Raw genomic sequence first — 57,340 nt, 5'->3', positions numbered from 1 at the left:
GCACATCGTCGATGGCCAGCAGCGGGTCGCCCGGCAGCAATGGACCGATGTCTTTCAGGCCCGGCACATCTTTGTGGGTGATAGCGATGCGCACGCCTTCAAAGGCGTAGCAAGGCCGGGTGTCGATGCTGATGATTTTTGCGTGGGCGCGGTCCGACAGCCGTGCGTAAACGTGCAGCTGATTCGGGAATTCCAGACGGTCGTCGATGTACTGCGCTTCACCGGACACATGCTTGTCGGCGCTGTCGTGCTTGACGCTGCGGCCGACGCCGGTGGTCAGGTCCTTGGCGAACAGTTCAGCCAATTCGGCCTGGGTCTTCTCTACGGCGTGATGATTAGACATAAGCGGTCACCCGAGTCTCGATGTGCGGTGTTTGCAGTTCGATGAAGTATTTACGCAGCAGGTTTTGCGCGCTGAGCAGGCGGTATTCCTTGCTGGCGCGGAAGTCCGAGAGCGGCGTGAAATCTTCGGCCAGCGCAGCGCAGGCGCGTTCAACGGTGTCGTTGTTCCAGGTGGCGCCGAGCAATACGGCTTCGCATGCCTTGGCACGTTTTGGTGTAGCAGCCATGCCGCCGAAGGCGACGCGAGCGTCGGCGATCACGCCGTTGTCGATGCGCAGGTTGAACGCGGCGCAGACGGCGGAAATGTCATCGTCCAGACGTTTCGACACCTTGTAGGCGCGGAACAGTTGTTCGGCGCTGGCACGCGGCACGATGATCTTTTCGATGAACTCGCTTTCTTGCCGCGCGGTGACCCGGTAATCGATGAAGTAATCTTCCAGGGCCATGGTGCGGCGGACTTCGCCTTTGCACAGGACAATCTGCGCGCCGAGTGCAATCAGCAGGGGCGGCGAGTCACCGATGGGCGAGGCGTTGCCGATGTTGCCGCCGAGGGTGCCCTGGTTGCGGATCTGCAGCGAAGCAAAGCGTTGCAGCAATTCTCCGAAGTCCGGGTACTCGGCTTTCAAGGCCTCGTAGCAATCGGAGAGGGCAGTGGCGGCGCCGATTTCCAGACGATCGTCGAAACGTTCGATACGCTTCATCTCGGCGACGTTGCCGACGTAGATCATCACCGGCAGGGTGCGGTGGAATTGCGTGACTTCCAGCGCCAGATCCGTGCCGCCGGCCAGCAGGCGGGCTTGTGGATAAGCGTCGTAGAGGTCAGCCAGATCGGCAACGGTCAGCGGCACCAGGCAGCGTTTGTCGCCACTGTTGAGTTCGCCGATGTCGGTAGGGGCGATGGCTTTCAGGCGAGCGATGGTGTCGGCTTCACGCGCATCGAACTGGTCCGTTTGCTTGCCGCAGCAGGATTGTTCGGCGGCAGCCAGAATCGGCCGATAGCCGGTGCAGCGGCAGAGGTTGCCGGCCAGCGCTTCGTGGGCTTTATGAGCATCCGGTTGATCGCTGTTCTTTTGCAACGCGAACAACGACATCACGAAGCCCGGGGTGCAGAAGCCGCATTGCGAACCGTGGCACTCGACCATGGCTTTCTGCACGCTGTGCAGCTCGCCTTGGTGCTTAAGATCTTCGACGCTAATCAGTTGTTTGCCGTGCAGTGACGAAACGAACGTCAGGCACGAGTTGAGGCTGCGATAGCGAATGTGTTCGCGGCCATCGTCATCCGTTTGCAGCTCGCCAACCACCACGGTGCAGGCGCCGCAGTCACCGCTGGCGCAGCCTTCTTTGGTGCCGGGTTTGCCCACATGGTCGCGCAGATAATTGAGCACGGTCAGGTTTGGGTCCAGGGCGTGCTCGCTACGGAGTTCCTGGTTAAGTAAAAACTGGATCACGGAAGGCCTCGCAGACTCATTATTGTTGTTAACCGACTTGAACCGAATTTATCAGGTCTGACTTTGCGGTCAATGATTTTCTGACTTAAAGGTCAGGAAATAGCATTTTGTCGATCAACGACGCGTACCTTCATTATTGACCCTCACGGGATAGCCTGCTTTTTGCTTGAATCGTGCCAAAAACCGCTGAGTGGGCACTCCGCCATGACCCTTCATGTGCGCTACACTGCGCCGCTTGTGCAAATCGAAGAGTTTGAAGGACAACCATGACGTTCAAGGCGCCGGACAGCCTCGCCGAGCAAATTGCTCACCACCTCGCCGAACGCATCATTCGTGGCGAAATGAAGCCCGGGGAGCGCATCCAGGAACAGAAGGTCACGCTGGCCCTCAATGTCAGCCGCGGTTCGGTCCGTGAAGCCTTGCTGATCCTCGAGCGTCGCCACCTGATCGCGATCCTGCCGCGACGCGGCGCCCACGTGACCGAGCTCACGGTTCACAAGGTCCAGAGTCTGTGCACGCTGATGAGCGAGCTTTACATCCTGCTGGGCAATGCAGTGGCCAGCGGCTGGCAAGTCCAGGCCGACATGGCGCCGTTCGTGCAAATCCAGCAGCGTCTGACCGCCAGCTACGAACGCCAGGACATTCGCACCTTCGTCGACGACAGCTTCAGTGTGATGCGCGCCGCGTATCCGTTCGCCAACAACCCGTACTTGCAGGAAACCGTCGAGAATCTGCAGCCGGCCATGAGCCGCGCGTATTTCCTCGCCCTGGAACAGCGCAAGGCCTCGATGAGCGAGTTCCTCGAACTGTTCGAACGCTTGCTCGCCGCCGTGCTGGCCCGTGATTTTCCGCAGATCCGCATTGTGCTGGCGGCGTATGCCCAGCGCAGCAGTGATCTGGTGGTTTCTGCCCTGACGGACGCTTAAGCGTGCGGCTAAAGTGCATCAAGCTGGCGGGGTTCAAATCCTTCGTTGACCCGACCACGGTAAACTTCCCCAGTAACATGGCGGCGGTGGTCGGGCCCAATGGTTGCGGCAAGTCGAACATCATCGACGCCGTGCGCTGGGTGATGGGCGAAAGCTCGGCCAAGAACCTGCGCGGCGAGTCGATGACCGACGTCATCTTCAACGGCTCGACCAGCCGTAAACCAGTGAGCCAGGCGAGCATCGAGCTGGTGTTCGATAACGCCGACGGCACCCTGCTCGGCGAATACGCGGCCTACGCGGAGATTTCCATTCGCCGCAAAGTGACCCGCGACAGCCAGACCACCTACTACCTCAACGGCACCAAGTGCCGCCGTCGCGATATCACCGACATCTTTCTGGGTACAGGCCTGGGCCCGCGCAGCTACTCGATTATCGAGCAGGGGATGATCTCCAAGCTGATCGAGTCAAAGCCCGAAGACCTGCGCAACTTTATCGAAGAAGCGGCGGGCATTTCCAAGTACAAGGAGCGCCGGCGCGAGACTGAAAACCGCATCCGCCGCACCCACGAAAACCTGGCCCGCCTGACCGACCTGCGCGAAGAACTCGAGCGTCAGCTTGAACGCTTGTACCGCCAGGCCGAGGCCGCCAAGAAGTATCAGGAATACAAGGGCGAGGAGCGTCAGCTCAAGGCTCAGCTGTCGGCCCTGCGCTGGCAGGCGTTGAATGAACAGGTCGGTCAGCGCGAAGCGATCATCGGCAATCAGGAAGTCACCTTCGAAGCGTTGGTGGCCGAGCAGCGTAATGCCGATGCGGCTATCGAACGCTTCCGGGACGGGCACCACGATCTGTCCGAGCGCTTCAATCTGGTGCAGGGGCGCTTCTATTCGGTCGGCGGCGACATCGCCCGGGTCGAGCAGAGTATCCAGCACGGTCAGCAGCGTTTGCGCCAATTGCAGGACGACCTGAAAGAAGCCGAGCGCGCGCGACTGGAAACCGAGTCTCACCTGGGCCACGACCGCACCTTGCTGCTGACCCTCGGCGAAGAGCTGGACATGCTCACCCCCGAACAGGAAGTCACCAGTGCCGCCGCCGAAGAAGCCGCCGCGGCGCTGGAAGAATCCGAAACCACCATGCACGCCTGGCAAGAGCAATGGGACACCTTCAACCTGACGGCCGCCGAACCGCGTCGCCAATCCGAAGTTCAGCAGTCGCGGATCCAGCAGCTGGAAACCAGCATGGAGCGTCTGGCCGATCGCCAGAAGCGTCTCGGCGAAGAGCGCGCCTTGCTCTCGGCAGACCCGGAAGACGCGGCGATCATGGAACTCAGCGAGCAATTGGCCGCGAGTGAAGCGACGCTGGAAGACTTGCAGGCCAGTGAAGAAGCCCAGGTCGAACGCCTCGAGCAACTGCGTCAGGAACTGCAATTGGCGCTGCAAAATCAGCAGCAGGCTCAGGGTGACTTGCAGCGTCTGAACGGTCGCCTCGCCTCCCTTGAAGCCTTGCAGCAAGCCGCGCTCGATCCGGGCACGGGCACCGCTGAATGGCTGCGCGAACAACATTTGGCGGACCGTCCACGTCTGGCTGAAGGCCTGAAAGTCGAGGCAGGTTGGGAGCTGGCGGTGGAAACCGTGCTCGGCGCCGACCTGCAAGCGGTGCTGGTGGATGACTTCGGCGAGTTCGATCTGGCCGGTTTTGCCCAGGGCGATTTGCGCTTGCTCAGCCCTGCCACTGATGGCGTGCGCGTGCCCGGCAGCTTGCTCGATAAAGTTGAAGCGCAGATCGATCTGGCGCCATGGTTGGGGCAGGTTAAACCGGTCGACAGCCTCGAACAGGCGTTGGCCCTGCGCAATCAATTGACCGCCGGCCAGAGTCTGATCAGCCGCGATGGTTACTGGGTTGGTCGACACTTTTTACGCGTACGCCGGGCCAGCGAAGCGGAAAGCGGTGTGCTGGCTCGTGGTCAGGAAATCCAGCGTCTGGGCCTCGAGCGCGAAGAGCGCGAAGCCACGGTCGAAACCCTGGAAACCCAACTTCAGAATCTCAGGGCGCAACAGCGTCAGCAGGAAAACGGTCGCGAACATCTGCGCCGTCTGCTGCAAGACGAAGCCCGTCAGCAAGGTGAGTTGAAAGCGCAATTGTCCGCCGGTAAAGCCAAGGCCGAACAACTGACCTTGCGCCGTACACGCCTGGACGAAGAGCTCACCGAATTGGCTGAGCAACGCGCTCTTGAGCACGAAAATATCGGCGAGGCGCGTCTGCAATTGCAGGAAGCCCTCGACAGCATGGCGCTGGACACCGAGCAGCGCGAGTTGCTGCTGGCTCAGCGCGACAGCTTGCGCGAGCGACTCGATCGGGTGCGGCAGGAAGCCCGGCAGCACAAGGATCACGCCCATCAACTGGCGGTGCGTCTGGGTTCGCTCAAGGCACAACACGACTCGACGCGTCAGGCGCTGGAACGTCTGGAAATGCAGTCCGAGCGCCTGACCGAGAAGCGCGAACAGCTCAGCCTCAACCTGGAGGAGGGCGAGGCGCCGCTGGAAGAGTTGCGCCTGAAGCTTGAAGAACTGCTCGACAAACGCATGACCGTCGACGAAGAACTCAAGACTGCGCAGATCGCTCTGGAAGACGCTGACCGTGAATTGCGTGATGCGGAAAAACGTCGCAACCAGGCCGAGCAGCAATCGCAGTTGATTCGGGGGCAGATGGAAACCCAGCGCATGGAATGGCAGGCCCTGACCGTGCGCCGCAAGACCTTGGAAGATCAGTTGCTGGAAGACGGTTACGACCTCCACGGCGTGCTCGCCACCCTGGTGGCCGACGCCAACGAGAAAGACGCCGAAGAAGAACTCGAACGCATTGCCGCGCGGATTCAGCGTCTCGGTGCGATCAACCTGGCGGCCATTGACGAATACCAGCAACAATCCGAGCGTAAACGTTATCTGGATGCGCAGAACGACGATCTGGTGGAAGCGCTGGATACGCTCGAGAACGTGATTCGCAAGATCGACAAGGAAACCCGAAACCGCTTCAAAGATACCTTTGATCAGATCAATGGTGGTTTACAGACCCTTTTCCCAAAAGTTTTCGGTGGAGGACGCGCCTATTTGGAACTGACGGGCGAAGATCTACTCGATACAGGGGTAACGATCATGGCGCAGCCGCCAGGAAAGAAGAACAGCACCATCCATTTGCTCTCCGGTGGCGAAAAAGCCCTGACTGCCTTGGCTCTGGTTTTTGCCATCTTCAAGTTGAATCCGGCGCCGTTCTGCATGCTCGATGAAGTTGACGCGCCATTGGATGACGCTAACGTTGGACGCTACGCACGGCTGGTCAAAGAGATGTCGCAGACGGTGCAGTTCATCTATATCACCCACAACAAGATCGCCATGGAAATGGCCGATCAACTGATGGGGGTGACGATGCACGAACCGGGTTGCTCGCGTCTGGTGGCAGTGGATGTCGAGGAGGCGATGGCGATGGTGGATGCCTGAGTCGGCGCTTGTAGGAGAGGTATTTTTGAGTTGTAGGACTTATTTACCTGCCCTGACTTGCTGGCCAATCGACATATTCGCGCAAGCCGTTGTGACAGACGGTGTAAAGTTGCCTTTGGTCGTGCTAGTTTAATGTCAATTTTTCGTATACGTGGGCAAAACGCCTGTCAGAACATAGAGTTGGCGCCACGTTTTAAAGCGGTTTACGAGTTGTAAACCTCTTATTTTTCAGCATTTTTTATAGAGGCACGGGATTACATGGAAATCGGTCTGCGCGAGTGGCTGATCGTCATCGGCATTATTGTCATTGCCGGTATTCTTTTCGATGGCTGGCGTCGCATGCGCGGCGGCAAGGGGAAACTGAAATTCCGTCTCGACCGAAGTTTGTCCAACTTGCCGGACGAGGACACCGGCGCCGAGCTGTTGGGCCCGCCCCGCGTGCTGGATACGCATAAAGAACCGCAACTGGACGAGCACGATCTGCCGTCGGTGAGCATGCCTGCCCGTGAGTCGCGTGAGTCGGGTTCCAAGCGCGGCAAGCGTGGCCATGGCGAGCCTTCCCAGGGCGACATGAACCTCAGTCTGGATCTGGACGGCGGCCCGAGCTTCAGCAGCCGTGACGACGATTTCCCGGATGACACCAAGGCTTCGAGTTCGGCCAGCGACAAGGAACAACCGCAAGCCGAAGAAGTGCTGGTGATCAGCGTGATCTGCCGCGAAGCTGCTGGCTTCAAAGGCCCGGCGCTGTTGCAGAACATTTTGGAAAGCGGTCTGCGTTTTGGCGAGATGGACATCTTCCACCGCCACGAAAGCATGGCCGGCAACGGCGAAGTCCTGTTCTCGATGGCCAATGCGGTCAAGCCGGGTGTGTTTGACCTGGACGACATCGACCACTTCAGCACACCGGCAGTGAGCTTCTTCCTCGGTCTGCCAGGCCCGCGTCATCCGAAGCAAGCCTTCGACGTGATGGTGGCCGCGGCGCGCAAACTGTCCCAGGAGCTGAACGGCGAACTGAAAGACGACCAGCGCAGCGTGCTGACGGCCCAGACGATTGAGCATTACCGTCAGCGCATCGTTGAATTCGAACGTCGCGCCCTGACCCAGAAGCGCTAAGGTCAAAAGATCGCAGCCTCGTTTCACTCGACAGCTCCTACAGGGGTCGCGATTTTCTGTAGGAGCTGTCGAGTGAAACGAGGCTGCGATCTCTGGATCCTGATGATATGAGATAGAGCAGCCTCGGCTGCTCTTTTGCTTTATGAGAGAACACCCATGACCGCCGTCAAAAACCGCATTCTAGAGCTGCGCGCTGAGCTGGATCAGCACAACTATCGCTACCACGTGCTGGACGAACCGAGCATTCCGGACGCCGAATACGATCGGTTGTTCAATGAGCTTAAAGCCCTCGAAGCGGCCAATCCCGAACTGATCACCAGCGACTCGCCGACCCAGCGAGTCGGCAGCGCGGCGCTGTCGGCGTTCACTCAGGTGCGTCACGAAGTACCGATGCTCAGCCTCGGCAACGCCTTCGAAGAAACCGACATGCGCGAGTTCGATCGCCGGGTAACCGAAGGTCTCGACCTGCCGGCCGGCGACTTGTTCGGTGGCGGTGCGGCGGTGGAATACAGCTGTGAACCCAAACTCGATGGCCTGGCGGTTAGCTTGCTGTATCAGGACGGCGTGCTGGTGCGCGGCGCGACTCGCGGCGATGGCACGACTGGCGAAGACATTAGCGTCAACGTACGCACCGTGCGCAACATCCCGCTCAAGCTGCACGGTACTGGCTGGCCGGCGACCCTGGAAGTGCGCGGCGAAGTGTTCATGTCCAAGGCCGGTTTCGAACGCCTCAACGCCACGCAGCTGGAAGTCGGCGGCAAGACCTTCGCCAATCCGCGCAACGCGGCGGCCGGCAGCTTGCGCCAGCTCGATTCGAAGATCACGGCCAACCGTCCACTGGAGTTCTGCTGCTATGGCATCGGCCAGATTTCGGCCGATATTGCTGATACGCACATTGGCAATCTCAAGCAGCTCAAGGCTTGGGGCATGCCGATCAGTCATGAGTTGAAACTGGCTCACGGCATCGTTGAATGTCTGGATTATTACCGTGACATCGGAGAGCGCCGAAATTCACTGCCCTACGAAATCGACGGCGTGGTGTTCAAGGTCAACAGCATTGCCTCTCAGCGTGAGCTGGGCTTCCGTGCTCGTGAACCGCGCTGGGCGATCGCGCACAAATTCCCGGCGATGGAAGAACTCACTGAATTGCTCGACGTGGAATTCCAGGTCGGTCGTACCGGTGCGGTGACGCCGGTGGCGCGCTTGAAGCCGGTCAAGGTGGCCGGTGTCACCGTGGCCAACGCGACGTTGCACAACATGGACGAAGTGGCGCGTCTGGGCCTGATGATCGGCGACGCGGTGATCATCCGCCGCGCCGGCGATGTGATTCCGCAGGTGGTGCAAGTGGTCGCCGAGCGCCGTCCGGACAACGCACGGCCAGTACAGATTCCCGAGCAGTGCCCGGTCTGCGGTTCCCATGTCGAGCGCACGCAACTGGTCAAGCGCAGCAAAGGTCGCGAGACCGTCAGCGAAGGCGCGGTGTACCGCTGCGTTGGCCGTCTGGCCTGCGGTGCGCAACTAAAGCAGGCAATCATTCACTTCGTCTCCCGTCGCGCCATGGATATTGAAGGTCTGGGTGAGAAGAGCGTCGAGCAACTGGTGGACGAAGGGTTGGTGAGTTCGCCAGCTGATTTGTACGCGCTGACGTTCGAACAGATTGTCGATCTGGAAGGCTTTGCCGAGTTGTCGAGCAAGAACTTGCTCAGCGCCATCGAAGACAGCAAGCAGCCAAGCCTGGCACGCTTCATCTATGCCCTCGGGATTCCCGATGTCGGCGAAGAGACAGCCAAGGTGCTGGCGCGTTCTCTCGGCTCGCTGGAGCGGGTTCAGCAGGCGTTGCCGCAAGTGCTCACGTATTTGCCGGACGTTGGCCTGGAAGTGGCTCACGAGATTCACAGCTTCTTCGAAGATGCGCATAACCAGCAGGTGATAAAGGACCTGCTCAAGCACGGGCTACAGATTCAGGATCAGGGTGAGCTGGGCGCCGAGTTTGCTGCCAGCACCACGTTGGGTGGTTTCCTCGACAAGTTGCACATACCTTCGGTCGGGCCGGGTGGGGCGCAGAAGCTGGCGGACAAGTTTGGTTCGCTTGAAGGTGTTTTCAGCGCCGACTGGCTGGATATGCGCCAGGCGCTGCCGGAAAAACAGGCCACTTCGGTTCGGGAGTTCTTTGCGGTTGTGCAAAATCGTCAAATCGCTGAAGCCGCCGAGAAACAGCTGCGCGATTTCGGCATGCACTGGCAGAGCGAGAAGAAAGTCGTTGAAGGCTTGCCGCTGGCCGGGCAGACCTGGGTGCTGACCGGTTCGCTGGAGTTGATGAGCCGCGACATCGCCAAGGACAAACTTGAAAGCCTCGGTGCCAAGGTAGCGGGCTCGGTGTCGGCCAAGACTCATTGTGTGGTCGCTGGACCGGGTGCAGGTTCCAAGTTGGCGAAGGCCAATGAGCTGGGGTTGAAGGTTCTGGATGAAGAGGCTTTTGTCGAGTTTCTCGGCAAACACGGCATTTCGGTTTAGTGGTGCAGTTCCCGCGCAAAACGCGGGAACGATCACGGCGCGGGGATGATCTAGTCTTGGCAAGCCTCAGGGAGAGATCGCCATGTACCGCTTCTTCGAACAGCTCAGTTCACGCATCGCCGCGCCCTTCATCGGCGAAAGCTCGCGCAACAGCAAGGTCTGGCAGTGCCGCTGCGGGCAGTCGCTGTTTTTTCGCAACAGCCAGTGCCTGGCGTGTTCGGCGGCGTTGGGTTATCAGCCGGAGCAGAGTCGCCTATCGTCGCTGCAGCCCGGCTTGCAGGCTGATACCTGGTTGCTCGACGCCGATCCCGAAGCAGGTGTCTTGCGCCGCTGCGCCAACCTCGATTCCCCGGCCGCGTGCAATTGGCTGTTGCCCGCCAATGACCACGATGCGTTATGCATCGCCTGTAGCCTGAACCACACCATCCCCGACCTGTCGATTGCCGAAAACCACGAACGCTGGCGCAAGGTCGAAACGGCCAAGCGGCGGCTGGTCGCACAGTTGGTCAGCTTGGGTTTGCAGGTGATCCCCAAGAGCGTGGACGAAGAAACGGGGCTGGCCTTTGATTTCATCGGTGTCGACCTCGAAGGCAAGCCGCCAACCACTGGTCACGCCAACGGTCTGATCACCCTCGATATCAAAGAAGCCGACGACGCCCATCGCGAGCAGATTCGGGTGCAGATGCACGAACCTTATCGCACGCTGCTCGGGCATTTTCGGCATGAAGTCGGGCATTACTACTGGGATCGGTTGATCGCCAACAGCCATTGGCTGGAACCGTTCCGAGGCCTGTTCGGCGACGACCGCGCCAGCTACACCGACGCTCTCGAACGGCATTACCAGCAAGGCGCACCGCTCGACTGGCAGCAACATTACGTCAGCGCCTACGCGACCATGCATCCGTGGGAGGATTGGGCCGAAACCTGGGCTCACTACCTGCACATGATGGACGCGGTGGATACGGCGTTGGGGTTCGGAATGAGCGCCAGGGAGATGGATTTCGACTATCAGCCGTTTCCCCCAAGCACCCTCTACGATCCGCAGCATCCCGGCGGCGCGGCGTTCCTGTCGTTCGTCAATGCGTGGATCGAACTGGCCGGCATGCTTAATGAGTTGTCGCGCAGCATGGGGCAGCCGGATTTCTATCCGTTCGTCCTGCCGCCGGCAGTGATCGCCAAGCTGCACTTCATCCATCTGGTGATCCAGCAGGAGGGCGGCCGGGCGGATGAGGTGTTGGCGCAATAGGATCAAAAGATCGCAGCCTGCGGCAGCTCCTACAGGTGCACGCCGATCCATGTAGGAGCTGCCGCAGGCTGCGATCTTTCAAAGGTCAGCGCATGTCCTTGAAGCAGCACATTTTTTTAATCCCCCCGAACGGTTGTAACTTCGTCTCAGATAGGTACAATGGCGCGGCTCGCCGTCAGGTGAGCGTCGTTATGGTGACCCCATCGGTCCCCCCGCAACGATTACCCGTGAACCTGGTCAGATCCGGAAGGAAGCAGCCACAGCGGGAACATTGTGTGCCGGGGTGTGGCTGGTGGGGTTGCCTCCATAACGCACCGCGAGTCCTCTCTCGCGTTATCTGTCTAAAAATACATTCTTGTTGCTCAGCCACGGATCTTGTCCAGGGCGGTGTTTTTTCGTTTCCGGTTTTCAGAGCGAACACATAAAAGGAGACCGAGCTGTCGAATGCGACAGCTCGGCCTCCTTTTTTATTTCTGGCACTAAGGCTTGGACAAGGCCTGGTCAACCGCTGCAATCAGCTTTCCCAGATCCTTCGGGGTGGCTTTATGTATGACACCGAACAGATACGCCCGCTGTTCATCTTCATCGCCTAAATCTGCGAAAAAGGCTTTCAGCTTCACACCCAGCACATCGGCAAACAGGAACAAGGCTTCCACGCTGGGGGTGTAGGTGCCGGTTTCGAAGCGGCTGATGGTTTTGGGGTCAAAACCGGTTTTTTCGCCGAGTTCAGCCTGAGTAAGCCCAGCGACCTTGCGGTAGCGCCGAATGGCCGCACCCAAACTTGAAATTTGCATCGCTTAATTCCCATTTAGAATCAAGAACTTAACGATAGATTTTTGCATTAGACAACTGCATGATCCATCACCTTGCTTTGCAAAATGTGATGCATTTCGTAGAATCGCCGCTCAAAATGGGTATTTTGGGCCTTTAAGGTTAGTTGATCTCTGCTGTCAGGAGGCCATCAAACACTGTTCATGGAGTGATATCGTGTTGCTGCGCATTACCTATAAAAACATCTCTTCCGGGCATCCTGCACGGGTCGAGCGGTACCACCGCTAGCCACAGCGAGCCTGACTCATGGATGAGAAATACCGCAGGGCCGTGGATGCCGCCGCGATTTTTTCCGAGACCGATCTGAGCGGCCGGATCACCCACGTCAACGATCAGTTCTGTGCCGTGTCCGGCTATAGCCGCGAAGAACTGCTCGGGCAGAACCATCGTCTCCTCAACTCGGGTCTGCATTCCGCCGATTTCTTCGCGGTCATGTGGCGCACCATCGCCTTGGGCAAGGTCTGGAAAGGCGAGATTTGTAATCGCGCCAAGGACGGCAGCCTGTATTGGGTCGACAGCACCATGGTGCCGGTGCTCGATAATGCCACCGGGCGGGTTGACCGTTATCTTTCGATTCGTTTCGACATCAGCGAAAAACACCAATTGCTGCATTCACTGCAATGGCGGGTGGGGCATGACGTGCTGACCGGGCTGCCGAATCGCGCGTTCCTCTCGGATTTGCTGGATCAGGCGCTGGAGTTCTCCCGTCACGAAAACATCCCGCTGGCGGTATGCATGCTTGATCTCGACGGCTTCAAAGCGGTCAATGATGGCTACGGGCATGCCAGTGGCGATCTGCTGTTGGTCGAGGTGGCCAAGCGTTTGCGCGCCATTGTTCGCGGCGAAGATGTGGTGGCGCGGCTGGCCGGTGACGAGTTTGTGCTGGTGTTGCGATACGTGCGAGATCTGCCGGAACTGCGTGCGGCGTTGAACCGGGTGCTGGGCGCCATTTCGGCGCCGTACTCGCTGCATGGCAAGGGCGTCAATGTGTTTGCCAGTATCGGCGTCACCCTGTTCCCCCACGACAATCAAGATGCCGAAACATTGTTGCGTCATGCCGATCAGGCCATGTACGTGGCGAAACAAAGCGGACGCAATCGCTTTCATTTGTTCGACGTGTCCCGGGATCAGGAGGTCAAGGCCACTCACCAGACGGTCGAGCGAGTGCGCCAGGCGCTGGCTGCCGGTGAGTTGCGTGTGCATTTCCAGCCCAAGGTGAACATGCGTCGTGGCGAGGTTGTCGGCTTTCAGGCGTTGTTACGTTGGGAGCATCCGCAACACGGCATGATGCCGGCCCGGGAGTTTTTGCCGCTGGTGGAAGAAACGGACCTGATCATCGATATTGGTGAGTGGGTAATGGATCAGGTCCTGTCGCAGTTGCACCATTGGCAGCAAGCGGGGCAGGGCTGGCCAGTCAGCATTAATATTGCGGCACGACATTTCCAGCGCGCGGATTTCGTCGACCGGCTCAAACACGTGCTCGCCCGGCATGCCCAGGTGGCTCCGCAGATGCTCGATCTGGAAATTGTCGAGTCGGTGGCGATCGAGAATATTCAGCATGTCAGCGCCTGTTTACAGGCCTGTCAGGCGCTGGGGGTGCAGTTTTCACTGGGGGACTTCGGCACCGGTTACTCGTCCCTGAGCTACCTCAAGCGTTTGCAAACCCAAACCATCAAGATCGACAAGTCGTTCGTGCGCGACATCGTTAATGATCGTGATGATCTGGCCCTGACCATGGCGGTCATTGGCCTGGCTCGGGCCTTTGGTCGGCAGGTGATAGCCGAAGGGCTGGAAAGTATCGAGCACGGTGAATTGCTGCTGCGCCTGGGCTGCGAAGTTGCTCAAGGTTATTTCATTGCCCGGCCGATGCCGCCCGCAGAAGTACCGGGCTGGGTCGAGGGTTTTGTAGCGCCGCCGCAATGGCAGGTGCTGGAGCAGGCGGGTCAAGGCTTGCCATTGGGCGCCTTGAGTGGCTCGCCACCAATGTAGAGCCGGATAATGTCGTCGATTTCCCCGGACATTTTCATTCGCACCAAGGTGCGCAAAATGCGCTGCACGGGCACCTTGGGATCGTTGCGCACATAACAACCGACACTCTGTTCCTGCAAAACCGCCACGCCTTGCAGTTGCCGGCCAGGCAGCAGGCGCTGATTGAACCAATCCAGCGTCCATTGATTGCTCACGGCGTAGTGATAGCGTCCGGCCAGTAGTTTTTCCAGCACCTGCTCCTGGTTGCGCGCGTCTTCGCGATGCAGTCGGTTGGCGTCAAACAGCGGTTGCAGGGTCGGGTAGCTGTAGCCGAGTACCGTGCCGATGGATTGTCGCGACAAGTCCGCAGGCGTCACTGAGATCAGCGGATCTGACCGGCTGATCAGCATGTTGCGCTGAAACCAAAGTGGAATGCTCCAGATGTAGTCCCCGGACTGATTCGGCTGCCAGGACTGCGCCGCATAGCAGCGGATATCGACTTCGCCGTGCTCCATGGCGTTTTTTACCCGCGTGCGAGGCAGTACGTGAAATTCGGCCGGCACGCCGACCTGGGTCGCGAGGCTGACCATCACGTCGTGCAGGATGCCTTGGGTGGGGTGGCCGCGTTCCAGTTGCACCATCGGCATCGCCCAACTGTCGGGCACCACGAAGCGCAATGGCGGCTCGGCGCCAGCGACATTCAGGCTGATCAACAGCAGTGCCCCAAAGGCCAGCCGCATAAACGCTCCGGTATTGATAAACCCCGAGCCGATAAAAGCCCCCCCAAAGACCATCTTAGCCAGATTAGACGAGCGCACCGGATGCAATTTTGGCCTTGCTCCGCTAGCATTAGCCGCTTCTGTTCCTTAGTTGCGACGGTTTTCGATGAGTTATCAGGTTCTTGCACGTAAATGGCGTCCGCGCTCGTTCCGCGAAATGGTCGGCCAGACCCATGTGCTCAAGGCTCTGATCAATGCCTTGGACAGCCAGCGGCTGCACCACGCCTATCTGTTTACCGGTACCCGCGGGGTCGGCAAGACCACCATCGCGCGGATCATCGCCAAATGCCTGAACTGTGAAACAGGTATCACTTCAACACCTTGCGGCGAGTGCTCGGTGTGCCGCGAGATCGATGAAGGCCGCTTTGTCGACCTGATCGAGATCGACGCCGCGAGCCGGACCAAGGTCGAGGACACCCGCGAACTGCTCGACAATGTGCAGTACGCGCCGAGCCGCGGGCGCTTCAAGGTCTACCTGATCGACGAAGTGCACATGCTCTCCAGCCATTCCTTCAATGCGCTGTTGAAAACCCTTGAAGAGCCGCCGCCCTACGTCAAGTTCATCCTGGCGACCACCGATCCGCAGAAACTTCCTGCAACCATTCTTTCGCGGTGCCTGCAGTTCTCTCTGAAGAACATGACACCGGAGCGTGTGGTCGAGCATTTGACCCATGTGCTGGGTGTCGAGAACGTGCCGTTCGAAGACGACGCGCTGTGGCTGCTGGGCCGTGCTGCCGACGGTTCGATGCGCGACGCCATGAGCCTGACCGACCAGGCGATCGCCTTCGGTGAAGGCAAAGTCATGGCCGCCGACGTTCGGGCGATGCTCGGCACGCTCGATCATGGTCAGGTCTACGACGTTCTGCATGCGCTGATCGAAGGCGACGCCAAGGCCTTGCTCGAAGCCGTCCGTCACCTGGCCGAACAAGGCCCGGACTGGAACGGCGTGCTCTCGGAAATTCTCAACGTGCTGCACCGTGTCGCCATCGCCCAGGCCCTGCCTGAAGGCGTCGACAACGGTCATGGCGACCGTGACCGGGTGCTGGCACTGGCTCAGGCCTTGCCGGCCGAAGACGTGCAGTTCTATTACCAGATGGGCCTGATCGGTCGTCGCGACTTGCCGCTGGCGCCAGACCCGCGCGGTGGCTTCGAAATGGTCCTGCTGCGAATGCTCGCGTTCCGACCGGCAGACACCACGGACTCCCCGAGGCAACCGCTAAAGCCAGTGGGGATCAGCCAAGCCACAGTTGATTCCGCAAATTCAGTGGCTGCCGCGCCCGTTGTTGCGCCGGTAGTCGCTGCGGCAGTTGCACCCGTCGCGCCTGCGCCGGTTGCGGCGGTGGTTGCTCCAGTGCAGCCGCCCGAGCCTGAGCCGGTCGCGCCCGTCGTTGCGCCCGAGCCTGTCGTTGAGGCGGTAGCGGTCGAAGCCGCCGTCGATCTGCCCTGGAACGACCCGATCGAACCCGAAGTCGTTCAGCAACCCGCTGTCGAGCCGGTGCTGGAAACTGCCAGCGAACAGCCAGAATTGGCGCCGATGCCATTGCCGACCCCCGACAGCGTAGTGCCGGACGCGCCGGAGTGGGCCGCTGCGCCGATTCCGGAGCCGTCGGTAGCTGACGTCGATGCCGCGACGCCGGGCATGGACCTGGACGACGAGCCGCCGTTGGACGAGGACTACATCGAGCCAGATATCGAATCGGCCTACAGCTACCTCGATGAACTGGCCAGCGAACACACCACCGAGCCAGCGCCGGAAGCCGAACCTGAACCGGCCGCCATGCCGGCCACCGGTCTGGCGCTGCAATGGCTGGAGTTGTTCCCGAAACTGCCGATCTCCGGCATGACCGGCAGCATTGCCGCCAACTGCACGCTGATCGCCGTCGAGGGTGACCAGTGGCTGATGCACCTGGACCCGGCCCACAGCGCGTTGTTCAACGCGACTCAACAGCGTCGCTTGAACGATGCGTTGAACCAGTTTCACGGGCGTACGCTGACCCTGCGCATGGAGTTGATCAAGCCCGAGCAGGAAACCCCGGCCCAGGCCGCGTCCCGTCGCCGTGCGAACCGTCAGCGCGAGGCCGAAGAGTCGATCCACGGTGATCCGTTCATCCAGCAAATGATGCAGCAGTTCGGTGCGGTGGTCCGTAACGATACTATTGAACCTGTCGAGACCCTGGTCACTCAGGGCTAATAACTGAAGGTGTTCGGCCGAAAGGGCCGGGCGCTGTATTTATCCAAGTACTTTTGAGGTGATTCCCATGATGAAAGGTGGCATGGCCGGCCTGATGAAGCAGGCACAGCAGATGCAGGAAAAAATGGCCAAGATGCAGGAAGAACTGGCCAACGCCGAAGTCACCGGTAAAGCCGGTGGCGATATGGTCACCGTGGTGATGACCGGTCGTCACGACGTCAAGCGCGTGACCATCGATCCAAGCCTGGTCGAAGGCTTGAGCGAAGACGACAAAGAGATGCTGGAGGCCGTGTTCGCCGCCGCCGTCAACGATGCCGTGCGCAAGATCGAAGCCAACAGCCAGGACAAAATGTCCGGCATGACCGCTGGCATGCAACTGCCACCGGGTATGAAACTGCCATTCTGATTCGCCAAAGCGCGTCGGATGGGCTACAAAAAAATGCCAGGCATCGCGCCTGGCATTTTTGTTTCTGCCAGTTGGAAATGTGCTGCCTTAAAGGCAGCCATCGCGGGCAAGCCCGCTCCCACAGGGATCACCTAAATCCTGTGGGAGCGTGGCTTGCCCGCGATGAAGTCACCTCGGTACAACTGACGAAACATCGAACGCCACACCGTCACAACGGTCTGCTCCCTATACCGTCGAATTCATCGATCAAAAGGAGAAGCTCACATGCCAGACGCATTGACCCTCAACCAACGTATCGTCCTGGCGTCCCGCCCGGTAGGCGCGCCGACGCCGGAGAATTTCCGCCTGGAGCGCGTTGCGCTACCGGACCTGGCCGACGGTCAGGTGCTGCTCAAGACCCTTTACCTGTCACTCGATCCCTACATGCGCGGACGCATGAGCGACGCGCCGTCCTACGCCGCTCCGGTTGAAATCGGCGAGGTGATGACCGGTGGCGCTGTCAGCCGGGTCGAGCGCTCGCTGAATCCGAAATTCCACGAAGGTGATCTGGTGGTCGGTTCTACCGGTTGGCAGAGCCACAGCCTCAGCGACGGTCGCGACATCATTCCGGTGCCGTCCGGGCTGCCGAGCCCGTCAATGGCGCTGGGCGTGTTGGGCATGCCCGGCATGACTGCGTATATGGGCCTGATGGACATCGGCCAGCCCAAGGCCGGCGAAACCCTGGTGGTTGCGGCTGCATCCGGCGCCGTGGGTTCGGTGGTCGGTCAGGTGGCGAAGATCAAGGGCCTGCGCGTGGTCGGCGTGGCCGGTGGTGCGGACAAGTGCCGTTATGTGGTCGATGAGCTGGGTTTTGATGCCTGCATCGATCACAAGAGCCCGAACTTCGCCGATGAATTGGCCAAGGCGTGCTCCGAAGGCATCGACATCTATTACGAAAACGTCGGCGGCAAGGTGTTCGATGCTGTGCTGCCGTTGCTCAAGCCCAAGGCGCGAATTCCACTCTGTGGTCTGATCGCGTCGTACAACGCTCACGAAGCACCGACCGGCCCGGATCGACTGCCGCAATTGCAACGCACGCTGCTGACCAAGCGCGTGCGAATTCAGGGCTTCATCGTGTTCGACGACTACGGTGATCGTCAGCCGGAATTCGTCAGCGCCATGGCGCCGTGGGTGCGCGACGGCAAGGTGAAGTTCCGCGAAGACGTGGTCGATGGCCTGGAGCAGGCACCCGAAGCGTTCATCGGTCTGCTGGAAGGACGCAACTTCGGCAAACTGGTTGTGCGGGTCGCCCAGGACTGAGTAATTGACGCTAAACAGAGGCGCGGGTATAAACCGCGTCTCGTTGTTTTGTCGGACTTTTCCCCATGAGCTTCAGCCCTTTGATTCGCCAACTGATCGACGCCCTGCGAATTTTGCCAGGTGTGGGTCAGAAAACTGCCCAACGCATGGCGTTGCAGCTGCTCGAGCGTGATCGCAGCGGCGGCTCGCGATTGGCCCTGGCACTGAGCCAGGCCATGGAAGGGGTGGGTCACTGTCGGTTGTGTCGCACGCTGACCGAAGACGACCTCTGCCCGCAATGCGCCGATACCCGTCGCGACGACACTTTGCTCTGCGTGGTGGAAGGGCCGATGGACGTCTACGCGGTGGAGCAGACCGGTTTCCGTGGTCGCTACTTTGTGCTCAAGGGCCATCTGTCACCACTCGACGGACTCGGGCCGGAAGCCATCGGTATTCCGCAACTGCTGGCGCGGATCGAAGAGGCGGGCACGTTCACTGAAGTCATTCTCGCGACCAACCCGACCGTGGAAGGTGAGGCGACAGCGCATTACATTGCCCAGTTGCTCAGCAACAAAGGCCTGATCGCCTCGCGTATCGCCCACGGCGTGCCATTGGGCGGCGAGCTGGAATTGGTGGATGGCGGGACGTTGGCGCATTCGTTTGCCGGGCGTAAGCCGATCGCTTTGTAATTGTTAAAAGCAAAAGATCGTCCGAACGCGGCCCGAGCCTTCGGCAGCTCCTACAGGTGTACGCATGCCATTGTAGGAGCTGCCGAAGGCTGCGATCTTTTGATCTTCCACACCTCCTTCACTTGAAAACCAAGCAAGCGCTCGGTTAACTTCGCTGAACCTTCAGTGGAGCTCGCCGATGCCTGCCTTTCAGGAATACTTCGACCACAGCCACCAATTGGTCCGCGACAGCGTCAGACGTTTCGTCGAGCGCGAGATCTTGCCAGACATCAACCAGTGGGAAGAAGCTGAAAGCTTCCCCCGTGAGCTCTACCAAAAGGCCGGTGCGGCGGGCATTCTGGGGATCGGTTACCCCGAAGCCTTGGGTGGCAGTCACGAAGGTGATCTGTTCGCCAAGGTCGCCGCCAGCGAAGAGCTGATGCGCTGTGGCTCCGGCGGCTTGGTGGCGGGGCTCGGCTCGCTGGACATCGGCCTCCCGCCGATCCTCAAGTGGGCCAGGCCTGAAGTCCGCGATCGTGTTGTGCCGCAGGTGCTCGCTGGCGAAAAGATCAGCGCCCTGGCCGTTACCGAGCCCAGCGGCGGCTCCGACGTCGCCAACCTGCAAACCCGCGCCGTGCGTGACGGCGAGTGCTACCGGGTCAGCGGCAGCAAAACCTTTATCACCAGTGGTGTCCGCGCGGATTTCTACACCGTCGCGGTGCGTACCGGTGCGCCGGGTTTCGGTGGCATCAGCCTGCTGTTGATCGAGAAGGGCACGCCCGGTTTCACCGTCGGCCGTCAGTTGAAGAAAATGGGTTGGTGGGCGTCGGACACTGCCGAACTGTTCTTCGACGATTGCCGGGTGCCGGTAGGAAATCTGATTGGTGCCGAAAACATGGGCTTCGCCTGCATCATGGGCAACTTCCAGAGCGAACGCCTGGCGCTGGCGCTAATGGCCAACATGACCGCGCAACTGGCGCTGGAAGAGAGCCTGAAATGGGCTCGCCAGCGTGAAGCATTCGGTAAACCCATCGGCAAGTTGCAGGTGCTCAAGCATCGCCTTGCCGAAATGGCCACGGCGCTGGAGGTGTCACGGGAATTCACCTACCGCCAGGCAGCGAAGATGGCGGCGGGGCAGAGTGTGATCAAGGAGATTTCCATGGCCAAGAATTTTGCGACTGACACGGCTGATCGGATTACTACGGATGCTGTGCAGATTTTGGGTGGCCTCGGTTATATGCGTGAGAGCCTGGTGGAGCGGCTGTACCGCGATAACCGGATTTTGTCGATCGGCGGCGGTACACGGGAAGTGATGAACGAGATCATCAGTAAGCAGATGGGGCTTTAATCGGCGGTGTAGCGGCTGACGCTATCGCGAGCAAGCTCGCTCCCACAGTGGATTTTCGGCGATCACAAAACCCCTGTGGGAGCGAGCTTGCTCGCGATGGCGCCCGTACAGACGCCGCCTTACTGCTCGCTCAACGCAAATTGCGTCAGGCAAAACGTCGGAATCCCCATATCTTCCAAACGCTGCGACCCGCCCAACTCTGGCAAATCAATGATCGCCGCCGCTTCATGAACCCGGGCACCCATGCGTCGAACCAGGTTCGCCGCCGCAATCAGCGTCCCGCCCGTGGCGATCAGGTCATCGAACATCACCACCGAATCGCCCTCGCACAGGCTGTCAGCGTGGACTTCGAGGAAGGCTTCGCCGTATTCGGTCGCATAACCCTCGGCCAGTACGTCGGCCGGCAGTTTGCCTTGCTTGCGGAACAGCACCAGTGGCTTGTTCAGCTGATAGGCCAGGACCGAACCGATCAGAAAACCACGCGCGTCCATCGCACCGATGTGGGTAAAGTCAGCCTCGACATAACGATGGGCGAAGCTGTCCATCACCAGGCGCAGGGCCGTGAGCGACTGGAACAATGGGGTAATGTCGCGAAAGATCACGCCCGGCTTGGGAAAGTCGATCACAGGGCGGATGAGGGATTTGATGTCGAAGGAGTCGAAGGCCATAGTCGAAGAATCCTGGCAGGCTGCAAACGACGCAGTATAACGGCGGCTGAACCGTTTCGCTCAGCCGCCATCGCCAAAATCAGCCGTCTAGCGAGCCGCCGGCCAGGGCGCAGAGCTGGATCGGGTCGAGGATGTGGATTTCCTTGCCTTCAGCAGCAATCAGTTCGTTTTGCTGGAAGCGCGTGAACACCCGGGACACGGTTTCCACCGCCAGGCCCAGGTAATTGCCGATTTCGTTGCGCGACATGCTCAGTCGGAACTGGTTGGCCGAGAAACCACGGGCGCGGAAACGGGCCGACAGGTTGACCAGGAACGTGGCGATGCGCTCGTCGGCAGTTTTTTTCGACAGCAGCAACATCATTTGCTGATCGTCGCGAATCTCGCGACTCATCACGCGCATCAGCTGACGGCGCAGTTGCGGCAGTTGCAGCGCCAGTTCGTCGAGGCGTTCGAAAGGGATTTCACACACCGATGTGGTTTCCATGGCTTGCGCCGAGACCGGGTGTTTTTCGGTGTCCATGCCCGACAGGCCGACCAGTTCGCTCGGCAGGTGGAAACCGGTGAGTTGTTCTTCACCGCCATCGCTCAGGCTGAAGGTCTTCAGGGCGCCAGAGCGTACTGCATAAACGGAATCAAACGTGTCGCCCTGGCGGAACAGGAATTCGCCCTTTTTCAGCGGGCGGCCACGTTTAACGATTTCGTCCAGCGCATCCATGTCTTCCAGATTCAAAGAAAGTGGCAAGCAGAGGGGGGCCAGGCTGCAATCCTTGCAATGGGCCTGACTATGAGCGCGCAGCTTTACTGGCTCGGACATTTCTTCAATCCTTGTGGGAAAACACACATAAGCCGTAAGGGTAACCCACGGGAGGACATTCAGGCACGCGGCGATTTTGTCGCAGGGTCGTAAAGTCGGCGTTTCGCAGACCGGCCAGTGAGGTGATGGCTAGATCACCCGCGAAAACCGCTGGCGATTTTGCTGTTCCAGGTATGCGTCGAACACCATGCACACCGAACGCACCAGCAATCGTCCGGCGGGCAGTACGGTGATCCGTTCGTTATCCAGTTCGATCAGGCCGTCTTCGGCCATTCCCTGCAATTGTGGCCAGAGTTCGCCGAAGTAACCCTGAAAGTCGATGTTGAAGGCGTGTTCGATCTCGGCGAATTCCAGGCTGAAATTACAGATCAGTTGTTGGATGACCGCACGTCGCAGGCGGTCATCGGCGTTGCACAGCAGGCCACGGCTGGTGGCCAGCTGCGCGCTGGCCAGCGTGTTCTGGTACTGATTCAGGTCGCTGCTGTTCTGGCAATACAAGTCGCCGATCTGGCTGATGGCCGACACGCCCAGGCCAATCAGGTCGCAGTGACCGTGGGTGGTGTAGCCCTGGAAGTTGCGTTGCAGGGTCGATTCTTCCTGAGCAATCGCCAGTTCATCGTCGGGTAGCGCGAAGTGGTCCATGCCGATGTAGCGGTAACCGGCCTGGGTCAGCTGCTCGATGGTGCCCTGGAGTATTTCCAGTTTTTGCGCCGCTGTCGGTAGCTCGTCGCTGTTGATTCGTCGTTGCGGCATGAAGCGTTCCGGCAGGTGCGCGTAGTTGAACACCGAGAGGCGGTCCGGTTGCAGGTTGATGACTTCATCGACGGTGCGGGCGAAATTCTCGGGTGTCTGCCTTGGCAAGCCGTAGATCAGGTCAATGTTGATCGAGCGAAACTGCAGCGTGCGGGCAGCGTCGATCACCGCGCGGGTTTCTTCCAGGCTTTGCAGGCGATTGACCGCCCGTTGCACCGCCGGGTCGAGGTCTTGCAGGCCGATACTGACCCGATTGAAACCCAGTTCACGGAGCAGGCCCATGGTCGACCAGTCGGCTTCGCGAGGGTCGATTTCGATGCCGTAGTCGCCGGAATCGTCGTCCAGCAAGTTGAAGCTTTTGCGCAACTGGGCCATCAGCTGGCGCAGTTCATCGTGACTGAGAAAGGTCGGGGTGCCGCCGCCGAAATGCAGTTGCTCGACTTTTTGCGTGGGGTCGAGGTGGCAGGCGATCAGCTGGATTTCCTGCTCAAGGCGTTGCAAATAGGGCTGGGTCCGGCCGCGGTCCTTGGTGATGACTTTATTGCAGGCGCAGTAGTAGCAAATGTTCGCGCAGAACGGCACGTGCACATACAGCGATAACGGGCGCAGGGCTTTACGGCTGTCGCGCAGGGCGTGGAACAGGTCAAATGTGCCGACCTGACCGTCGAATTGCACCGCGGTGGGGTAGGAGGTGTAGCGCGGTCCCGCCAGGTCGTAACGGCGGATCAGATCGGTGTCCCAACGAATGGCGTCAAGCATCATGCGGGCATTCCCCGGATAGGCTGGCAGTGTCAGCGAGTCTAGGGGGCGCGGCGGTGGGGCATGTTGATTTGCATCAACGGGCTTCAAGATCAAAAGATCGCAGCCTTCGGCAGCTCCTACAGGTGTACGCCAATCCATGTAGGAGCTGCCGAAGGCTGCGATCTTTTGATCTTTGCTTTAATGCCCCATGAGCCAATGCTGATGCGGCCCCGGCAAGGTCCAGATGCCGAACAGGATCACCAGTAACCCGCCCGTCATCCGCACGCTGCGTTTGCGCAACAACGCAGTGACCCGCTCAGCCGCCAACCCCGTGGCGAGCAACATCGGCCAGGTGCCCAACCCGAACGCGAGCATTAAAAGCGCACTGTCCAGCGCATTGCCCTGACTCGCCGACCACAGCAACGTGCTGTAAACCAACCCGCACGGCAGCCAGCCCCAGAGCGCGCCCAGCAGTAACGCGCGGGGTACGTTCGACACCGGCAACAGTTTGTTGGCAACAGGCTGGATGTGCCGCCACAGGCCGCGACCGAGGCTTTCGATGCGGGTCAGGCCGCTCCACCAGCCGGCGAGGTAGAGGCCCATGGCGACCAACAGTAATCCGGCGATGACGCGCATGAACATCGCCGCCGGGCTGTTGGCCACCGCCCAGCCCGCCAGACCGATCAGCAGGCCGGCCGTTGCATAGCTGAGAATTCGCCCCAGGTTGTAGGCCAGCAGCAGTCGAAAGCGACGGCTGCGTTGCTCCTTGGGAATCGCCAGGGTCAACGCGCCCATCAAGCCGCCGCACATGCCCAGGCAATGCCCGCCACCAAGCAGACCGAGAATCACCGCAGACACCAGCAGCGGCGCCAACTCAAGCATGGGGTGGCGCCTTATCGTCCGGTTTGGCCGGGTGACTGCTGGCTTCGTCGACTGCGGCCTTGTGGTTCGGATCCTGGTCGTCAAACAGGATGCTGTGGGCCGGGCCGTCAAGGTCGTCGTACTGACCGCTGTCGACTGCCCAGAAGAAGATATAAATAGCGATGGCCACGATCAGCAGCGCGGCCGGGATCATCACGTAGAGAGCTGGCATCTGGACTCCATGCCCGCGCGGCTCAGGCCGGCAGCGGACGGGTTTCTGGCGTGGCGCTGACCGCAGGCGTGTTTGGCATGCGAGTCAGGCGCAGGGCGTTCAGCACCACGGTCAACGAACTGATGGACATGCCGACTGCGGCCCATACCGGAGTGATCCAGCCGAGGGCGGCGAACGGCAACATGAGGCCATTGTACAGCCCGGCCCACAGCAGGTTCTCGATGATTACCCGGCGGGTGCGTCGAGCCAGGCTAAAGGCTTGGACCAATGCATCGAGGCGGTTCGACAGCAGTACGGCGTCGGCACTGGTTTTCGCCAGATCGGTGGCCGAACCCATGGCCACGCTGATGTCGGCGGCGGCCAGCACTGGCACGTCGTTGACTCCGTCACCGAGCATCAACACCTTGCGGCCTTCCTTGTGCAGCTGTTGCAGGACCTGCAATTTGTCGTCCGGGCGCAAGCCGCCGCGGGCTTCATCGATGCCCAGTTCGGCGGCGACACTGGCGACCATCGGCGAGCTGTCGCCGGACAGCAGCAGCGTGCGCCAGCCGCGAGCCTTGCAGGCGGCGAGCAGGGCGGGTGCATCGGCACGCAGACGGTCGTCGAGAACGAACCATGCCAAAGGTCCCTGGCTGTCGCCGAGCAACAGCCATTGGCCGGCTTCGTCCGGCATTAACGGCACGACAGCGTTACTGAGTCCACAGACAAAACCCGGTTGGCCGATGCGCAAGCGTTGCTCACCGACCAAGCCTTCGAGGCCAAGCCCCGGCGTGCTGTGGACTTCTTCGGCGGCCAGCGGCGCCCGGCCAAATGCACGGGCGATCGGATGTTCAGAGCGGTTTTCCAGTGCAGCGGCGAGGCTCAGGCATTGATCGCTGTTGAGTTCGCCGAGCGGGCGGATCGAACGCAGCGCCAGGCGCCCTTCGGTAAGCGTGCCGGTCTTGTCGAAAATCACCGTGTCGATCTGGTTCAGGCCTTCCAGCACATGGCCGCGAGTCAGCAGCAAACCCAGTTTGTGCAGCGTTCCGGTGGCGGCAGTGAGGGCGGTTGGCGTGGCCAGGGACAGGGCGCACGGGCACGTCGCAACGAGCATCGCCAACACAATCCAGAAGGCTCGCGACGAATCCAGTTCCCACCAGATCAGGCCGATGACGGCAGCGGCAATCAGCGACAGCAGCAGAAACCATTGCGCGGCGCGGTCGGCAATTTCCGCCAGTCGCGGCTTCTCGGCCTGAGCACGATCCAGCAGGCGGACGATGGCGGACAGTCGGGTATCTTGACCCAGCGCCAGGACTTCCACGGTCAGCGCACCTTCGACGTTCAAGGTGCCGGCGGTGACGGCATCGCCCGGCGTGCGCGGTTGCGGCAGGTATTCGCCGGTGAGCAGGGATTCGTCGATGCTCGACTGGCCTTCGAGGATCTTGCCGTCAGCCGGGAGGATCGCGCCGGGGTGCACCAGCACCTGATCACCCACGCGCAGTTCACTCAGCAGGATTCGCTCGCTCTGGCCGTCGGCACTCAGGCGCAGACACGAGGCGGGCAATAGATTGACGAGTTGTGCGGTGGCGGCGGCGGTGCGTTCGCGGGCGCGACGCTCGAGATAACGTCCGGCCAGCAGGAACAGCGCGAACATGCCGACCGCATCGAAATACAGCTCACCGACGCCGGTGATCGAGGTCCAGATCCCGGCGATGTAGGCACTGCCAATCGCCAGCGATACCGAGACGTCCATGGTCAGGTGGCGGGTGCGCAAGTCGCGCATGGCGCCTTTGAAGAATGGTGCGCAGCTGTAGAACACGATCGGTGTGGTGAGGAACAGCGCGACCCAGCGCAGGATGGTGTGCAGCTCTGGGCTGAGGTCGATGTTGAATTCCGGCCAGGTGGCCATGGTCGCCATCATCGCCTGGAACCACAGCAGCCCGGCCACGCCGAGTTGGCGCAGGGCCAGGCGGTTTTCGCTGGCCAGTTGTTCACTGGCGCGGTCGGCCTGATAGGGGTGGGCGGCGTAACCGATGTGGCGCAATTCGCTGAGTACCTGGCTCAGCGGCAGTTGCGCATCGGCCCATCGTACGTGCAGGCGATGGTTGGACAGGTTCAGGCGCGCTTCGGCTACCGCCGGCAAGCCACGCAGGTGTTTCTCGATCAGCCAGCCGCAGGCGGCGCAACTGATGCCTTCCATCAACAGGGTGGTTTCGGCCAGTTCGCCTTCGTGGCGAACGAAGGGGGCTTGCACGTCGGCGCGGTCATAAAGCGCCAGTTCGTCCACTAACTGCACCGGCAGCGCTTCGGGGTTGGCCGATGACTCGCTGCGATGCTGGTAATAGGTTTCCAGTCCGCCGGCCACGATGGCTTCGGCCACGGCCTGACAACCCGGGCAGCAGAACTCGCGGGTTTCACCGAGGACGGCAGCGGTGAAGCGGCTGCCGGCCGGGACGGGCAGGGCGCAGTGGTAGCAGGGGAGTGGAGTGGTCATGAGGAGAAGTCTATATCGTCCGGGAAAGGCTCATGCCTGTAGGAGCTGACGAGTGAAACGAGGCTGCGATCTTTTGATGTTGTTTTGAAAGAGCAAGATCAAAAGATCGCAGCCTCGTTTCACTCGACAACTCCTACAAGTGTTCGGCGCCTTGCAGCGGTTCATCACCCAGCAGGAGATCCTTGTCATGGCTGACCTGTTCTTCTTCGAACATGCGCCAGGTCTTGTCATCCTGTACGCCCAGCAGTTCTACAAAGCGTCGACCGTCGACCTTGTCGTTCAACTGGCCAATGTAGCGGCCCTGTTCGGTTTCGCTGCGTGCCAGGGTGATTTTGCGATCTTTCTCTGGCTGGGTCGGCGAGATCAGGTTCAGCTCCAGGGTTTTCGGTTGGCTGTTGCCGCTCAGGCGCAGGTCGACTTCACCGGTCACATCGTCCAGATGCACGCTGGCGCGCAGCAGCAGGGTCTGCGCCAGCAGCTCACGGTCGAGGGAGCGGTTGATGCCTTTGCCGGCCTCGTAATAGTTGTCGTTGACCAGGTTGTCCGGGTTTTTCACCGCGATCGTCACCATGGACAAGGTCAGGGTCACGGAACACGCCAGGATGGCAATGATGATCCACGGCCAAAGGTGCTTGTACCAGGGACTTGCGGCAGTTGCTGTGGGCATGATCATTTCTCTCAACGAACTTGTGGGCCGATGAACCGGCTCTTGGCTTCAATGTGGACGCTGTCGTCATCGGCATCCTTGAGGATGAATTTCACCTCGTTGGTGCTCGATGGCAGTTTCTCCGGTGCGCTGGACAGTTCGACCGGCTGGCTGAAAATCTCCCCGGCGGCGACTTTGATTTCGCGCTTGCCTTGCAGCTTGAGGTCTGGCAGGCCAGTGGCTTCCAGCACGTAGGTGTGGTCGCGCTGATCCTTGTTCATGATCTTCAGGCTGTAGACGTTTTCGATCCGGCCTTCGGCATTTTCGCGATACAACACGCGGTCTTTGCTGACGTCGAAACCGACCAGCGAACGCATGAAGAACGCGGTCATCAGCAAAGCGATCATCGCCAGCAGGACCGTGGCATAGCCGATCAGGCGCGGACGCAGTTTATTGGTTTTTTGCCCGGACAGGTTGTGCTCGGTGGTGTAGCTGATCAGGCCGCGCGGGTAGTCCATCTTGTCCATGATGCTGTCGCAGGCATCGATGCAGGCCGCACAGCCGATGCATTCGACTTGCAGGCCATCGCGGATGTCGATACCGGTCGGGCAGACCTGGACGCACATGGTGCAGTCGATGCAGTCGCCCAGGCCCATGGCCTTGTAGTCGACACCTTTCTTGCGCGGCCCGCGGCCTTCACCACGACGCGGGTCGTAGGAAACGATCAGGGTGTCTTTATCGAACATCACGCTCTGGAAGCGCGCGTACGGGCACATGTAAATGCACACCTGCTCGCGCAACCAGCCGGCATTGCCGTAGGTGGCGAGGGTGAAGAAACCGACCCAGAAATACGACCAGCCGTCGGCTTCGCCGGTGAAGAAGTCGATGGTCAGTTCGCGGATCGGCGAGAAGTAACCCACGAAGGTCATGCCGGTCACGAAGCCGATCAACAGCCACATCGTGTGTTTGCTGAATTTGCGCAGGAATTTGTTGGCGCTCATGGGCGCTTTGTCGAGCTTGATGCGCTGGTTGCGGTCGCCTTCGGTGACCTTCTCGCACCACATGAAAATCCAGGTCCAGACACTTTGCGGGCAGGTATAGCCGCACCAGACCCGCCCGGCGTACACGGTAATGAAGAACAGGCCGAAGGCGCTGACGATCAGGATCCCCGAGAGCAGGATGAAGTCCTGAGGCCAGAAGGTTGCGCCAAAGATGAAGAATTTGCGTTCCGGCAGGTTCCACCAGACTGCCTGATGGCCACCCCAGCTCAGCCAGACCGTACCGAAATACAGCAGAAACAGCCCGGCACCGCCCATCATCCGCAGGTTGCGGAACAGGCCGGTGAAGGCGCGGGTGTAGATTTTTTCTCGAGAGGCGTAGAGGTCGACGCTGTTGTTCGCGTTCTTGGCAGGGGTGACGTCGTGTACCGGAATCTGGTTGCTCATCATTGCATCCCACGGCAGTGGAAAAATGCCTCGGTCAGTACGTGCCGACCGCGGTCAAAAAGAGGTGTTGCAGTGGCGCAATGATACGCCTGTCGCTCTAGGTCAAGGGTGCGACCTTTGGTCGCGTTGGGGAAAAATCGTGGATGGTGTAGCAGATGTAACAAAACGTGATGCAAGTCAATTGACTTTTGAGTATAGCTGCTTGCTCAGTGCTCGTTAGAGCATGTTCATTATTCTAAACTAACGAAATGTCGGACATATATTCTATTGGTTTGTAAGTTATATTTAATTGCGAGTTGTCAGGGCTCAATGTATTTTGCGGATTCAACGCAATGGCCGCGGAGAGCGGCTGATCAATATCAATGGGAATGGATTTCTATGAAGTTATCAATGGATAAATGGCTGGCGTGCTACGCCTTGGTTTTAATTAATTGCTTTGGTGTAACTGTTGCTCTTGCAGAAACTCCGCAGCACTGGGTGTTTGCCTCTGATTCGCAATATCCCTGGAGTGATCTTACCGATGAGGGTGAACCAGATCCCAATAAGGAAGCTCGATCAAAAGAGTTGATCGAATTGCAATATTCCGATATCGCGAGCTTCAGAAGCCTTAATGGCGGCGCGCACGGTATACCTGTAATGATTAATGGAGATATTACGGCGTTCGGCCATGGGAATGAGCGTTCGTACATGAGGGGCGTTTTCGAGAAAAAATTGCTGGGGCTGTATGACTATGGCTTGGGTAATCATGATTATGCCAATAACGTAAATGATTGTTTCTTGAATAATTGTGCAGCCGGAAGTATCAACGATCTCAAGGCGCGTTATTGGGGGAAGGGGGTGTCCATGGATCTGGCAGCAAGAAGTGGAGGCCTTGGAACAATTTATTATGGCAGTCTCGCCTACTCAAAGAGTTTTGGTGATGTACATGTTGTCCAATTGAATAATGAGCCGACTTATACCGTCAGTTTCACTTCGGGTAATCCGTTTTCTCGAACATCCTTTGAAATTACGGATGCGCTGGATTGGCTCGAACGTGATCTGAAAAACGCGAGAGCACAGGGCAAGATCATTATTCTCAATATGCACAAGGTTTATCGGTGGGACGGTAGCGACGATCAGATTTCGAGATTCAAGCAGATGATCGAGAAATACAAAGTGACGGCAGTCTTTGCTGGGCATGATCACTGGGGCGCCGGGGCTTATTTCGATTGGGACAAATCGAAGCATTTTGGTAGTGTGCCGGTATTTTTAAGCGGCGCTGCTTCTCAGCAAACCTATCTGATTGCCAGTTTTTCCGAGGACAAGCAACATCTGTCAGTCAGTGTTGTGAGAAACAGTAACTGGCCAAGCCGAAAAGTCGACAAGGTCATTCCTGTCCTCAAGTAAAGCGGCCGAAATAAAAACGGCCCCGCCAATTCACATTGGCGGGGCCGTTTGTTGTTGCGGTCAAGCGTTTGCCTTACTGGGCGTCCGCCACTGGCGCTTTCTCACCGTGAGAGAGGCTGTAGACGTAAGCGGCCAGCAGGTGAACCTTGTCGTTGCCTTGCAGCTGTTCTTGCGCAGGCATCTGGCCCTGACGGCCGTAACGGATGGTCTGCTGCAGTTGAGCGAAGCTCGAACCGTAGATGAACGCGCCCGGGTGGGTCAGGTCAGGTGCGCCCATGGCTGGCGTACCTTTGCCTGCCGGACCGTGGCATGCCACGCAGTTGGCAGCGAACAGCTTCTGGCCGGCTACCGGGTCAGCCTTGGTGCCTTCCGGCAGTTTGCGGCCATCGAGGTTGGTCAGTACGAACGCGGCAACGTTCGCAACGCCTTGCTCGCCGATCACTTCAGCCCACGCCGGCATGACCGCGTGACGACCGCCCATGATGGTGGTCTTGATGGTTTGTGCTTCGCCGCCCCAGCGCCAGTCGGCGTCGGTCAGGTTAGGGAAGCCATAAGCGCCTTTAGCGTCAGAACCGTGGCAGACCGAGCAGTTGGAGGCGAACAGGCGGCCACCCATCTTCAGGGCTTGCGGGTCCTTGGCGACTTCTTCGATTGGCATGGAAGCGAATTTGGCGAAGATCGGGCCGAACTTGGCGTCCGACTTGGCCATTTCCTTTTCCCACTCGTGAACGCCGGTCCAGCCGCTCTGGCCGTTGGCGAACGCGGTCTGCTTGTCGTTGTCGAGGTAGTTGTAACCCGGCAACAGGCCTTTCCAGTTACCCAGGCCCGGGTACAGCACCAGGTAGCCCAGGGCGAAGATGATGGTGCCCACGAACAGCATGAACCACCATTTCGGCAGCGGGTTGTCGTACTCCTCGATCCCGTCGAAGGAGTGGCCAACCGTTTCTTCGGTGGCTTCGCTGCGCTGGCCCTTGCGGGTGGACAGCAGCAGCCAGGTCAGGGCGAAGATCGTGCCGAGACTGAGGACTGTGACGTACAGACTCCAGAACGTAGTCATTCTTTGTTACTCCTAGAAGCTTGCTCGACGTGCTTGATGGCTTCGGGATCATCCGCGAAAGGCAGCAAGGTCGCGTCTTCAAACTCCGACTTGCGCTTGGGGCTGAATACCCACAACGCCAGACCGATGAAGGCCACCATCACAACAACGGTGCCCAGGCCACGAATCATCCCGATATCCATCTAAATCACCGTTTGCTTTTGATGATGGTGCCCAGGCCTTGCAGATAGGCCACCAGCGCGTCCATTTCGGTTTTGCCCTTCACAGCATCCTTGGCGCCGGCGATGTCTTCGTCGGTGTAAGGGACGCCGAGCGTGCGCAAGACTTCCAGTTTCTTGGCGGTGTCTTTGCCGTCGAGCTTGTTTTCCACGAGGAACGGGTAGGCCGGCATTTTCGACTCAGGCACTACGTTGCGCGGGTTGTACAAGTGCGCACGCTGCCAGTCATCGGAGTAACGACCACCGACACGGGCCAGGTCTGGACCGGTACGCTTGGAACCCCACAGGAACGGGTGGTCCCAGACGCTTTCACCGGCGACCGAGTAGTGGCCGTAACGTTCGGTTTCAGCACGGAACGGGCGGATCATCTGCGAGTGGCAGCCGACACAACCGTTGGCGATATAGACGTCGCGTCCTTCAACTTCAAGGGCGGTGCGAGGCTTCATGCCCTCGACCGGCTTGTTGGTGACGTCCTGGAAAAACAGCGGAACGATCTGGGTCAGGCCGCCGATGCTGACGGCGATAACCATGAAGAAGGCCAGCAGGCCAATATTCTTCTCGACTGCTTCATGCTTCATCAGTGAGCTCCAACTACAGCAATCTGTTCAGCAGCTTTGGCTTCAGCCGGGTTCGAGGCACGTACGGTACGCCATACGTTGTAGGCCATGAACAGCATGCCGCTGGCGAAGAACGCACCGCCCAGGGCGCGAACGATGAAACCAGGATGGCTGGCTTGCAGCGCTTCGACGAACGAGTAGGTGAGGGTGCCGTCGTCGTTGATTGCACGCCACATCAGACCCTGGGTAATGCCGTTGACCCACATCGAAGCGATGTACAGAACGGTACCGATGGTCGCGAGCCAGAAGTGCGTGTTGATCAGGCCGATGCTGTGCATCTGCACACGACCGAACAGTTTCGGGATCATGTGATAGATCGCGCCGATCGAGATCATCGCTACCCAGCCCAAGGCACCGGCGTGTACGTGGCCGATGGTCCAGTCAGTGTAGTGAGACAGCGAGTTGACGGTCTTGATGGCCATCATCGGGCCTTCGAAGGTCGACATGCCGTAGAAGGCCAGCGACACAACGAGGAAGCGCAGGATCGGGTCGGTGCGCAACTTATGCCAGGCGCCCGACAGGGTCATCATGCCGTTGATCATGCCGCCCCAGCTTGGTGCCAGCAGGATGATCGACATCGCCATGCCCAGCGACTGAGCCCAGTCCGGCAGCGCAGTGTAGTGCAGGTGGTGCGGACCGGCCCAGATGTACAGGGTGATCAGCGCCCAGAAGTGCACGATCGACAGGCGATAGGAGTAGATCGGACGCTCGGCCTGCTTCGGAACGAAGTAATACATCATCCCCAGGAAGCCGGTGGTCAGGAAGAAACCGACCGCGTTGTGGCCGTACCACCACTGGATCATCGCGTCAGTCGCACCGGCGTAGGCCGAGTAGGACTTGAACAAGCTGACCGGCAGGGAGGCGTGGTTGACGATGTGCAGCATCGCGGTCACAACGATGAAGGCACCGTAGAACCAGTTACCCACATAGATGTGCTTGGTTTTGCGCTTGGTGATGGTGCCGAAGAACACCAGACCGTAAGTAACCCAGACGATGGCCAGCAGAATAGCCAGGGGCCATTCCAGTTCCGCGTATTCCTTGGTGGTGGTGTAACCCAGCGGCAAGGTAACGATCGCGCCGACGATCACCGCTTGCCAACCCCAGAAGGTGAAGGCGGCGAGGCGGTCGGAAATCAGTCGCGTTTGGCAGGTTCGCTGCACGACGTAATAAGAAGTGGCAAACAGTGCACAACCACCGAAGGCGAAAATCACCAGGTTGGTGTGCAACGGGCGTAAGCGTCCAAAAGTCGTCCACGGCAGACCGAAGTTCAATTCCGGCCATACAAGCTGTGAGGCGATGAAGACACCGAGCCCCATGCCAAGGATCCCCCAGACCACCGTCATGATGGCGAACTGGCGGACTACCTTATAGTTATAAGCAGTCGGACTGATTGCTGTGCTCATTCTAAGGTTCCACGGTTTGGGTGTTTTATTAGGAGTAAAAATCGGCCGCAAGTATGGAGAAAGCGGGGGGTCATTGCAACGCGCCATGACCTGGGTCAATGCTTTCAAAAGCTGATTCTGCGGCCTTTCCATGCGCCGCGTAAGGACAAAATTGCCCAAGGGCAAAATGTCGCAGCAGACGAAAATGGTGAGGGGGTCAGGTCGGATGTAACGGGGTGTGTTCAAACACAACGATCGGGTGATAGATGGCAATTGGCACGACAGCCGGTATCTACCAGCCTTTGCGGCTTGTCATCGAGCAGATTCGTCGAGCACATCGGGTTGGGTCGACCTGGAACCGGCTCATGCCAGTCCGCATCGGAGAAGCTTAGACCCAAATCTGGGGAACCGAAAGGAGGACTAACGGAGGGTGCGACACTTGGTCGCAAAGGGGCAGGGAACTGCCGCATCCGGGAGAATGCGGCAGCAGAGCGGTCGAGATTTATTCGTGTTTGCCTTCAGCCTGCAAACGCTCGGTGGTCAGTCCATGAGACAAGCTGTAAACGTAAGCGGCCAGCAGTTGCACCTTGTCGTTGCCGAGCAGTTCGTTCTGCGCCGGCATATGGCCTTGGCGACCATGACGAATCGTCTGTTGCAGTTGCGCCAGGCTTGTTCCGTAGATAAAACCGGCCGGTTGCGACAGATTCGGCGCGCCCATGGCTTCAGTGCCCTGGCCGTTTGCACCATGACAGGCTACGCACATGGTGCTGAACGCTTGCTGTCCGGCATGCAGGTCGGCACCGTTGTCGGCCGGCAACGGCAGGCCGGCCAGGTCATGGCGCACATAAGCCGCGACGTTCTTCACGCCGGCATCACCAAGGATTTCACCCCAGGCCGGCATCGCGGCCATGCGACCACCCATGATCGTGGTTTTGATGGTGTCAGCGTTGCCGCCCCAGCGCCAGCTGGTGTCCGCCAGGTTTGGAAAGCCAAAAGCACCCTTGGCATCCGAGCCGTGGCAGACCGCGCAATTGGAGGCAAACAGGCGACCGCCCATTTTCAACGCTAGCGGGTCCGTGGCCACTTCTTCGACGGGCATCGCCGCGAATTTGGCGAAGATCGGTCCGAACTTCGCATCGGCCTTGTTCATCTCCTTTTCCCACTCGTGGACGCCGGTCCAGCCGTCCTCGTAACCCGGCAGAATGCCTTTCCAGTTGCCCAGGCCGGGGTAAAGCACCAGATAGCCCACGGCAAATACCAGCGTGCCGGCGAACAGCATGAACCACCATTGCGGCAGCGGATTGTCGTACTCCTCGATGCCGTCGAAGCTGTGGCCCATGGTCTGGTCGACGCTGCCCTTGGTTTCGCCCTTGCGGGTGCCGATCAGCAGCCAGGTCAGGCCGATCAGGCTGCCGATGGTCAGTACGCAAATCCACGTACTCCAGAAGGTGGTCATGGCCGGGTACTCCTTGTTTCAGGTTCTTGGGTGGCGTCATCGGGTAGAGGTTCATCGGCGAACGGCAGCAAACGCGCTTCGGCGAATTCCGGATTGCGCTTGCCGTTGAACACCCACAGCGTCAGGCCGACGAAGGCCACGAACACCACGACCGTGCCCAGGCCGCGGATCATTCCACTGCTCATTTCGCTTATTATTTCAAAGGGCATGGCCATGGCTCACCTCTTGCTCTTGATGGATGTGCCGAGCACTTGCAGGTAAGCGACCAGCGCGTCCATTTCGGTCATGCCCTTGAGCGAGGCAACTGAGCCTGCGATGTCGTCGTCGGTGTACGGGACGCCGAGGGTGCGCATCGCCTTGATCTTGCTTTCGGTGTGGCTGCTGTCGAGTTGATTGGCCACCAGCCATGGATAGCCGGGCATTTTCGATTCCGGCACCACGTTGCGCGGGTTGTACAAGTGCGCGCGGTGCCAGTCTTCGGAGTAGCGACCGCCGACCCGGGCCAGGTCCGGACCGGTGCGTTTCGAGCCCCACAGGAACGGGTGATCCCAGACGCTTTCACCGGCTACCGAGTAGTGGCCGTAGCGTTCGGTCTCGGCGCGAAACGGGCGGATCATCTGCGAATGGCAGCCGACGCAGCCTTCGCGGATGTAAATGTCGCGACCTTCCAGTTGCAGCGCGGTGTAGGGCTTCATGCCTTCCACCGGCTTATTGGTCACGTCCTGGAAGAACAGCGGGACGATCTGGGTCAGGCCGCCGATGCTCACGGCCAGCACCATCAACAACATCAGCAGGCCGACGTTTTTCTCGATTGTTTCGTGTTTCATGGCGGCCTCCTCAGGCGATCTGCGCGGCAGCGGCGACTTCGGCAGGCTGCGAGGCCCGCGCGGTGCGCCAGGTGTTGTAGGCCATCAGCAGCATGCCGCTGAAGAAGATCGCACCGCCTACCAGACGCACGACGAAGCCTGGGTGGCTGGCCACCAGGGTTTCGACGAAGGAGTAGGTCAGCGTGCCGTCTTCGTTGACGGCGCGCCACATGAGGCCCTGGGCGATGCCGTTGACCCACATCGAAGCGATGTAGAGCACGGTGCCGATGGTGGCGAGCCAGAAGTGCGCGTTGATCAGGCCGATGCTGTGCATCTGCGTGCGACCGAAGATTTTCGGGATCATGTGGTACAGCGCACCGATGGAGATCATCGCGACCCAACCGAGGGCGCCGGCGTGAACGTGGCCGATGGTCCAGTCGGTGTAGTGGGAGAGGGCGTTGACCGTTTTGATGGCCATCATCGGCCCTTCGAAGGTCGACATGCCGTAGAACGCCAGAGAGACCACCAGGAAGCGCAGGATCGGGTCGCTGCGCAACTTATGCCAGGCGCCCGAAAGTGTCATCATCCCGTTGATCATCCCGCCCCAGCTCGGCGCCAGCAGGATCAGCGACATCACCATGCCCAGCGACTGTGCCCAGTCCGGCAGCGCGGTGTAGTGCAAGTGGTGCGGACCGGCCCAGATGTACAGGGTGATCAGCGCCCAGAAGTGCACGATCGACAAGCGATAGGAATACACCGGACGCTCGGCCTGTTTCGGCACGAAGTAGTACATCATCCCGAGGAAACCGGCGGTGAGGAAAAAGCCTACGGCGTTGTGCCCGTACCACCACTGAACCATGGCATCGGTCGCACCCGCGTACACCGAGTAGGACTTGGTGAAACTCACCGGCAGCTCAAGGTTGTTGACGATGTGCAGAATCGCCACGGTGATGATGAACGCACCGAAGAACCAGTTGCCGACGTAGATGTGCTTGGTCTTGCGCTTGGCCAGTGTGCCGAAGAACACCACGGCGTAGGCGACCCAGACGATGGTGATCAGAATGTCGATCGGCCATTCCAGCTCGGCGTATTCCTTGGAGCTGGTGTAACCCAGCGGCAGGCTGATGGCCGCCAGCAGAATCACCACTTGCCAGCCCCAGAAGCAGAACGCGGCGATTTTTGGCGCAAACAGTTGTGTCTGGCAGGTGCGTTGCACCGAATAGAACGAACTGGCGAACAGGGCGCAACCGCCGAAAGCGAAGATCACTGCGTTGGTGTGCAACGGGCGCAAACGCCCGAAGCTGGTCCACGGCAGATTGAAGTTGAGTTCAGGCCAGACCAATTGAGCCGCGAGAAAAACCCCGAGCCCCATGCCGACGATGCCCCACACCACCGTCATAATGGCGAATTGGCGGACCACCTTGTAGTTGTAGGCGGTACTGATAGAAGTGTTCATGGTTCCCCATCCACGGTTCAGCCGAAGTGAGCGCGAGCAGCGCGTCCTTCGTCTGGAGTTATAGGCAGACTAAAAGCGAGGCAAGCATGGACAAAGAGCACAAGGCCAGTATTGACGGGGATCAATGGGCGCGGTGTGTGCAGGATCATGGATGGTTGTGGAATGAGGCCTCAGCGCCGGCATCGGCGACGTTGATCCTTGCCCATGGCGCCGGTGCGCCGATGGACAGCGGCTGGATGAACGACATGGCTGCGCGCCTTGCTGCATCTGGGATCAACGTGCTGCGCTTCGAGTTTCCGTACATGGCGCAACGGCGTGTTGATGGGGGTAAGCGTCCACCGAACCCGGCACCGAAACTGCTCGAGTGTTGGCGTGAGGTCTATGCGGTGGTGCGACGCCATGTCGCTGGGCGTCTGGCCGTGGGGGGCAAGTCCATGGGCGGGCGGATGGCGAGTTTGTTGGCGGATGAATTGGGGGCGGATACGCTGGTGTGCCTCGGGTATCCGTTTTATGCGGTGGGGAAACCGGAGAAGCCTCGGGTTGAGCATTTGGCCGCGCTGAACACGCGGACGTTAATTGTTCAGGGCGAACGGGATGCGTTGGGCAATCGTGAGGCGGTCGAGGGTTACACGCTTTCGCCTAGTATCGAGATGAAGTGGTTGGTGGCGGGGGATCATGACCTGAAGCCGTTGAAGGCTTCAGGGTTTACTCACGAGCAGCATTTGTCGACTGCGGCGCAGGCCGTGGCTAAATTCGTGTTGCGATGACCCTGCTTAGCAACTGACTTATGAGGGGTTACTTGTCAGATTGAACACGCCGTTAGGGGACTTGAGGTTGGAACTGAATGTGGCTTCAAAGTTACCTGTGCTAATTCCGCTTGTCGGGTCGAGTTTAATAGATACGGAAGCTGAAAGCGCATCTCTGCATGTGAAGCCACCATTGCTGGTCATATAACAATGCGAAAAGGTAAGTCCTTGTTCTCCTAGGCTAAACTTTTTTTCGATAACGTTTTCATCAGTGTAATCAAGCGTGAATGAGTAGAGGAAAAGATCCTTTGTTTCGTGGGAGCCGATCCAGGCATCCCAAGCCCAATACACCCGACCAAATGGAGAGTTGAAAAGTTGCAGTGACGCTGTGGTCGCTTCTGTCCACGCTGGGCCTGAGTCGAAGCGCCACCTGAAAGTGCCCGGTGGCGCTGGGTAAGCGTTTTGTGTTGTTGCCGCTAACAGACGTTCAAGATTGGTATCCATCGTAAGTCCCTTACGGTATTGCATCGGCATCTGCCGATGTCACAAGGGGCAGCGTGGGGCATCTGCAGAGAAAAAATAACTGTTACAGTTGACAGTTGTTTTTTTATCTTTTTTGTGAGGGTGAGTTTGCTTGTCAAGAAGAGTTTATGGTGTTAGTGATCGCCAATTAATGCGGCGGCGACAGAAAAGTCTCAGGATTGCGATCTGTCAGGCGCCATCGATTTCACACCGAAAATAAAAAACCCGGAAGCTCTCGCTGTCCGGGCTTTCAGGATCAAAAGATCGCAGCCTGCGGCAGCTCCTACACTGATCACCTATAGGAGCTGCCGCAGGCTGCGATCTTTTGCTTGTCAGCGGTTAAACCGCTCCACCAACGAATACTGAGTATTCGCGGTTTTGGTCAGTTCTTCACTCAACAACGCCGAGTGTTGCGCCTGTTCCGAGGTCTGATCCGCCAGGTGCGAGATGTTGCTGATGTTGCGGCTGATTTCTTCGGCCACTGCACTTTGCTCTTCGGTAGCCGCAGCGATCTGGGTGGTCATGTCGGTGATGTTGGCCACCGCTTCGCTGATCCCCACCAGTGCCTGATCCGCTTCCAATACCCGCGCAACACCTTCTTCGGCCTGGCGATGCCCGGCTTCCATGGTTTGCACCGCGGTGCTGGCGGTCTGTTGCAGCTTGGCGATCAAGGCGTGGATCTGCCCGGTGGATTCGCTGGTGCGTTGCGCCAGTTGACGGACTTCGTCAGCCACCACCGCAAAGCCACGACCCATCTCACCGGCACGGGCCGCTTCGATGGCGGCGTTCAACGCCAGCAGGTTGGTCTGGTCGGCGATGCCTTTGATCACATCGACCACGCCACCGATTTCGTCGCTGTCCTTGGCCAGTTGGGTCACGGTCAGACCGGTTTCACCGACCACCACCGACAGGCGCTGGATGGCTTCGCGGGTTTCCCCGGCGATGTCGCGGCCGCGACCGGTCAGGCGATTGGCTTCCTGAGTCGCATCGGCCGTGCGCTGTACGTGGCTGGCGACTTCCTGCGTGGTGGCGGCCATCTGGTTGACGGCGGTGGCCACTTGCTCGGTTTCGACGCGTTGGCGTTCCAGACCGTTGGAGCTGTTATGCGCCAGGGTGTCGGACTGTTTCGCTTGGTCGCTCAGGTGCTCGGCGGTGTCCTGCAGACGGGTCAGGCAGGTTTTCAGGCGGGCCTCCTGGCTGAGGATCGACATCTCCAGGCGTGCTTGAGCGCCGCGACTGTCGGTGTACATCTGCGCGATCAGCGGGTCGGAGGTGGTCTGCCCGGCCAGGTGAAGCAGACGCTTGAGGCCGCGCTGTTGCCAGCTCAACCCCAACAGACCCAATGGCACCGACAGGCCGGCGGCCAACGCAAAACCCCATTGGGAATTGAGCGACGCGCCGATCATGAAGCTCAGCTGGCTGACGAGGATGAACGGCAGCCAGTCCTGCAGCACTGGCAGCCATTTGTCCGTTGAAGGAATCGCCGACTTGCCCTGGTTGATGCGTTGGTAGAGCGCTTCGGCACGGCGGATCTGCTCGGCGGTGGGTTTGACCCGCACCGATTCGTAACCGACCACCTGATTGCCTTCGAAAACCGGCGTGACATAGGCGTTAACCCAGTAGTGATCACCGGTCTTACAGCGATTCTTGACAATGCCCATCCATGGCAAGCCTTGTTTCAATGTGCCCCACATGTGCGCGAACACCGCGGCCGGGACGTCAGGGTGACGGACCAGGTTATGCGGCGCACGGATCAGCTCTTCACGAGAGAACCCGCTGATCTCGACGAAGGCGTCGTTGCAGTAGGTGATCACGCCCTTGGCATCGGTGGTGGAAATCAACCGTTGCTGAGCCGGGAAGGTCCGTTCGCGTTGAGTAATAGGCTGGTTGTTACGCATGGCTTTTTCAATCCGCAAGGCTTTGACGGGTTGTCGGCATCGTCAGCCATTTATTGAGATTATTTTTCAGTAGTCAGTGGCGCGTCGCAAAACGACCCTTGCGTCAGCCGGCAAGCATCGGATAAGTGAACAGGCCGAAGTGCAGCAGGTTCAGGCCGAAATGGGTGGCGATGGCCGCACCCAAGCCACCAAAACGGTAGGCCAGACCATAGCCGACACCCGCCAGGCTCGCCAGCAACACCCATTGCCAGCCGGCGCCCACATGCGCCAGGCCGAACAGCAGCGAGGTGAGGAGCAGGGCGAGGTTTTCACCGTAAGGCAGGTTTTTGAAGCGCCGGGTCAGACCGCCCTGGATGTAGCCGCGAAAGAGTGCTTCCTCGACCAGGGTCACCAGCAGCAGATTGTTCAGTAGCCACAACCAGGCTTGATCCGGCCACTTCGGTGCCCAACTGATCACGCCCAGCAACAGCGCGCCACCCAAGGCCAGCACGGCATTCAGGGACAGCGCCATAGCAGTGGCATAAATGGAAAGGCGCAGCGAGCGCCGGCCGACAATCCACGGGCAGACCAGTAACAGCCAAAAGCCTATTAGTGGTTTGTCCAGATTCAGGTACATGGAAAACGGCACGGCATCGTCGGTGAATCGCTGGGGGGCGATGGCGCGACCGTTGAAGAAACCGGGAAGCCAGTGCATCGCCAGTGCCAGGGCCAGGACAATGAATAAGGCGTGACCGAGGTAGCACGCGATGGAGAGCTTTTGTTGGCGGACTGCGAAGCCGGCGAACAGCAGCAAAGCGACGGAGATGCTAGCCAGCCAACCGAGGTGGCCGTAGGTCAGTGCCGGACCATAGCCAATAGAAAGAAGGGCCAGGTAAATCCATGGCAGGGCAATCATTGAAAATCCTTGTGTCTAGAAATGTGCAAAGGGCCTCGGTCAATGTGGGAGCAACTGTCTTGAAGTCTTTTTATTTTGAAGATTGATTAGAGACAGGTACAACCCAAACAAAAACACCGCCCGAAGGCGGTGTCTGTGTCAGCAGGCTGTTACGAGGCAATCAACTGCCGCAACACGTAATGCAAAATCCCCCCCGACTTGAAGTACTCCACCTCATTCAGGGTATCGATCCGGCACAACACCTCGACTTTCTCGCGGCTGCCGTCTTCACGGGTGATCACCAGTGTCAGGTTCATCCGCGGTGTCAGCTCGACGCCAGTCAAACCCAGAATATCCAGCGTTTCCTTACCGGTCAGGTTCAGGCTCTTGCGGTTTTGATCCAGCTTGAACTGCAACGGCAACACGCCCATGCCCACCAGGTTGGAGCGGTGAATCCGTTCGAAACTTTCCGCAATGACCGCTTTGACCCCCAGCAGATTGGTGCCCTTGGCCGCCCAGTCGCGACTCGAGCCGGTGCCGTATTCTTGCCCGGCTATCACCACCAGCGGTGTGCCCGAGGCTTGATAGCGCATGGCTGCATCGTAGATCGGCATCCTCTCCCCGGTGGGGATGTAAATCGTATTGCCGCCTTCTTCGCCGCCGAGCATTTCGTTACGAATGCGGATGTTGGCAAAGGTGCCGCGCATCATCACTTCGTGGTTGCCGCGACGGGAGCCGTAGGAGTTGAAGTCCCGTGGCTCCACGCCTTTCTCGCGCAGGTAGTGGCCTGCCGGACTGTCGGCCTTGATGTTGCCGGCCGGGGAGATGTGATCGGTGGTTACCGAATCGCCGAGCAATGCGAGGACTCTGGCACCGGCGACGTCCTTGACCACCGGCGGCGGCCCGCCGATGTCATCGAAGAACGGTGGATGCTGGATGTACGTCGAATCGTCCTGCCAGAGATAGGTCGCCGCTTGCGGCACTTCAATCGCCTGCCATTGCTCATCGCCGGCAAACACTTCGGCGTATTCCTTGTGGAACATGGCGGTGTTGACCTGGTTCACCGCGTCGGCGATTTCTTTGGTGCTCGGCCAGATATCCCGCAGATAAACCAGATTGCCCTCTTTGTCGGTACCCAAAGGTTCACTGCTGATGTCGATGCGCACCGTCCCGGCCAGCGCATAAGCGACGACCAGCGGTGGGGAGGCCAGCCAGTTGGTTTTCACCAGAGGATGCACGCGACCTTCGAAGTTGCGGTTGCCCGACAGCACCGAGGCGACGGTCAGGTCGGCGGCCTGAATGGCTTTTTCGATCGGCTCCGCCAATGGCCCGGAGTTGCCAATGCACGTGGTGCAGCCGTAACCGACCAGAGCAAAACCCAGTTCATCAAGGTATTGAGTCAGGCCGGCAGCCTTGTAGTAGTCGGTGACCACTTTCGAGCCTGGGGCTAGCGAGCTCTTGACCCACGGTTTGCGCTTGAGGCCTTTTTCTACGGCTTTCTTAGCCACCAGGCCGGCGGCCATCATCACGCTCGGGTTGGAGGTGTTGGTGCAGGAGGTGATCGCGGCAATCACCACCGCGCCGTTTTTCAATCGATAAATCTGACCGTCGTATTCGTAGTCTGCTTCACCGGCCAGATCGGCATTGCCCACCGCGACGCCACCGCCGCCTTCACTTTCGAGGCGACCGACTTCCTTGCTGGTGGGTTTGAATTGCAGGTCGACGAAGTCACTGAACGCTTGCGCGACATTCGGTAGCGATACCCGATCCTGTGGGCGTTTCGGCCCGGCAAGGCTGGCTTCGACGCTGCCCATGTCCAGCGCCAGGCTGTCGGTGAACGCCGGTTCCTGGCCCGGCAGGCGCCACAGACCCTGGGCTTTGCTGTAGGCCTCGACCAGTTTCACGGTTTCGCTGGGGCGACCGGATAAACGCAGGTAGTCCAGGGTGATGTCGTCCACCGGGAAGAAGCCGCAGGTGGCGCCGTACTCCGGGGCCATGTTGGCGATGGTCGCACGGTCGGCCAGCGGCAGATCGGCGAGGCCGTCGCCGTAGAATTCGACGAATTTGCCGACCACGCCTTTCTTGCGCAGCATTTGGGTGACGGTCAGCACCAGATCGGTGGCGGTGATGCCTTCCTTGAGCTTGCCGGTGAGTTTGAAGCCGATCACTTCCGGGATCAGCATCGACACCGGTTGGCCAAGCATCGCTGCTTCCGCTTCGATCCCGCCGACGCCCCAGCCGAGCACGCCGAGGCCGTTGATCATTGTGGTGTGGGAGTCGGTGCCGACCAGGGTGTCCGGGAAGGCATACGTGCGCCCGTCCTCGTCCTTGGTCCAGACCGTGCGCCCCAGGTATTCCAGATTCACCTGGTGGCAGATCCCGGTGCCCGGCGGCACCACGCTGAAGTTGTCGAAGGCGCTTTGGCCCCAGCGCAGGAACGCATAACGTTCACCGTTGCGCTGCATTTCAATGTCGACGTTCTGTTCGAAGGCGCTGGCGCTGGCGAATTTGTCGACCATCACCGAGTGGTCGATCACCAAATCCACGGGGGAGAGCGGATTGATACGCTGCGGGTCGCCGCCGGCTTTGGCCATGGCGGCGCGCATGGCGGCCAGGTCGACCACGGCGGGAACACCGGTAAAGTCCTGCATTAATACCCGCGCGGGACGGTACTGAATTTCGCGGTCGGAGCGACGCTCCTTGAGCCAGGCGGCAATCGCCCTGAGGTCGGCGCCGGTGACGGTTTTTTCATCTTCCCAGCGCAGCAGGTTTTCCAGCAGCACTTTCAACGACATGGGGAGTTTGTCCAGATCGCCGAGGCTCTTGGCAGCGTCGGGCAGACTGAAATAGTGGTAGGTCTTGTCGTCGACTTGCAGGGTTTTAAGGGTGTTCAGGCTATCGAGGGACGGCATTACGATCACTCCTTTGAGTCCGCACGGCTACGGACTGAGGGGACGGACAGAGCATTAAAACTAGCCCTGTTTTAAGTAGCTGGCTAATAACTGGACTCTATCGACAAGTCCAAGGTTCCGAACTCGGCTATCATGCGCCGGTTTTCGTGACAGGCTTTGCTTCAACGCAAGTCTGGGCATCGCGCAGTGGTTGAATTTCTCGCCATCTGCCCAGGAGTAAGAATGAACACCCTCTTTATGCATTGCCGGCCGGGCTTCGAAAGCGAAGTCTGTTCCGAGATTTCCGAACATGCCGCGCGGCTGAACGTGGCCGGTTATGCCAAGGCCAAGACCGCCAGCGCCTGCGCCGAATTCATCTGCACCGAAGAAGACGGCGCCGAGCGCCTGATGCGTGGTCAGCGTTTCGCCGATCTGATCTTCCCGCGCCAATGGGCCCGCGGGATCTTCATCGATCTGCCGGAAACCGACCGCATCAGCGTGATCCTCGCGCACATGGCGGACTTCCCGCTGTGCGGCAGCCTGTGGCTGGAAATGGTCGACACCAACGATGGCAAGGAACTGTCGAACTTCTGCAAGAAGTTCGAAGGCCACTTGCGCAAGGCGCTGATGGCGGCTGGCAAACTGGTTGAAGATGCCCACAAACCGCGTCTGCTGTTGACCTTCAAAAGTGGCCGCGAAGTGTTCATGGGGCTGGCCGAGTCGAACAACTCGGCGATGTGGCCGATGGGCATTCCGCGGCTGAAGTTTCCGCGTGAAGCGCCGAGCCGTTCGACGCTGAAGCTGGAAGAGGCGTGGCACCATTTCATCCCGCGCGATCAATGGGATGAGCGCCTGCACAGCGACATGACCGGCGTCGACCTTGGCGCTGCTCCCGGCGGCTGGACCTGGCAGCTGGTCAACCGCGGCATGCTGGTGACCGCGATCGACAACGGCCCGATGGCCGAAAGCCTGATGGACACCGGTCTGGTGCAACACTTGATGGCTGACGGTTTCACCTTCAAGCCCAAGCAACCGGTGGACTGGATGGTCTGCGACATCGTCGAGAAACCGGCGCGCAACGCCGCGATGCTGGAAGAGTGGATTGGCGAGGGGCATTGCCGCGAAGCGGTGGTCAACCTCAAACTGCCGATGAAACAGCGTTACGCCGAAGTGAAGCGTTTGCTGGAGCGCATTGCCGACGGGTTCAAAGAACGCGGTATTCGGGTCGAGATCGGCTGCAAGCAGCTGTACCACGACCGTGAAGAAGTGACCTGCCATTTGCGCCGGCTCGACGTAAAGAAACCCAAGTCCCGCTGAAGCGCTGATATCCCTGTGGGAGCCGGGCTTGCCCGCGATGCAGGCGACTCGGTTTGACGTCGAACCGAGTTGATGCCATCGCAGGCAAGCCAGCTCCCACAAGGACCGCGTTATGCCACAGATGACCGAACACCCGGCAATGCGCGACAATGCGCGACAATGCCGGCAAGTTTCAGGAGTGAATCATGAGTGAAATGATTGATACGCCGGTTGACGGCACCCTCGACGCCACCGGCCTCAACTGCCCGGAACCGGTGATGATGCTGCACCAGCACATCCGTGACCTGGTGCCCGGCGGCCTGCTCAAGGTGATCGCCACCGACCCGTCGACCCGTCGCGACATTCCCAAGTTCTGCGTGTTTCTCGACCACGAACTGGTGGCGCAGTACGAAGAGGCAGGCACCTACCTCTACTGGATCCGCAAGAAACTCGCTTAACCCGCCGAATGGCTGATGCGAATCCGCTTGCGTGCACTGCGCGTCAGGCGGATCGACAGCATCAGTGCCGCGCAACTCAAGCCCACGATCAAACCCTGCCACAGCCCGCTCGGGCCGCTCGGTGCGCCGAACCAATCGGTCAGGCCCAACGCGTAACCCACCGGCAAACCAATCCCCCAGTAAGCGAACAGCGTCAGGATCATCGTCACCCGGGTGTCCTGATAGCCGCGCAACGCGCCGGCAGCCGTCACCTGGATCGCATCGGAAAACTGGAACAGCGCCGAATACACAATCAGCATCGCCGCGACCTGAATCACCGTCGGATCAGCCGTGTAGATCGTTGCGATGTGTTCACGCAGCAACAGCATCATGCTCGCGGAAATGCACGCATAGGCCAGCGCCGTGCCCATGCCGACACCGGCGGCGAAGCGGGCCTCGCGCGGTTCCTGACGGCCGAGCGCCTGGCCAACGCGCACGGTCACGGCCATGCCAAGGGAGTAGGGAATCATGAACACCAGCGAGCTGAAGTTCAGCGCGATCTGGTGCCCGGCCACCACCGTCGCGCCGAGGCTGCCGATCAGCAGCGCAATCACCGCGAAGATGCTCGACTCGGCGAACACCGCGATGCCGATCGGCAGGCCGATGCCCAGCAGGCGTTTGATCACCGACCACTGCGGCCAGTCGAAACGGCTGAACAACTGACTTGACTGATACGCCGGCGCCCAGCGCTCCCACCCGGCCATGCCCAGGGCCATCACCCACATCACGATCGCCGTGGCCCAGCCGCAACCGACACCGCCCATGGCCGGCACACCAAAGTGGCCATAGATGAAGACGTAGTTCAGCGGAATGTTCAGCGCCAGCCCGCACAGACCCAACACCATGGCCGGACGCGTGCGCCCCAGGCCGTCACTGAAGCAGCGCAGCACATGGTAGAGCGCGACGGCGGGCAAACCGCTGGCGATGCCATGCAGGTATTGCATGCACGGGCCGATCAGTTCGGGATCGACCTTCATGATGTGCAGAATCGGTTCGGCGCTGAACAACATGCCGGTCGCCATCAACCCCACCACCAGCGCCAGCCACAGTGCCTGGCGCACGATCGGGCCGATCTCGCTGTGGGTGCCGGCGCCGAAACGCTGGGCGACTTTCGGGGTAGTAGCCAGCAGCGTGCCGGTCATCAACAGAAACACCGGCACCCAGATCGAGTTGCCCAGCGCCACCGCCGCCAGATCCCGTGGCCCGACCCGGCCCGCCATCACCGCATCGACGAAGCCCATGGCGGTGGTCGCCAGTTGCGCGATCATGATCGGCAAGGCCAGGCCGAGCAGGTTTTTCAGCTCCAGGCGAACCCGGGCCGGACGGGTGAGGGAAATAGCGGCGGGGCGGTCAGTCACGGAATTCAAGGGCGAAACGTCCAAAGATATTGATGCGCAAGGCGGCGCATTCTACGCCCTGACGCAGTGGTCAGGAAAAGTCCTGTGTTAGGGATTTGTAATCGGATTTTGAATGATTCTGCATCCCCAGTGGCCCATCACCTCCATCTCCGCCTACACTGCCGATCCGCCAAAGGAGCCTGCCATGCTGATTGTTGCCGACGAAAATATCCCGCTGCTCGATGCCTTCTTCGAAGGTTTCGGTGAAATCCGCCGGGTGCCGGGACGTTCCATTGACCGCGCCACCGTCGAACAGGCTGATGTGCTGCTGGTGCGCTCGGTGACCAACGTTAACCGCGCGTTGCTCGAAGGCAGCAAGGTACGCTTTGTCGGCACCTGCACCATCGGCACGGATCACCTGGATCTGGATTACTTTCAGCGGGCCGGCATCACCTGGTCCAGCGCACCCGGCTGCAACGCCCGGGGCGTGGTCGACTACGTGCTCGGCAGTCTGCTGACCCTGGCCGAAATCGAAGGCGCCGACCTGACTCAACGCACCTACGGCATTGTCGGTGCCGGTGAAGTGGGCGGCCGGTTGGTCAAGGTTCTGCAAGGTCTGGGCTGGAACGTGCTGGTCTGCGATCCGCCAAGGCAAGCCGCAGAAGGTGGCGATTACGTCAGCCTCGAACAGATCATCGAGCAGTGCGATGTCATCAGTCTGCACACGCCGTTGAAGAAACACGGCGCCCAGTCGACCTGGCATCTGTTCGATAAACACCGTTTGAACCAGCTCAAACCCGGCACATGGCTGATCAACGCCAGTCGTGGCCCGGTGGTGGACAACGCCGCGCTGCGCCAGGTGCTGCTGCAACGTGAAGACCTGCAAGCAGTGCTGGATGTCTGGGAAGGTGAGCCCGAGGTCGATGTGGCACTGGCCGAACTCTGCGTGCTGGCGACGCCGCACATTGCCGGTTACAGCCTCGACGGCAGACAGCGTGGCACCGCGCAGATTTATCAGGCGTATTGCGATTTTCTTGGGCAACCGGCCCAGATCAGCTTGAGCGATTTGCTGCCCGCATCCTGGTTGTCGCAAGTGACCTTGAACGCTGAAAGCGATCCCGCCTGGGCGCTGGCCATGTTGTGCCGTGGCGTGTACGACCCGCGCCGTGATGATGCGGATTTCCGTCGCAGCCTTGTAGGCAATGTGAATGAGCAGCGTGCAGCGTTCGATTCACTGCGCAAACATTATCCGCTGCGGCGTGAGATTGATGGGTTGCAGATGCGGATCGAGGGGGATTCGCCTGAGTTGCAGAGGATTGTGGCGGCGTTGGGCGCAACGGCTGTCTAGAGACCGCGTCGGCCCTTTCGCGAGCAAGTCGAATGGCCGCACCTCCATTCTGGAGCAGCATCCATAAAAAACCCGGCCATCAGAGGCCGGGTCAAGAAGACGGTGGCTATATCACTTTTGTTCGGCAGGCTTGACCAATCGCTTTTCCAGTTCGCGGCAAGCGTCCTGGATCATGCCTTCAGTGATCGGTACTTCGCGCCCATCCTTATCGATAATTGAGCAACCCAGAGACTGGTCTGGCTGTGTGCGGATCACTTCAATCTTGTCTTCGCTGCTGTTTTGCAAGGACATGGCCTGTCTCCTCATCAGGTTGTGTGCTTACTGTAGAACCGCCACGTGACCGGGCTGTGACAACTCCCTGCGATCTTTCCAGAGCGGCAACATCAGTCCACCAGAAATACCGCGGCGTTGCCACCCGGACTTTAGACCAATACCGTCTAGGACCTAGTCTTTGCCGTCATATTTAACCTGACTCATTATGATTTACAGCGTTCAATCCCATCGACCGGTGTAGGCTTGATCGCGTCAAACCCTACTGGTTGCGCCATCGAATGATCTCCATCCTATCATCCCGTCAACGGCGCGCCATGCGCCTGGCCCTGCGTTTCATTGCGCCTTATCGCTGGCCGGCCGTCGGTGCCTTGCTCGCATTGATTGTCACGGCGGGTATTACCTTGTCCATGGGGCAGGGGATTCGCCTACTGGTGGATCAGGGTTTCATGACCCAATCGCCGCATTTGCTCAACCAGTCCATCGGCTTGTTTATGTTGCTCGTGGTCGGGCTGGCGCTTGGCACCTTCGCGCGTTTTTACCTGGTCTCATGGATCGGTGAGCGCGTTGTCGCGGACATCCGTCGTCAGGTGTTCAATCATCTGATTTACCTGCACCCGGGATTCTACGAAGACAACCGCAGCTCCGAAATCCAGTCGCGGTTGACCGCTGATACCACGCTGCTGCAATCGGTGATCGGCTCTTCGCTGTCGCTGTTCCTGCGCAATCTGTTGATGGTGATCGGCGGGATTGTCTTGCTGTTTATCACCAACCCCAAGCTCACCAGCATCGTGGTGGTCGCGTTACCGTTGGTGATCGCGCCGATCCTGATCTTCGGCCGTCGGGTGCGTAGCCTGTCGCGCCTGAGTCAGGACCGGATTGCCGATATCGGCAGCTATGTTTCCGAAACCCTGGGCCAGATCAAAACCGTGCAGGCCTACAACCATCAGATCCAGGATGAGCAGCGCTTTGCCGCAACGGTGGAGGAGGCCTTCAACACCGCTCGCAAGCGAATCTTCCAACGAGCCTGGCTGATAACTCTGGTGATCGTACTGGTGCTTGGCGCGGTCGGAGTGATGCTCTGGGTCGGTGGAATGGATGTCATCGCCGGGCGGATTTCCGCGGGCGAGCTGGCGGCGTTTGTGTTTTACAGCCTGATTGTTGGCAGCGCATTCGGCACGCTGAGCGAAGTGATCGGCGAACTGCAGCGTGCCGCCGGCGCCGCCGAGCGGATAGCCGAATTGCTGCGTTCGGAGAACATCATCCGGCCACCGACCACTGACCTGGTGACCTTGCCTGAACGGGTGAAGGGTGACCTGGTGTTGCAAGACGTACGCTTTTCCTACCCGTCGCGTCCCGAAAGCTATGCGGTCGATGGTTTGAATCTGACGATCAATGCTGGCGAAACAGTCGCATTGGTAGGCCCCTCCGGTGCCGGCAAGTCGACGGTGTATGATCTGCTGCTGCGCTTTTACGACCCGGCCGAAGGACGCATCCTGCTCGATGGCGTGCCGCTGACTCAGCTCGATCCGTTGGACCTGCGCCGCTGCTTTGCCCTGGTCTCGCAATCCCCGGCGCTGTTCTTTGGCAGCATCGAAGAGAACATCCGCTACGGCAACCCGACGGCAACCCTGGCCCAGGTTCAGGAAGCGGCGAAAATCGCTTACGCCCACGACTTCATCGAACAAATGCCCAGCGGCTACCAGACCCATCTTGGCGACGGTGGCCTCGGTTTATCCGGCGGTCAGCGCCAACGCCTGGCCATCGCCCGGGCATTGCTGGTGGACGCGCCGATTCTGCTACTGGACGAAGCCACCAGCGCCCTTGACGCCCAGAGCGAACACCTGATCCAGCAAGCCCTGCCGAGCCTGATGAGAAACCGCACCACGCTGGTCATCGCCCACCGACTGGCCACGGTGAAAAACGCTGACCGGATCGCGGTGATGGACCAAGGGAAACTGGTGGCGGTGGGGACGCATCAGGAATTGATTGCGAGCAACGCGCTGTATGCGCGGTTGGCGGCGTTGCAGTTTAACGATGGGCATGAAGCTGCATGAATGAGAGCTGCTGAATGCTGCCGGGTTCGGGCATTATGTCGGCCTCAGTTGCGAACCTGGAAAAGGATATGAGCCGTTATCCACCACCGTTGACCCTGACCACCAGAATACTGGCATTGGTCGCCGGGATTAGCGAAAAAATCGGTCAGATGGCGGCTATGAATGAACGCCTGCAAACGCCTCAACTGCGTCGGGGCAATCGGATTCGTACGATTCAGGCTTCTTTGGCTATTGAGAACAACACGCTCAGCATTGAGCAGGTCACCGCTGTTCTGGCAGGGCAGCGGGTGCTTGGTCTACCGCGAGAAATCCAGGAAGTGCGCAACGCTTTTGCGGCTTATGAAGCCATGCCGGAGTGGCAGCCGAGTAATCGAGCCGACTTGCTTCGAGCCCATGAGTTGCTGATGGGTGGACTGATTGACGACTGCGGTCAGTTTCGTCGAGCCGGTGTGGGCATTTACCGTGGCGATAAATTGGTCCATATGGCCCCGCCGCCGAGTCGCGTTGCGCAATTGATTGAAGACTTGTTGGCGTGGCTTGGCGATTCTGATTGGCATCCGCTGATCATCAGCTGCGTCTTCCATTACGAATTCGAGTTCATCCATCCCTTCGTTGACGGTAATGGGCGTATGGGCCGTCTTTGGCAGACGTTGATACTCAGTCAATGGCGCCCGGTGTTGGCCTATTTGCCTGTCGAAGCGGTAATTCGAGAGCAGCAGGACGCTTATTACGCGGCATTGTCGGCGGCCGATCAGTTGGCTGAGTCGACGCCTTTTGTCGAGTTCATGCTGCAAGCATTGAGTCTCGCGCTTGAGGAAGCGGCCCTTAGTGAATCAGTAACCGACCCAGTAACCGACCTGGTAAGCGACCCAGTAGGGAAATTGCTTTCAGCGCTCCATGTTAACGGACCGCTTAAAATCAGCGACTTAATGACCGAGGTCGGTTTGGCTCACAAGGCGACCTTTCGGGCTAACTACCTCAGGCCCGCATTGGCTGCCAATTTGATTGAAATGACCAATCCCGAGTCGCCAAGCAGCCCGGCTCAAAAATATCGTCTGACCCAGCATGGAAAACGGATTGCTGCACGGCTCAAGTCGGCGTAGACGTTCTGGACGCGAATAAAAAATGCCCGCATCTATCGATGCGGGCATTTTTGTCAGTGCTTCAAAGCAGGTTCATTGATCGTCAAAGTAGCGTTCATGCCAATCCACCAGCGGCTGCGGTGAGTTGAGCTTCTGGCCGTAGATCACCGAGTACGACAGCACGTTTTGCACGTACTGGCGGGTTTCGTCGAACGGGATGCTTTCCACCCAGACGTCGAAGCTCAGGTGGTCGGCCCCGCGCAGCCACTGACGCACACGACCCGGGCCGGCGTTATAGGCGGCGGAGGCGAGGACGCGGTTGCCATTGAACTGGCTGTGGACCTGGCTCAGGTAAGCGGCGCCGAGCTGGATGTTCTTGTCCGGATCGAACACTTGCTGCGGCGAGGCCAGTGGAATGCTGAACTTGCGCGCGGTTTCCTTGGCGGTGCCGGGCATCAGTTGCATGAGGCCGCTGGCGCCGACGCCGGAACGGGCGTCGGCCATGAAAGCACTTTCCTGACGGGTGATAGCGAACACCCAGCTCGAATGCAAGCCACGAACCTTGGCTTCGCGCACCAGGGTTTCGCGGTGGGCCATCGGGAAACGGATGTCCAGGTCGTCCCAGTACTTCGCCTGACTGATGGTGCGGATTGCCGGGAAATACCATTTCAGGTCGTAAGCCAGTTTCGCCTGGGCAACCATTTCGTCGCGGCTGAAGTGGCGGCTGACGTGGTACCACTCGCGGCGACCATCGACGATCTGTCCGCGAGCGTGAAACTCAAGCGCCCGACGCACGCCTGGGGTATTGCGGACCTTGTTGATCAGCGCCTGGCTGAGCACCAGCGGTTTGTTGTTCAGCGAGTAGGGCAACTGCGAGCGATCCGCCGCGAGGAAGCCATAGAAATCACGCTCGCGGGCGAGGCCCTTATAAAGCGTCTGCGCTTCCGGGTTCTGCGGCTGCGCCAGTTCCAGGCTGCGGGCCTGCCAATAACGCCAGCGGTTGGTGGTCGCCAGGTCCGGCGGCAGGCGGCGAGTCAACTGATAGGCATCGTCCCAGCGGGCCAGGCGCAGCAGCAGACGCAAGCGCCATTCGGACACCGTGTTGTCACGCAGTTCCGGGTCGTATTTAGTCATCATGTCCAGCGCGCGGCTGTCGAACCGTTTAGCCAGGGACAGGCCGATTTCCCGGGCGATCGCCACTTTTTCGTCACGGGAGAAGTGCATGCTGCTGGCATAACTATCGAGCATCTGCATCGCCCGGTCAGGATCCTGCCGCGCCAGACGGCGCAGGCCAAGGCTGACCACGTCGGACATCGGCTCGTCGGCCGGAATGAACCGTGAAGGAGCGTTGAGCAGTTCGGGTTTCTGCGCCACCTCCACCAGCAAACGACCGCGAGGGGCGAGGGTGGTCAGTCCGTTGACCAAGCTGTTGGCCAACGGATAGTTGCGTGCCTGGGCGGCAAGCTTGGCGCGCTCCCAGCGCTTCTGCTCGGTCAGTTGACCTTCGGCGGCCCAAATACCAAACAGCGCATCGCATGCGGCGGGTTGGGATTTGCCGGTCAGCCAGAGTTTATTGGCGTTGGCGTAACCTTCGGCTTTCTGGTTATGCCCGATCTGATACTGCGCGTTCAGGCAGTCCAGTTCGGTGAAATTGAGCTTCGGGTCGTAGTACTTTACGAAGGTCGCCCAGTCGCCGCGTTCGGCCAGCCAACGCAGCCAGCGCAATTTCATCCAGTTGGCCTGGGGCAGGTCACCGTGCTCGGCGAGGAATTTCTCGATTTCGGCATTGCTCGCGGTTTTAAGGCGAGCGGTCAGTTCGTCATACGCCAGGTACGGCTCCAGCGGGTAATCGCTGAGGGCCTGGCTGTAACGGAAATAAGGACCGGTATCCCCCTTGGCGAGGGCACGCTTGGCTTCATCGTAATACTGGCGCTGGGTGGACAGGTCCACCGCCTGGGCGGTTTGAACGGCAGTGGCAGAAAGAAGAAAACAGGATAAAAGACTGAAAAGGCGACTGCGCATGAGACGTCCGGGCAGAGAAATCATGACAAGCGCGGGCAATGCCCGCGCTGAATTATCTGTAGCTTAGCCTTTTGCCAGCAGCGGGCGAAAGCTTTGCCGGCCTGTCAGCATCAGTTCGCAACATTTGTCATGCAGAGTGTCGCGAAGGTGAAATTGCCGGCCTTCTGAAGCCTCAAGTCAGGTAGAATGCGCGCCCGGTTTTTGGAGAAGCTCATGACCCTGCTCAAATTCAGCGATGTGTCCCTTGCTTTCGGCGCTATGCCGTTGTTGGACAAGGTGTCCTGGCAGATCGCCCGTGGTGAGCGGGTGTGCATCATCGGCCGCAATGGCACTGGCAAGTCCAGCATGATGAAGCTCGTCAAGGGCGACCAGAAGCCTGATGAAGGCTCCGTTTGGCGCGCACCTGGCCTCAAGATTGGCGAATTGCCGCAAGAATTGCCGGTAGCCGACGAGCGGACCGTGTTCGACGTGGTGGCCGAAGGCCTGGACGGTGTCGGCGAGCTGCTCGCGCAGTATCACCACCTCAGCCAGAACATCGTCACCGACGCCGATCTGGACAAACTGATGCACGTCCAGCACGACCTCGAAGCCCGTGACGGCTGGCGTTTGCAGCAACTGGTCGACAGCACGTTGAGCCGTCTGCAGTTGCCGGCCGACAAGACCCTCGCCGAATTGTCCGGCGGCTGGCGTCGTCGCGTCCTGCTGGCTCAGGCTCTGGTTTCCGAACCCGATCTGCTGCTGCTCGACGAACCGACCAACCACCTGGACATCGGTGCAATTGCCTGGCTCGAAGAAGCGTTGAAGGATTTCCAGGGCGCCGTGCTGTTCATCACGCACGACCGTTCATTCCTGCAGAACCTCGCGACCCGTATTCTCGAACTGGATCGCGGTGGCTTGATCGACTGGAACGGCGACTACGCCAGCTTCCTCGTGCACAAAGAAGCCTCGCTGGCCGCTGAAGACACCGCCAACGCGTTGTTCGACAAAAAACTGGCCCAGGAAGAAGTCTGGATCCGCCAGGGCATCAAGGCTCGCCGCACCCGTAACGAAGGCCGAGTCCGCGCCCTCAAAGCCCTGCGCAACGAGCGTAGCGAGCGTCGTGAGCGCACCGGCAAGGCCAACATCCAGCTGGATACCGCTGACAAGTCCGGCAAGCAGGTAATGGTCCTCGATAACGTGAGCTTCGCTCACCCGGGCGGCCCGTTCCTGATCAAGGATTTCTCGATGGTCCTGACGCGCGGCGACCGTATCGGTCTGCTGGGCGCCAACGGTACCGGCAAAACCACACTGCTGAAGCTGATGCTCAGCGGTCTGCAGCCAACCAGCGGCACAGTGGAAGAGGGGACGCGCATCGACGTGGCCTACTTCGACCAGTTGCGCCATCAGCTGGACCTGGAAAAGACCGTAATTGACAACGTTGCAGAAGGTCGCGACTTCATCGATATCGATGGTCAGAGCCGTCACGTGCTGAGCTACCTCGGCGATTTCCTGTTCAGCCCGCAGCGTGCCCGCACGCCGGTCAAGGCGCTGTCCGGTGGTGAGCGCGCCCGTCTGTTGCTGGCTAAACTGTTCAGCAAACCGGCGAACCTGCTGGTCCTCGACGAACCGACCAACGACCTCGACGTCGAAACCCTCGAGTTGCTGGAAGAGGTCTTGCTGACCTTCAACGGCACCGTGCTGATGGTCAGCCACGACCGGGCATTCCTCGACAACGTGGTCACCAGCACCCTGGTCTTCGAAGGTGAAGGCAAGGTTCGCGAATACGTCGGTGGTTATCAGGACTGGCTGCGTCAGGGCGGCTCGCCGCGCCTGTTGGGCGTGACCGAGAGCAAGTCCGGCAAAGCCGACCTGACCTCCGCTGTCGTGACGGCTGAAGCTGCGCCAGTCGCTGCTGTCGTCGAAGCGCCGGTGGCGAAGAAGAAGCTCAGCTACAAGTTGCAGCGTGAGCTGGAAATGTTGCCGGGCCAGATCGAAGCCATGGAGCAGCAGATCGCTACCGTTGAGGCGCAAATGGCCGATGCCGGTTTCTATCAGCGTCCTGCTGCCGAGACCGCTGCAGTGATCGCTCAGTTGGAGCAGTTGCAGGCTGAGCACGACGTCATGGTCGAGCGCTGGGCCGAGCTGGATGCCTGAATGATCCTGCTATAAAAAAGCCCGGCGTTCAGTGATGAGCGCCGGGCTTTTCGTAGGCGCTGTGGTTTAGCTTTTGATCAGGCGCACCGCGAGCACATCACAGGGCGCACCGTGCAGCACGTCATTGGCAGTCGAGCCCAGCAGCAATGCCAGGCCGTGTCGGCCATGGCTGCCCACCACGATCAGGTCGCAGGTTTGTTCCTTGGCCAGGTGGTGGATCTCCTGGCGTGGCTGGCCGTAGGTCAGGTGGCTGTATTCCTTGGAGAGTTCCGGATACTTCACGATCAGTCGGTCCAGTCGTTCTTTGGCCTGATCGAACTGCTGTTGTTGCAGTTGTGACAGGTCCATGGGCACGTCGCCGCCAAAGGCCATGGCCATCGGCTCGACAATATGCACCAGGGACAATTTCGCCCCGTTGCTCACCGACAGTTCGCGAGCGCGGTGGATTACAGGATCGCACTCTTCGGTTAGATCTACAGCGACCAGAATGTGGTTGTAGGGCATGAGGTGCTCCTCCTGAGGTTGCAATATTGGTAAGTATGGCTGGTTTCAAGCGCATTGTTTTCAAAGTGACTCAATGCGCTCATCAAGAATCGGGAGTACAGATATGACGGTCTGGATAGTGGTGTCAATCCTGTTGGTGGTACTGAGTCCGCTGGCATGGTTGCGACCGTCGCGCCACCAGAGCGGCCGTATGGCCCTGCGCATGGAGGCGCGACGCATCGGATTGGCGATGCAACTGGCGCCTCAGGACTGGCCGCACTGGCTGAGCCAGGAGCCACCGAGCCCTTGCGCCCAGTACCATCG

The 57,340-nt window shown here is 59.6% G+C and carries 47 protein-coding genes, 1 other RNA gene and 1 pseudogene (1 of these 49 cut by a window edge); 21 read left to right on the top strand and 28 right to left on the bottom strand.

All coding sequences use genetic code 11. The features are described from left to right. Both xdhB and xdhA read right to left on the bottom strand, forming a co-directional pair. A protein-coding gene (gene xdhB, locus WLY71_RS07130; RefSeq protein ID WP_347803005.1) for a xanthine dehydrogenase molybdopterin binding subunit crosses the window boundary here: on the bottom strand, window positions 1-343 show its start. The gene continues 2,057 nt to the left of window position 1, outside the view; only the first 343 of its 2,400 coding nucleotides appear in the window; the start codon lies at window positions 341-343; the stop codon falls past the left edge of the window. After that, complete coding sequence (gene xdhA / locus WLY71_RS07125) at window positions 336-1,790, bottom strand: xanthine dehydrogenase small subunit (RefSeq protein ID WP_347803004.1); 1,455 nt, start codon at window positions 1,788-1,790, stop codon at window positions 336-338. The genes xdhB and xdhA overlap by 8 nt, the downstream gene beginning before the upstream one ends. A 266-nt stretch (window positions 1,791-2,056) precedes the next feature. Between xdhA and WLY71_RS07120 the strand changes: the two genes are divergently transcribed. The 6 genes from WLY71_RS07120 (at window position 2,057) to ffs (ending at window position 11,378) form a co-directional block, all read left to right on the top strand. Beyond that, complete coding sequence (locus WLY71_RS07120) at window positions 2,057-2,716, top strand: GntR family transcriptional regulator (protein WP_347803003.1); 660 nt, start codon at window positions 2,057-2,059, stop codon at window positions 2,714-2,716. A gap of 2 nt (window positions 2,717-2,718) precedes the next feature. After that, entirely contained in the window at window positions 2,719-6,207 is a 3,489-nt protein-coding gene (gene smc / locus WLY71_RS07115; RefSeq protein WP_347803002.1) for a chromosome segregation protein SMC, read from the top strand. A gap of 258 nt (window positions 6,208-6,465) precedes the next feature. Then, the gene (gene zipA, locus WLY71_RS07110) at window positions 6,466-7,320 is read left to right on the top strand and encodes a cell division protein ZipA (RefSeq protein WP_347803001.1); all 855 of its coding nucleotides are present in this window, start codon (window positions 6,466-6,468) and stop codon (window positions 7,318-7,320) included. Between the two features lie 156 nt (window positions 7,321-7,476). Then, complete coding sequence (ligA, locus tag WLY71_RS07105; protein ID WP_347803000.1) at window positions 7,477-9,834, top strand: NAD-dependent DNA ligase LigA; 2,358 nt, start codon at window positions 7,477-7,479, stop codon at window positions 9,832-9,834. Window positions 9,835-9,916: 82 nt separating this feature from the next. Beyond that, window positions 9,917-11,080, top strand: coding sequence for a zinc-binding metallopeptidase family protein (locus WLY71_RS07100; protein WP_347802999.1), 1,164 nt, complete (start codon window positions 9,917-9,919; stop codon window positions 11,078-11,080). 201 nt (window positions 11,081-11,281) lie between these two features. Then, an RNA gene (ffs, locus tag WLY71_RS07095) (signal recognition particle sRNA small type) lies at window positions 11,282-11,378 on the top strand. Between the two features lie 181 nt (window positions 11,379-11,559). Here ffs and WLY71_RS07090 read toward each other — a convergent pair. Further along, on the bottom strand, window positions 11,560-11,874 hold the full coding sequence (locus tag WLY71_RS07090) for a helix-turn-helix domain-containing protein (protein WP_008146799.1): 315 nt from the start codon (window positions 11,872-11,874) through the stop codon (window positions 11,560-11,562). 283 nt (window positions 11,875-12,157) lie between these two features. On the opposite strand from WLY71_RS07090, the gene WLY71_RS07085 reads away from it, so the two are divergent. Continuing rightward, complete coding sequence (locus tag WLY71_RS07085) at window positions 12,158-13,900, top strand: putative bifunctional diguanylate cyclase/phosphodiesterase (RefSeq protein ID WP_347802998.1); 1,743 nt, start codon at window positions 12,158-12,160, stop codon at window positions 13,898-13,900. On the opposite strand, the gene WLY71_RS07080 is transcribed toward WLY71_RS07085, so the two are convergent. Further along, window positions 13,855-14,619 carry a substrate-binding periplasmic protein gene (locus tag WLY71_RS07080; RefSeq protein ID WP_347802997.1) on the bottom strand — a complete coding sequence of 255 codons (765 nt, stop codon included), beginning with the start codon at window positions 14,617-14,619 and terminating at the stop codon, window positions 13,855-13,857. The two genes, WLY71_RS07085 and WLY71_RS07080, sit on opposite strands and share 46 nt — an antisense overlap. A gap of 145 nt (window positions 14,620-14,764) precedes the next feature. On the opposite strand from WLY71_RS07080, the gene dnaX reads away from it, so the two are divergent. From dnaX to WLY71_RS07055, 5 genes are all read left to right on the top strand, one after another. Then, entirely contained in the window at window positions 14,765-16,849 is a 2,085-nt protein-coding gene (dnaX, locus tag WLY71_RS07075; protein WP_347802996.1) for a DNA polymerase III subunit gamma/tau, read from the top strand. A gap of 67 nt (window positions 16,850-16,916) precedes the next feature. After that, window positions 16,917-17,255, top strand: coding sequence for a YbaB/EbfC family nucleoid-associated protein (locus tag WLY71_RS07070; protein ID WP_008028561.1), 339 nt, complete (start codon window positions 16,917-16,919; stop codon window positions 17,253-17,255). Between the two features lie 264 nt (window positions 17,256-17,519). Continuing rightward, window positions 17,520-18,554, top strand: coding sequence for an NADP-dependent oxidoreductase (locus WLY71_RS07065; protein ID WP_347802995.1), 1,035 nt, complete (start codon window positions 17,520-17,522; stop codon window positions 18,552-18,554). Window positions 18,555-18,619: 65 nt separating this feature from the next. Beyond that, entirely contained in the window at window positions 18,620-19,222 is a 603-nt protein-coding gene (gene recR / locus WLY71_RS07060) for a recombination mediator RecR (RefSeq protein ID WP_033055661.1), read from the top strand. A 178-nt stretch (window positions 19,223-19,400) separates the two neighbouring features. Beyond that, window positions 19,401-20,549 (top strand): acyl-CoA dehydrogenase family protein, encoded by a 1,149-nt coding sequence (locus tag WLY71_RS07055; RefSeq protein WP_347802994.1) that lies wholly within the window; start codon window positions 19,401-19,403, stop codon window positions 20,547-20,549. Between the two features lie 119 nt (window positions 20,550-20,668). On the opposite strand, the gene WLY71_RS07050 is transcribed toward WLY71_RS07055, so the two are convergent. The 8 genes from WLY71_RS07050 to ccoG form a co-directional block, all read right to left on the bottom strand. After that, complete coding sequence (locus WLY71_RS07050) at window positions 20,669-21,217, bottom strand: adenine phosphoribosyltransferase (protein WP_347802993.1); 549 nt, start codon at window positions 21,215-21,217, stop codon at window positions 20,669-20,671. A 79-nt stretch (window positions 21,218-21,296) separates the two neighbouring features. Further along, window positions 21,297-22,031 carry a fumarate/nitrate reduction transcriptional regulator Fnr gene (fnr, locus tag WLY71_RS07045; RefSeq protein WP_046047868.1) on the bottom strand — a complete coding sequence of 245 codons (735 nt, stop codon included), beginning with the start codon at window positions 22,029-22,031 and terminating at the stop codon, window positions 21,297-21,299. Between the two features lie 129 nt (window positions 22,032-22,160). After that, a complete protein-coding gene (gene hemN, locus WLY71_RS07040; protein ID WP_347803009.1) occupies window positions 22,161-23,543 on the bottom strand; it encodes an oxygen-independent coproporphyrinogen III oxidase in 1,383 nt (460 codons plus the stop codon). Window positions 23,544-23,723: 180 nt separating this feature from the next. Next, window positions 23,724-24,407 (bottom strand): sulfite exporter TauE/SafE family protein, encoded by a 684-nt coding sequence (locus tag WLY71_RS07035; protein WP_347802992.1) that lies wholly within the window; start codon window positions 24,405-24,407, stop codon window positions 23,724-23,726. Next, complete coding sequence (gene ccoS / locus WLY71_RS07030; protein ID WP_095634258.1) at window positions 24,400-24,618, bottom strand: cbb3-type cytochrome oxidase assembly protein CcoS; 219 nt, start codon at window positions 24,616-24,618, stop codon at window positions 24,400-24,402. The genes WLY71_RS07035 and ccoS overlap by 8 nt, the downstream gene beginning before the upstream one ends. Before the next feature lie 22 nt (window positions 24,619-24,640). Then, window positions 24,641-27,091: a heavy metal translocating P-type ATPase gene (locus tag WLY71_RS07025; protein ID WP_347802991.1), complete on the bottom strand. Its 2,451-nt coding sequence runs from the start codon at window positions 27,089-27,091 to the stop codon at window positions 24,641-24,643. Window positions 27,092-27,224: 133 nt separating this feature from the next. Then, the gene (locus WLY71_RS07020; protein ID WP_347802990.1) at window positions 27,225-27,758 is read right to left on the bottom strand and encodes a FixH family protein; all 534 of its coding nucleotides are present in this window, start codon (window positions 27,756-27,758) and stop codon (window positions 27,225-27,227) included. An 11-nt stretch (window positions 27,759-27,769) separates the two neighbouring features. After that, window positions 27,770-29,182: a cytochrome c oxidase accessory protein CcoG gene (ccoG, locus tag WLY71_RS07015; RefSeq protein WP_347802989.1), complete on the bottom strand. Its 1,413-nt coding sequence runs from the start codon at window positions 29,180-29,182 to the stop codon at window positions 27,770-27,772. A 390-nt stretch (window positions 29,183-29,572) separates the two neighbouring features. Between ccoG and WLY71_RS07010 the strand changes: the two genes are divergently transcribed. Continuing rightward, the gene (locus WLY71_RS07010) at window positions 29,573-30,568 is read left to right on the top strand and encodes a metallophosphoesterase family protein (protein WP_347802988.1); all 996 of its coding nucleotides are present in this window, start codon (window positions 29,573-29,575) and stop codon (window positions 30,566-30,568) included. 73 nt (window positions 30,569-30,641) lie between these two features. On the opposite strand, the gene ccoP (WLY71_RS07005) is transcribed toward WLY71_RS07010, so the two are convergent. From ccoP (WLY71_RS07005) to ccoN (WLY71_RS06970), 8 genes are all read right to left on the bottom strand, one after another. Beyond that, entirely contained in the window at window positions 30,642-31,625 is a 984-nt protein-coding gene (gene ccoP / locus WLY71_RS07005) for a cytochrome-c oxidase, cbb3-type subunit III (protein WP_309676386.1), read from the bottom strand. Continuing rightward, window positions 31,622-31,807, bottom strand: coding sequence for a CcoQ/FixQ family Cbb3-type cytochrome c oxidase assembly chaperone (locus WLY71_RS07000; RefSeq protein WP_003175465.1), 186 nt, complete (start codon window positions 31,805-31,807; stop codon window positions 31,622-31,624). The genes ccoP (WLY71_RS07005) and WLY71_RS07000 overlap by 4 nt, the downstream gene beginning before the upstream one ends. 5 nt (window positions 31,808-31,812) lie before the next feature. After that, the gene (gene ccoO / locus WLY71_RS06995; protein ID WP_131059970.1) at window positions 31,813-32,421 is read right to left on the bottom strand and encodes a cytochrome-c oxidase, cbb3-type subunit II; all 609 of its coding nucleotides are present in this window, start codon (window positions 32,419-32,421) and stop codon (window positions 31,813-31,815) included. Then, window positions 32,421-33,863: a cytochrome-c oxidase, cbb3-type subunit I gene (ccoN, locus tag WLY71_RS06990; protein WP_347802987.1), complete on the bottom strand. Its 1,443-nt coding sequence runs from the start codon at window positions 33,861-33,863 to the stop codon at window positions 32,421-32,423. Before ccoN (WLY71_RS06990) ends, ccoO (WLY71_RS06995) begins: the two co-directional genes overlap by 1 nt. 481 nt (window positions 33,864-34,344) lie before the next feature. Continuing rightward, window positions 34,345-35,298 (bottom strand): cytochrome-c oxidase, cbb3-type subunit III, encoded by a 954-nt coding sequence (ccoP, locus tag WLY71_RS06985; protein WP_347802986.1) that lies wholly within the window; start codon window positions 35,296-35,298, stop codon window positions 34,345-34,347. After that, window positions 35,295-35,495 (bottom strand): cbb3-type cytochrome oxidase subunit 3, encoded by a 201-nt coding sequence (locus tag WLY71_RS06980; RefSeq protein ID WP_311132817.1) that lies wholly within the window; start codon window positions 35,493-35,495, stop codon window positions 35,295-35,297. The genes ccoP (WLY71_RS06985) and WLY71_RS06980 overlap by 4 nt, the downstream gene beginning before the upstream one ends. A 21-nt stretch (window positions 35,496-35,516) precedes the next feature. Then, complete coding sequence (ccoO, locus tag WLY71_RS06975) at window positions 35,517-36,125, bottom strand: cytochrome-c oxidase, cbb3-type subunit II (protein ID WP_347802985.1); 609 nt, start codon at window positions 36,123-36,125, stop codon at window positions 35,517-35,519. Window positions 36,126-36,135: 10 nt separating this feature from the next. Continuing rightward, window positions 36,136-37,560 (bottom strand): cytochrome-c oxidase, cbb3-type subunit I, encoded by a 1,425-nt coding sequence (gene ccoN / locus WLY71_RS06970; RefSeq protein ID WP_347802984.1) that lies wholly within the window; start codon window positions 37,558-37,560, stop codon window positions 36,136-36,138. Between the two features lie 86 nt (window positions 37,561-37,646). On the opposite strand from ccoN (WLY71_RS06970), the gene WLY71_RS06965 reads away from it, so the two are divergent. Further along, a complete protein-coding gene (locus tag WLY71_RS06965; protein WP_347802983.1) occupies window positions 37,647-38,327 on the top strand; it encodes an alpha/beta family hydrolase in 681 nt (226 codons plus the stop codon). Window positions 38,328-38,345: 18 nt separating this feature from the next. On the opposite strand, the gene WLY71_RS06960 is transcribed toward WLY71_RS06965, so the two are convergent. The 4 genes from WLY71_RS06960 to acnA all read right to left on the bottom strand — a co-directional run bounded on the left by WLY71_RS06960 (window position 38,346) and on the right by acnA (window position 44,512). Then, window positions 38,346-38,810 carry a hypothetical protein gene (locus WLY71_RS06960; protein WP_347802982.1) on the bottom strand — a complete coding sequence of 155 codons (465 nt, stop codon included), beginning with the start codon at window positions 38,808-38,810 and terminating at the stop codon, window positions 38,346-38,348. Window positions 38,811-39,160: 350 nt separating this feature from the next. Beyond that, complete coding sequence (locus WLY71_RS06955) at window positions 39,161-40,726, bottom strand: methyl-accepting chemotaxis protein (protein WP_347802981.1); 1,566 nt, start codon at window positions 40,724-40,726, stop codon at window positions 39,161-39,163. 103 nt (window positions 40,727-40,829) lie between these two features. Further along, entirely contained in the window at window positions 40,830-41,621 is a 792-nt protein-coding gene (locus tag WLY71_RS06950) for a CPBP family intramembrane glutamic endopeptidase (RefSeq protein WP_347802980.1), read from the bottom strand. Window positions 41,622-41,770: 149 nt separating this feature from the next. Next, window positions 41,771-44,512 (bottom strand): aconitate hydratase AcnA, encoded by a 2,742-nt coding sequence (acnA, locus tag WLY71_RS06945; protein ID WP_347802979.1) that lies wholly within the window; start codon window positions 44,510-44,512, stop codon window positions 41,771-41,773. A 222-nt stretch (window positions 44,513-44,734) separates the two neighbouring features. Here acnA and rlmM point away from each other — a divergent pair, with 222 nt between their 5' ends. Further along, entirely contained in the window at window positions 44,735-45,808 is a 1,074-nt protein-coding gene (gene rlmM / locus WLY71_RS06940) for a 23S rRNA (cytidine(2498)-2'-O)-methyltransferase RlmM (protein WP_129442892.1), read from the top strand. A 185-nt stretch (window positions 45,809-45,993) separates the two neighbouring features. Further along, window positions 45,994-46,245 carry a sulfurtransferase TusA gene (tusA, locus tag WLY71_RS06935; protein ID WP_347802978.1) on the top strand — a complete coding sequence of 84 codons (252 nt, stop codon included), beginning with the start codon at window positions 45,994-45,996 and terminating at the stop codon, window positions 46,243-46,245. Here tusA and WLY71_RS06930 read toward each other — a convergent pair. Then, entirely contained in the window at window positions 46,242-47,651 is a 1,410-nt protein-coding gene (locus WLY71_RS06930; RefSeq protein ID WP_347802977.1) for an MATE family efflux transporter, read from the bottom strand. The two genes, tusA and WLY71_RS06930, sit on opposite strands and share 4 nt — an antisense overlap. A 175-nt stretch (window positions 47,652-47,826) precedes the next feature. On the opposite strand from WLY71_RS06930, the gene pdxB reads away from it, so the two are divergent. Then, a complete protein-coding gene (gene pdxB / locus WLY71_RS06925; RefSeq protein ID WP_347802976.1) occupies window positions 47,827-48,969 on the top strand; it encodes a 4-phosphoerythronate dehydrogenase PdxB in 1,143 nt (380 codons plus the stop codon). Window positions 48,970-49,080: 111 nt separating this feature from the next. Here the strand turns inward: pdxB and WLY71_RS06920 are convergent, their stop codons facing one another. Then, the gene (locus WLY71_RS06920) at window positions 49,081-49,260 is read right to left on the bottom strand and encodes a PA1571 family protein (protein ID WP_033061931.1); all 180 of its coding nucleotides are present in this window, start codon (window positions 49,258-49,260) and stop codon (window positions 49,081-49,083) included. 260 nt (window positions 49,261-49,520) lie between these two features. On the opposite strand from WLY71_RS06920, the gene WLY71_RS06915 reads away from it, so the two are divergent. Both WLY71_RS06915 and WLY71_RS06910 read left to right on the top strand, forming a co-directional pair. Continuing rightward, the gene (locus WLY71_RS06915; protein ID WP_347802975.1) at window positions 49,521-51,296 is read left to right on the top strand and encodes an ABC transporter transmembrane domain-containing protein; all 1,776 of its coding nucleotides are present in this window, start codon (window positions 49,521-49,523) and stop codon (window positions 51,294-51,296) included. Window positions 51,297-51,364: 68 nt separating this feature from the next. Beyond that, window positions 51,365-52,399 carry a Fic family protein gene (locus tag WLY71_RS06910; protein WP_347803008.1) on the top strand — a complete coding sequence of 345 codons (1,035 nt, stop codon included), beginning with the start codon at window positions 51,365-51,367 and terminating at the stop codon, window positions 52,397-52,399. Between the two features lie 72 nt (window positions 52,400-52,471). Here the strand turns inward: WLY71_RS06910 and WLY71_RS06905 are convergent, their stop codons facing one another. Continuing rightward, the gene (locus WLY71_RS06905) at window positions 52,472-54,400 is read right to left on the bottom strand and encodes a transglycosylase SLT domain-containing protein (RefSeq protein ID WP_347802974.1); all 1,929 of its coding nucleotides are present in this window, start codon (window positions 54,398-54,400) and stop codon (window positions 52,472-52,474) included. A 213-nt stretch (window positions 54,401-54,613) separates the two neighbouring features. On the opposite strand from WLY71_RS06905, the gene WLY71_RS06900 reads away from it, so the two are divergent. Then, window positions 54,614-56,533 (top strand): ATP-binding cassette domain-containing protein, encoded by a 1,920-nt coding sequence (locus WLY71_RS06900; RefSeq protein WP_056744292.1) that lies wholly within the window; start codon window positions 54,614-54,616, stop codon window positions 56,531-56,533. Window positions 56,534-56,599: 66 nt separating this feature from the next. On the opposite strand, the gene WLY71_RS06895 is transcribed toward WLY71_RS06900, so the two are convergent. Beyond that, complete coding sequence (locus WLY71_RS06895) at window positions 56,600-57,037, bottom strand: universal stress protein (RefSeq protein WP_008151425.1); 438 nt, start codon at window positions 57,035-57,037, stop codon at window positions 56,600-56,602. Window positions 57,038-57,140: 103 nt separating this feature from the next. Here WLY71_RS06895 and WLY71_RS06890 point away from each other — a divergent pair. After that, a pseudogene (locus tag WLY71_RS06890) lies at window positions 57,141-57,340 on the top strand (hypothetical protein); the annotation flags it as partial.

The organism is Pseudomonas rossensis (assembly GCF_039888995.1).
In the GTDB taxonomy this organism is placed as follows: domain Bacteria; phylum Pseudomonadota; class Gammaproteobacteria; order Pseudomonadales; family Pseudomonadaceae; genus Aquipseudomonas; species Aquipseudomonas rossensis.
Note: the sequence above shows the minus strand (reverse complement) of the source record. Positions and strands in the feature narration are given on the sequence as shown.

What these genes read in the sequence shown, in the direction of transcription:
- zipA (WP_347803001.1), top strand. Translation starts at nt 6,466, where the DNA reads ATGGAAATCGGTCTGCGCGAGTGGCTGATCGTCATCGGCATTATTGTC.
- ligA (WP_347803000.1), top strand. Translation starts at nt 7,477, where the DNA reads ATGACCGCCGTCAAAAACCGCATTCTAGAGCTGCGCGCTGAGCTGGAT.
- WLY71_RS07090 (WP_008146799.1), bottom strand. Translation starts at nt 11,874, where the DNA reads ATGCAAATTTCAAGTTTGGGTGCGGCCATTCGGCGCTACCGCAAGGTC.
- ccoG (WP_347802989.1), bottom strand. Translation starts at nt 29,182, where the DNA reads ATGAGCAACCAGATTCCGGTACACGACGTCACCCCTGCCAAGAACGCG.
- fnr (WP_046047868.1), bottom strand. Translation starts at nt 22,031, where the DNA reads ATGTCCGAGCCAGTAAAGCTGCGCGCTCATAGTCAGGCCCATTGCAAG.
- WLY71_RS07120 (WP_347803003.1), top strand. Translation starts at nt 2,057, where the DNA reads ATGACGTTCAAGGCGCCGGACAGCCTCGCCGAGCAAATTGCTCACCAC.
- acnA (WP_347802979.1), bottom strand. Translation starts at nt 44,512, where the DNA reads ATGCCGTCCCTCGATAGCCTGAACACCCTTAAAACCCTGCAAGTCGAC.
- ccoP (WP_309676386.1), bottom strand. Translation starts at nt 31,625, where the DNA reads ATGACTACGTTCTGGAGTCTGTACGTCACAGTCCTCAGTCTCGGCACG.
- WLY71_RS06960 (WP_347802982.1), bottom strand. Translation starts at nt 38,810, where the DNA reads ATGGATACCAATCTTGAACGTCTGTTAGCGGCAACAACACAAAACGCT.
- tusA (WP_347802978.1), top strand. Translation starts at nt 45,994, where the DNA reads ATGAGTGAAATGATTGATACGCCGGTTGACGGCACCCTCGACGCCACC.
- WLY71_RS07000 (WP_003175465.1), bottom strand. Translation starts at nt 31,807, where the DNA reads ATGGATATCGGGATGATTCGTGGCCTGGGCACCGTTGTTGTGATGGTG.
- WLY71_RS07025 (WP_347802991.1), bottom strand. Translation starts at nt 27,091, where the DNA reads ATGACCACTCCACTCCCCTGCTACCACTGCGCCCTGCCCGTCCCGGCC.
- WLY71_RS06900 (WP_056744292.1), top strand. Translation starts at nt 54,614, where the DNA reads ATGACCCTGCTCAAATTCAGCGATGTGTCCCTTGCTTTCGGCGCTATG.
- WLY71_RS07050 (WP_347802993.1), bottom strand. Translation starts at nt 21,217, where the DNA reads ATGGCCTTCGACTCCTTCGACATCAAATCCCTCATCCGCCCTGTGATC.
- WLY71_RS07100 (WP_347802999.1), top strand. Translation starts at nt 9,917, where the DNA reads ATGTACCGCTTCTTCGAACAGCTCAGTTCACGCATCGCCGCGCCCTTC.
- WLY71_RS07065 (WP_347802995.1), top strand. Translation starts at nt 17,520, where the DNA reads ATGCCAGACGCATTGACCCTCAACCAACGTATCGTCCTGGCGTCCCGC.
- rlmM (WP_129442892.1), top strand. Translation starts at nt 44,735, where the DNA reads ATGAACACCCTCTTTATGCATTGCCGGCCGGGCTTCGAAAGCGAAGTC.
- WLY71_RS07080 (WP_347802997.1), bottom strand. Translation starts at nt 14,619, where the DNA reads ATGCGGCTGGCCTTTGGGGCACTGCTGTTGATCAGCCTGAATGTCGCT.
- WLY71_RS06920 (WP_033061931.1), bottom strand. Translation starts at nt 49,260, where the DNA reads ATGTCCTTGCAAAACAGCAGCGAAGACAAGATTGAAGTGATCCGCACA.
- recR (WP_033055661.1), top strand. Translation starts at nt 18,620, where the DNA reads ATGAGCTTCAGCCCTTTGATTCGCCAACTGATCGACGCCCTGCGAATT.
- WLY71_RS06910 (WP_347803008.1), top strand. Translation starts at nt 51,365, where the DNA reads ATGAGCCGTTATCCACCACCGTTGACCCTGACCACCAGAATACTGGCA.
- WLY71_RS07085 (WP_347802998.1), top strand. Translation starts at nt 12,158, where the DNA reads ATGGATGAGAAATACCGCAGGGCCGTGGATGCCGCCGCGATTTTTTCC.
- WLY71_RS06915 (WP_347802975.1), top strand. Translation starts at nt 49,521, where the DNA reads ATGATCTCCATCCTATCATCCCGTCAACGGCGCGCCATGCGCCTGGCC.
- dnaX (WP_347802996.1), top strand. Translation starts at nt 14,765, where the DNA reads ATGAGTTATCAGGTTCTTGCACGTAAATGGCGTCCGCGCTCGTTCCGC.
- ccoP (WP_347802986.1), bottom strand. Translation starts at nt 35,298, where the DNA reads ATGACCACCTTCTGGAGTACGTGGATTTGCGTACTGACCATCGGCAGC.
- WLY71_RS07055 (WP_347802994.1), top strand. Translation starts at nt 19,401, where the DNA reads ATGCCTGCCTTTCAGGAATACTTCGACCACAGCCACCAATTGGTCCGC.
- WLY71_RS06895 (WP_008151425.1), bottom strand. Translation starts at nt 57,037, where the DNA reads ATGCCCTACAACCACATTCTGGTCGCTGTAGATCTAACCGAAGAGTGC.
- WLY71_RS07070 (WP_008028561.1), top strand. Translation starts at nt 16,917, where the DNA reads ATGATGAAAGGTGGCATGGCCGGCCTGATGAAGCAGGCACAGCAGATG.
- pdxB (WP_347802976.1), top strand. Translation starts at nt 47,827, where the DNA reads ATGCTGATTGTTGCCGACGAAAATATCCCGCTGCTCGATGCCTTCTTC.
- ccoO (WP_131059970.1), bottom strand. Translation starts at nt 32,421, where the DNA reads ATGAAGCATGAAGCAGTCGAGAAGAATATTGGCCTGCTGGCCTTCTTC.
- WLY71_RS07010 (WP_347802988.1), top strand. Translation starts at nt 29,573, where the DNA reads ATGGATAAATGGCTGGCGTGCTACGCCTTGGTTTTAATTAATTGCTTT.
- hemN (WP_347803009.1), bottom strand. Translation starts at nt 23,543, where the DNA reads ATGCTTGACGCCATTCGTTGGGACACCGATCTGATCCGCCGTTACGAC.
- WLY71_RS07035 (WP_347802992.1), bottom strand. Translation starts at nt 24,407, where the DNA reads ATGCTTGAGTTGGCGCCGCTGCTGGTGTCTGCGGTGATTCTCGGTCTG.
- WLY71_RS06955 (WP_347802981.1), bottom strand. Translation starts at nt 40,726, where the DNA reads ATGCGTAACAACCAGCCTATTACTCAACGCGAACGGACCTTCCCGGCT.
- ccoN (WP_347802987.1), bottom strand. Translation starts at nt 33,863, where the DNA reads ATGAGCACAGCAATCAGTCCGACTGCTTATAACTATAAGGTAGTCCGC.
- WLY71_RS06950 (WP_347802980.1), bottom strand. Translation starts at nt 41,621, where the DNA reads ATGATTGCCCTGCCATGGATTTACCTGGCCCTTCTTTCTATTGGCTAT.
- WLY71_RS07020 (WP_347802990.1), bottom strand. Translation starts at nt 27,758, where the DNA reads ATGCCCACAGCAACTGCCGCAAGTCCCTGGTACAAGCACCTTTGGCCG.
- WLY71_RS06905 (WP_347802974.1), bottom strand. Translation starts at nt 54,400, where the DNA reads ATGCGCAGTCGCCTTTTCAGTCTTTTATCCTGTTTTCTTCTTTCTGCC.
- ccoN (WP_347802984.1), bottom strand. Translation starts at nt 37,560, where the DNA reads ATGAACACTTCTATCAGTACCGCCTACAACTACAAGGTGGTCCGCCAA.
- ccoO (WP_347802985.1), bottom strand. Translation starts at nt 36,125, where the DNA reads ATGAAACACGAAACAATCGAGAAAAACGTCGGCCTGCTGATGTTGTTG.
- ccoS (WP_095634258.1), bottom strand. Translation starts at nt 24,618, where the DNA reads ATGCCAGCTCTCTACGTGATGATCCCGGCCGCGCTGCTGATCGTGGCC.
- WLY71_RS06965 (WP_347802983.1), top strand. Translation starts at nt 37,647, where the DNA reads ATGGACAAAGAGCACAAGGCCAGTATTGACGGGGATCAATGGGCGCGG.